This window comes from Lysobacter sp. M15, from assembly GCF_022662515.1.
Lineage (GTDB): Bacteria > Pseudomonadota > Gammaproteobacteria > Xanthomonadales > Xanthomonadaceae > JAKPBU01.
Genome location: NZ_JAKPBV010000011.1, coordinates 343,313 through 398,282 on the forward strand (window position 1 = coordinate 343,313; position 54,970 = coordinate 398,282).

The 54,970-nt window shown below is 68.2% G+C and carries 55 protein-coding genes and 1 pseudogene (2 of these 56 cut by a window edge); 15 read left to right on the forward strand and 41 right to left on the reverse strand.

Translation table 11 applies throughout. The features are described 5' to 3' along the window. Positions 1–2,525 carry the 5' portion of an EAL domain-containing protein gene (locus tag MC380_RS10110; protein WP_242103412.1) on the reverse strand. 418 nt of this gene lie to the left of the window's left edge, so 2,525 of the gene's 2,943 nt are visible here — the first part of the coding sequence; its start codon is at positions 2,523–2,525; the stop codon falls past the left edge of the window. Positions 2,526–2,698: 173 nt separating this feature from the next. On the opposite strand from MC380_RS10110, the gene MC380_RS10115 reads away from it, so the two are divergent. The 4 genes from MC380_RS10115 to MC380_RS10130 all read left to right on the forward strand — a co-directional run bounded on the left by MC380_RS10115 (position 2,699) and on the right by MC380_RS10130 (position 6,712). After that, the gene (locus tag MC380_RS10115; protein ID WP_242103411.1) at positions 2,699–3,262 is read left to right on the forward strand and encodes an RNA polymerase sigma factor; all 564 of its coding nucleotides are present in this window, start codon (positions 2,699–2,701) and stop codon (positions 3,260–3,262) included. Next, positions 3,259–4,221 (forward strand): hypothetical protein, encoded by a 963-nt coding sequence (locus tag MC380_RS10120; protein WP_242164572.1) that lies wholly within the window; start codon positions 3,259–3,261, stop codon positions 4,219–4,221. Before MC380_RS10115 ends, MC380_RS10120 begins: the two co-directional genes overlap by 4 nt. Beyond that, positions 4,218–4,808: a YigZ family protein gene (locus tag MC380_RS10125; protein ID WP_242164574.1), complete on the forward strand. Its 591-nt coding sequence runs from the start codon at positions 4,218–4,220 to the stop codon at positions 4,806–4,808. Before MC380_RS10120 ends, MC380_RS10125 begins: the two co-directional genes overlap by 4 nt. Before the next feature lie 143 nt (positions 4,809–4,951). Next, on the forward strand, positions 4,952–6,712 hold the full coding sequence (locus MC380_RS10130; protein ID WP_242164575.1) for an ABC transporter transmembrane domain-containing protein: 1,761 nt from the start codon (positions 4,952–4,954) through the stop codon (positions 6,710–6,712). Between the two features lie 24 nt (positions 6,713–6,736). On the opposite strand, the gene MC380_RS10135 is transcribed toward MC380_RS10130, so the two are convergent. Then, complete coding sequence (locus MC380_RS10135) at positions 6,737–7,570, reverse strand: helix-turn-helix transcriptional regulator (protein WP_242164576.1); 834 nt, start codon at positions 7,568–7,570, stop codon at positions 6,737–6,739. A 131-nt stretch (positions 7,571–7,701) separates the two neighbouring features. Between MC380_RS10135 and MC380_RS10140 the strand changes: the two genes are divergently transcribed. Beyond that, on the forward strand, positions 7,702–8,469 hold the full coding sequence (locus tag MC380_RS10140; RefSeq protein ID WP_242164578.1) for an isocitrate lyase/phosphoenolpyruvate mutase family protein: 768 nt from the start codon (positions 7,702–7,704) through the stop codon (positions 8,467–8,469). Between the two features lie 9 nt (positions 8,470–8,478). On the opposite strand, the gene MC380_RS10145 is transcribed toward MC380_RS10140, so the two are convergent. Further along, positions 8,479–9,057: a hypothetical protein gene (locus tag MC380_RS10145; RefSeq protein WP_242164580.1), complete on the reverse strand. Its 579-nt coding sequence runs from the start codon at positions 9,055–9,057 to the stop codon at positions 8,479–8,481. Between the two features lie 51 nt (positions 9,058–9,108). Here MC380_RS10145 and MC380_RS10150 point away from each other — a divergent pair, with 51 nt between their 5' ends. Beyond that, positions 9,109–9,522, forward strand: coding sequence for a helix-turn-helix domain-containing protein (locus MC380_RS10150; protein ID WP_242164582.1), 414 nt, complete (start codon positions 9,109–9,111; stop codon positions 9,520–9,522). 55 nt (positions 9,523–9,577) lie between these two features. Here the strand turns inward: MC380_RS10150 and MC380_RS10155 are convergent, their stop codons facing one another. Then, a complete protein-coding gene (locus tag MC380_RS10155) occupies positions 9,578–10,066 on the reverse strand; it encodes a DUF305 domain-containing protein (RefSeq protein ID WP_242103403.1) in 489 nt (162 codons plus the stop codon). A gap of 221 nt (positions 10,067–10,287) precedes the next feature. After that, positions 10,288–11,919 carry an acyl-CoA dehydrogenase family protein gene (locus MC380_RS10160; RefSeq protein WP_242164584.1) on the reverse strand — a complete coding sequence of 544 codons (1,632 nt, stop codon included), beginning with the start codon at positions 11,917–11,919 and terminating at the stop codon, positions 10,288–10,290. 247 nt (positions 11,920–12,166) lie between these two features. Between MC380_RS10160 and MC380_RS10165 the strand changes: the two genes are divergently transcribed. Beyond that, the gene (locus MC380_RS10165; protein WP_242164586.1) at positions 12,167–12,826 is read left to right on the forward strand and encodes a DUF6766 family protein; all 660 of its coding nucleotides are present in this window, start codon (positions 12,167–12,169) and stop codon (positions 12,824–12,826) included. Positions 12,827–12,961: 135 nt separating this feature from the next. Here MC380_RS10165 and MC380_RS10170 read toward each other — a convergent pair whose 3' ends face one another. From MC380_RS10170 to MC380_RS10205, 8 genes are all read right to left on the reverse strand, one after another. After that, positions 12,962–13,171, reverse strand: coding sequence for a cold-shock protein (locus MC380_RS10170; protein ID WP_242103400.1), 210 nt, complete (start codon positions 13,169–13,171; stop codon positions 12,962–12,964). Between the two features lie 92 nt (positions 13,172–13,263). Beyond that, a complete protein-coding gene (locus tag MC380_RS10175) occupies positions 13,264–14,022 on the reverse strand; it encodes an S-methyl-5'-thioinosine phosphorylase (protein ID WP_242164588.1) in 759 nt (252 codons plus the stop codon). A gap of 867 nt (positions 14,023–14,889) precedes the next feature. Further along, positions 14,890–15,447, reverse strand: a complete 558-nt coding sequence (locus tag MC380_RS10180; protein WP_242164590.1) for a hypoxanthine-guanine phosphoribosyltransferase — start codon at positions 15,445–15,447, stop codon at positions 14,890–14,892. Further along, complete coding sequence (gene nagZ / locus MC380_RS10185) at positions 15,444–16,448, reverse strand: beta-N-acetylhexosaminidase (protein WP_242164592.1); 1,005 nt, start codon at positions 16,446–16,448, stop codon at positions 15,444–15,446. Before nagZ ends, MC380_RS10180 begins: the two co-directional genes overlap by 4 nt. Before the next feature lie 69 nt (positions 16,449–16,517). Continuing rightward, the gene (locus tag MC380_RS10190) at positions 16,518–17,048 is read right to left on the reverse strand and encodes a CYTH domain-containing protein (RefSeq protein ID WP_242164886.1); all 531 of its coding nucleotides are present in this window, start codon (positions 17,046–17,048) and stop codon (positions 16,518–16,520) included. 100 nt (positions 17,049–17,148) lie between these two features. Then, complete coding sequence (rlmD, locus tag MC380_RS10195) at positions 17,149–18,492, reverse strand: 23S rRNA (uracil(1939)-C(5))-methyltransferase RlmD (protein WP_242164594.1); 1,344 nt, start codon at positions 18,490–18,492, stop codon at positions 17,149–17,151. A 119-nt stretch (positions 18,493–18,611) separates the two neighbouring features. Continuing rightward, a complete protein-coding gene (locus MC380_RS10200) occupies positions 18,612–19,226 on the reverse strand; it encodes a YdbL family protein (RefSeq protein ID WP_242164596.1) in 615 nt (204 codons plus the stop codon). A gap of 68 nt (positions 19,227–19,294) precedes the next feature. Then, entirely contained in the window at positions 19,295–21,370 is a 2,076-nt protein-coding gene (locus MC380_RS10205) for a hypothetical protein (protein ID WP_242164598.1), read from the reverse strand. A gap of 51 nt (positions 21,371–21,421) precedes the next feature. Here MC380_RS10205 and MC380_RS10210 point away from each other — a divergent pair, with 51 nt between their 5' ends. After that, the gene (locus tag MC380_RS10210) at positions 21,422–22,123 is read left to right on the forward strand and encodes a response regulator (protein ID WP_242164600.1); all 702 of its coding nucleotides are present in this window, start codon (positions 21,422–21,424) and stop codon (positions 22,121–22,123) included. A gap of 84 nt (positions 22,124–22,207) precedes the next feature. Here the strand turns inward: MC380_RS10210 and recO are convergent, their stop codons facing one another. The 9 genes from recO to rpoE all read right to left on the reverse strand — a co-directional run bounded on the left by recO (position 22,208) and on the right by rpoE (position 31,220). Next, positions 22,208–22,972 (reverse strand): DNA repair protein RecO, encoded by a 765-nt coding sequence (gene recO / locus MC380_RS10215; protein WP_242164602.1) that lies wholly within the window; start codon positions 22,970–22,972, stop codon positions 22,208–22,210. A 10-nt stretch (positions 22,973–22,982) separates the two neighbouring features. After that, a complete protein-coding gene (gene era / locus MC380_RS10220) occupies positions 22,983–23,891 on the reverse strand; it encodes a GTPase Era (RefSeq protein WP_242164604.1) in 909 nt (302 codons plus the stop codon). Positions 23,892–24,004: 113 nt separating this feature from the next. Next, a complete protein-coding gene (gene rnc / locus MC380_RS10225) occupies positions 24,005–24,688 on the reverse strand; it encodes a ribonuclease III (RefSeq protein WP_242103389.1) in 684 nt (227 codons plus the stop codon). Further along, entirely contained in the window at positions 24,672–25,055 is a 384-nt protein-coding gene (locus MC380_RS10230) for a DUF4845 domain-containing protein (RefSeq protein WP_242103388.1), read from the reverse strand. Before MC380_RS10230 ends, rnc begins: the two co-directional genes overlap by 17 nt. 57 nt (positions 25,056–25,112) lie before the next feature. Then, positions 25,113–25,904 carry a signal peptidase I gene (gene lepB, locus MC380_RS10235; RefSeq protein ID WP_242103387.1) on the reverse strand — a complete coding sequence of 264 codons (792 nt, stop codon included), beginning with the start codon at positions 25,902–25,904 and terminating at the stop codon, positions 25,113–25,115. A gap of 125 nt (positions 25,905–26,029) precedes the next feature. After that, positions 26,030–27,823, reverse strand: a complete 1,794-nt coding sequence (gene lepA / locus MC380_RS10240; RefSeq protein WP_242103432.1) for a translation elongation factor 4 — start codon at positions 27,821–27,823, stop codon at positions 26,030–26,032. A gap of 168 nt (positions 27,824–27,991) precedes the next feature. Beyond that, on the reverse strand, positions 27,992–29,503 hold the full coding sequence (locus MC380_RS10245; RefSeq protein WP_242164606.1) for a DegQ family serine endoprotease: 1,512 nt from the start codon (positions 29,501–29,503) through the stop codon (positions 27,992–27,994). Positions 29,504–29,617: 114 nt separating this feature from the next. Next, positions 29,618–30,484, reverse strand: coding sequence for a sigma-E factor negative regulatory protein (locus MC380_RS10250; protein WP_242164608.1), 867 nt, complete (start codon positions 30,482–30,484; stop codon positions 29,618–29,620). A 64-nt stretch (positions 30,485–30,548) separates the two neighbouring features. After that, positions 30,549–31,220 carry an RNA polymerase sigma factor RpoE gene (gene rpoE / locus MC380_RS10255; RefSeq protein WP_277929909.1) on the reverse strand — a complete coding sequence of 224 codons (672 nt, stop codon included), beginning with the start codon at positions 31,218–31,220 and terminating at the stop codon, positions 30,549–30,551. 283 nt (positions 31,221–31,503) lie between these two features. Between rpoE and MC380_RS10260 the strand changes: the two are divergent. Continuing rightward, a pseudogene (locus MC380_RS10260) lies at positions 31,504–33,570 on the forward strand (3-hydroxyacyl-CoA dehydrogenase NAD-binding domain-containing protein); the annotation flags it as partial. 162 nt (positions 33,571–33,732) lie between these two features. Here the strand turns inward: MC380_RS10260 and MC380_RS10265 are convergent. The 14 genes from MC380_RS10265 to MC380_RS10330 all read right to left on the reverse strand — a co-directional run bounded on the left by MC380_RS10265 (position 33,733) and on the right by MC380_RS10330 (position 45,405). After that, positions 33,733–34,320, reverse strand: coding sequence for a hypothetical protein (locus tag MC380_RS10265; protein WP_242164611.1), 588 nt, complete (start codon positions 34,318–34,320; stop codon positions 33,733–33,735). 6 nt (positions 34,321–34,326) lie between these two features. Further along, positions 34,327–34,686 carry a PilZ domain-containing protein gene (locus tag MC380_RS10270; RefSeq protein ID WP_242103383.1) on the reverse strand — a complete coding sequence of 120 codons (360 nt, stop codon included), beginning with the start codon at positions 34,684–34,686 and terminating at the stop codon, positions 34,327–34,329. 15 nt (positions 34,687–34,701) lie between these two features. After that, positions 34,702–35,706, reverse strand: a complete 1,005-nt coding sequence (locus MC380_RS10275) for a DNA polymerase III subunit delta' (protein WP_242103382.1) — start codon at positions 35,704–35,706, stop codon at positions 34,702–34,704. Continuing rightward, positions 35,703–36,365, reverse strand: coding sequence for a dTMP kinase (tmk, locus tag MC380_RS10280; RefSeq protein ID WP_242103381.1), 663 nt, complete (start codon positions 36,363–36,365; stop codon positions 35,703–35,705). The genes MC380_RS10275 and tmk overlap by 4 nt, the downstream gene beginning before the upstream one ends. Next, positions 36,362–37,474, reverse strand: coding sequence for an endolytic transglycosylase MltG (mltG, locus tag MC380_RS10285; RefSeq protein WP_242164613.1), 1,113 nt, complete (start codon positions 37,472–37,474; stop codon positions 36,362–36,364). The genes tmk and mltG overlap by 4 nt, the downstream gene beginning before the upstream one ends. Beyond that, a complete protein-coding gene (gene pabC, locus MC380_RS10290) occupies positions 37,471–38,304 on the reverse strand; it encodes an aminodeoxychorismate lyase (protein ID WP_242164615.1) in 834 nt (277 codons plus the stop codon). The genes mltG and pabC overlap by 4 nt, the downstream gene beginning before the upstream one ends. Then, positions 38,301–39,656: an aminodeoxychorismate synthase component I gene (locus MC380_RS10295; RefSeq protein WP_242103378.1), complete on the reverse strand. Its 1,356-nt coding sequence runs from the start codon at positions 39,654–39,656 to the stop codon at positions 38,301–38,303. Before MC380_RS10295 ends, pabC begins: the two co-directional genes overlap by 4 nt. Before the next feature lie 101 nt (positions 39,657–39,757). After that, the gene (fabF, locus tag MC380_RS10300; RefSeq protein WP_242164617.1) at positions 39,758–40,996 is read right to left on the reverse strand and encodes a beta-ketoacyl-ACP synthase II; all 1,239 of its coding nucleotides are present in this window, start codon (positions 40,994–40,996) and stop codon (positions 39,758–39,760) included. A 159-nt stretch (positions 40,997–41,155) separates the two neighbouring features. Continuing rightward, positions 41,156–41,395, reverse strand: coding sequence for an acyl carrier protein (gene acpP / locus MC380_RS10305; RefSeq protein WP_093297108.1), 240 nt, complete (start codon positions 41,393–41,395; stop codon positions 41,156–41,158). Between the two features lie 151 nt (positions 41,396–41,546). Next, the gene (gene fabG, locus MC380_RS10310; protein ID WP_242103368.1) at positions 41,547–42,287 is read right to left on the reverse strand and encodes a 3-oxoacyl-ACP reductase FabG; all 741 of its coding nucleotides are present in this window, start codon (positions 42,285–42,287) and stop codon (positions 41,547–41,549) included. Between the two features lie 94 nt (positions 42,288–42,381). Continuing rightward, complete coding sequence (gene fabD, locus MC380_RS10315) at positions 42,382–43,329, reverse strand: ACP S-malonyltransferase (protein ID WP_242164620.1); 948 nt, start codon at positions 43,327–43,329, stop codon at positions 42,382–42,384. A gap of 229 nt (positions 43,330–43,558) precedes the next feature. Further along, complete coding sequence (locus tag MC380_RS10320) at positions 43,559–44,554, reverse strand: beta-ketoacyl-ACP synthase III (protein ID WP_242103366.1); 996 nt, start codon at positions 44,552–44,554, stop codon at positions 43,559–43,561. Between the two features lie 79 nt (positions 44,555–44,633). After that, positions 44,634–44,828 carry a 50S ribosomal protein L32 gene (rpmF, locus tag MC380_RS10325; protein WP_242103365.1) on the reverse strand — a complete coding sequence of 65 codons (195 nt, stop codon included), beginning with the start codon at positions 44,826–44,828 and terminating at the stop codon, positions 44,634–44,636. Positions 44,829–44,895: 67 nt separating this feature from the next. Further along, positions 44,896–45,405 (reverse strand): YceD family protein, encoded by a 510-nt coding sequence (locus MC380_RS10330; RefSeq protein WP_242103364.1) that lies wholly within the window; start codon positions 45,403–45,405, stop codon positions 44,896–44,898. Between the two features lie 123 nt (positions 45,406–45,528). Between MC380_RS10330 and MC380_RS10335 the strand changes: the two genes are divergently transcribed. Together MC380_RS10335 and MC380_RS10340 are read left to right on the forward strand one after the other, a co-directional pair. After that, positions 45,529–45,882: a hypothetical protein gene (locus MC380_RS10335; RefSeq protein WP_242103363.1), complete on the forward strand. Its 354-nt coding sequence runs from the start codon at positions 45,529–45,531 to the stop codon at positions 45,880–45,882. Positions 45,883–45,885: 3 nt separating this feature from the next. Further along, positions 45,886–46,458 carry a Maf family nucleotide pyrophosphatase gene (locus tag MC380_RS10340; protein ID WP_242103362.1) on the forward strand — a complete coding sequence of 191 codons (573 nt, stop codon included), beginning with the start codon at positions 45,886–45,888 and terminating at the stop codon, positions 46,456–46,458. 12 nt (positions 46,459–46,470) lie between these two features. Here MC380_RS10340 and MC380_RS10345 read toward each other — a convergent pair whose 3' ends face one another. Next, positions 46,471–48,324: a glycosyltransferase family 39 protein gene (locus MC380_RS10345; protein ID WP_242103361.1), complete on the reverse strand. Its 1,854-nt coding sequence runs from the start codon at positions 48,322–48,324 to the stop codon at positions 46,471–46,473. Between the two features lie 43 nt (positions 48,325–48,367). Here MC380_RS10345 and MC380_RS10350 point away from each other — a divergent pair, with 43 nt between their 5' ends. From MC380_RS10350 to MC380_RS10365, 4 genes are all read left to right on the forward strand, one after another. Next, a complete protein-coding gene (locus MC380_RS10350) occupies positions 48,368–49,318 on the forward strand; it encodes an AAA family ATPase (protein WP_242103360.1) in 951 nt (316 codons plus the stop codon). A 195-nt stretch (positions 49,319–49,513) separates the two neighbouring features. Continuing rightward, the gene (locus tag MC380_RS10355) at positions 49,514–50,404 is read left to right on the forward strand and encodes a DUF58 domain-containing protein (protein WP_242164888.1); all 891 of its coding nucleotides are present in this window, start codon (positions 49,514–49,516) and stop codon (positions 50,402–50,404) included. Further along, positions 50,391–52,364 (forward strand): DUF3488 and transglutaminase-like domain-containing protein, encoded by a 1,974-nt coding sequence (locus tag MC380_RS10360; protein ID WP_242164622.1) that lies wholly within the window; start codon positions 50,391–50,393, stop codon positions 52,362–52,364. Before MC380_RS10355 ends, MC380_RS10360 begins: the two co-directional genes overlap by 14 nt. Before the next feature lie 29 nt (positions 52,365–52,393). Further along, positions 52,394–52,906, forward strand: coding sequence for a Slp family lipoprotein (locus MC380_RS10365; RefSeq protein WP_242103358.1), 513 nt, complete (start codon positions 52,394–52,396; stop codon positions 52,904–52,906). Between the two features lie 136 nt (positions 52,907–53,042). Here the strand turns inward: MC380_RS10365 and MC380_RS10370 are convergent, their stop codons facing one another. From MC380_RS10370 to dnaX, 4 genes are all read right to left on the reverse strand, one after another. After that, positions 53,043–53,393 carry a histidine triad nucleotide-binding protein gene (locus MC380_RS10370; RefSeq protein WP_242103357.1) on the reverse strand — a complete coding sequence of 117 codons (351 nt, stop codon included), beginning with the start codon at positions 53,391–53,393 and terminating at the stop codon, positions 53,043–53,045. A gap of 77 nt (positions 53,394–53,470) precedes the next feature. Continuing rightward, complete coding sequence (gene recR, locus MC380_RS10375) at positions 53,471–54,064, reverse strand: recombination mediator RecR (protein ID WP_242103356.1); 594 nt, start codon at positions 54,062–54,064, stop codon at positions 53,471–53,473. 66 nt (positions 54,065–54,130) lie between these two features. Next, positions 54,131–54,451 carry a YbaB/EbfC family nucleoid-associated protein gene (locus MC380_RS10380; protein ID WP_242103355.1) on the reverse strand — a complete coding sequence of 107 codons (321 nt, stop codon included), beginning with the start codon at positions 54,449–54,451 and terminating at the stop codon, positions 54,131–54,133. 28 nt (positions 54,452–54,479) lie between these two features. Further along, positions 54,480–54,970, reverse strand: the 3' end of a protein-coding gene (dnaX, locus tag MC380_RS10385; RefSeq protein WP_242164624.1) for a DNA polymerase III subunit gamma/tau. Its footprint extends 1,225 nt past the window's final position; 491 of the gene's 1,716 nt are visible here — the last part of the coding sequence; its start codon lies beyond the right edge, outside the window; the stop codon is at positions 54,480–54,482.

Genomic DNA, 54,970 nt, shown 5'->3' on the forward strand with positions numbered 1-54,970 from the left:
ACCTCGGTGATCTCGATCCGCAGGCGGCGCGGATCGGCGCCTGCGTCATCCGCCATTTCGAGCAGGCGCCGCGCGAAATCGTCCGAGCGCAGATGCAGGGGCGACACGTTGATCGAGACGTAGCCAGACGGGTGCACGCGCAACCACTGCATCACCCGCTGGTACAGCAGCCAGTCGACTTCCTCGATCAGACCGCTGTCCTCGCCCACGCCGATGAAGGCGGCCGGCGACAGCAGTCCGCGTGTCTCGTGGTTCCAGCGCAGCAGCGCCTCATGCCCGACCACCGCGCCGTCGGACAGGCGCACAATCGGCTGGAAATGCGCCTCGAAATCATCCTTCTTGATCGCGCGGCGCAGATCGCTTTCCAGGTCGAGCAGGCGGACGGCCTCCTCGCGCATCGCCTCGTCGAACAGTGCGCTGCGGTCGCGGCCGTTGGCCTTGGCCCGGTACATGGCGGCGTCCGCATCGCGGAGCAGCTCCTCGCCGCGCTGGTAGCGCGGATCCCAACGGGCAATGCCGATGCTGGCCGAGGGGAACAGTTCGCGCCCGGCGATCCACATCGGTTCCGACAGCGCGCTCAGGATCCGGTCCGCGAAGGCCTCCAGCGCCGCATCGTCGGCGTCGCCTTCCACCAGCACCGCGAACTCGTCTCCGCCCAGACGTGCGGCCACCTGGCCTTCGCCGAGCAGCGCGGACAGACGGCTGGCCGCCTCGATCAGCATCTGGTCGCCGGAGGCGTGGCCGACGCTGTCGTTGACCAGCTTGAAGCGATCGAGGTCCATGAACAGCACTGCCAGGCTGCCGGCCTGGGGGATGCGCGCAATCGCGGCATCCATGCGATCGAGCAGGTGCGCACGGTTGGGCAGGCCGGTCAGGTCGTCGTGCCGTGCCTGATGGCTGAGCTGGCGTTCGACCCGCTCGCGCTCGGCGATCTGGGCGCGCAGCTCGCGGTTGGTCGCTGCCAGTTCCCGGGTGCGCGACTCGACCCGGCTCTCCAGCTGCAGGTGCGCGGCCTTGAGCGATTCCTGCGCGCGCCTGCGCTCCAGTCCGCCGGAAATATGCAGGGCGACATAGGTCAACAGGTCCTCGTCGGCCTGGTCGAAATCGATCTCGGGCGTGTAGCTCTGCACGGCGATGACGCCGACCGTGACAGCCCCGTGCACCAGGGGAACCCCGAGCCAGTAGTGCGCCTGGGAACCCAGGCTGCGCACCTTGCCCACGCGCTCAAGCCGGGCGATGCCCTCTCGGTTGACCCGCAGGGACTTGCCGTGGTCGAGCACGTATTCGGTCAACCCGGTGGCGCGATGGCGTGGGCTGCGGATCTTGTCGCGCTCGTCGACCGAATAGGGGAATTCGATCCGTTCGCCGTCTTCGCTGAGCATGGCGATGTAGAAATTGCGTGCGTAGAGCAGCTCGCCGACGATCGCATGCACGTCGGCGTAGAACTGCTGCATGCTGTCGCCGCTCATCGAGCGTTCGGTGATCCGGAACAGCGCGCGCTGCAATGCCTCGGCCCGCTGCCGTTCCACGATCTCGGCCTGGAGCACCGAATTGGCCTCCTGCAGCTCGCGGGTGCGCTCCACCACGCGGCGCTCGAGCTCCACCTGGGTCTGCTTGCGGTCGAGGGCGGTCAGGATGTGCTGGGCGACGTATTCCAGCAGCGCGCGTTCTTCCTCGCGATAACAGTCGGGCCGTTCGTAGCTCTGCACCACGATGGCGCCGCAGATGGCGCCCTCGCGCTGCATCAGCACGCCCAGCCAATCGGCGCTGTCGGGGCCATGGGCGGGGTCGCGCGTTACCTGCAGTTGTTCGCGTACCTGTGACGATGGCCCATGCACCGCATGACCGTGCCGCAGCAGGGCGACGGTCAGGCTGTTGGGCATCTCGTCGAACCTGTAGATCCGCTCCGGCTCGGCGACGAACGTATCGACGCTGTCGGCGAAATACAGGAACCGCATCGACTGCAGGCCCTCGTCGGACACGACGATGTAGAAGTTTTCCGCCAACATCAGCTCGCCGACGACGGCGTGGATGCGCGACAGCATTTCGCCCATTTCCAGGCGTGATCCGGCCAGGTCGGCGATTTCGTACAGCGCGTGCTGCAGGCGCTGCGCCTTCTGCAGCGATTCGATCCGGGCTTGCGCGCGCGCCTGCGCCAGGGTCGTGGCCACCATGCGCCGGGCCAGCGCGAGCCAGCCAGCGCGCGACGCGCCGGCAAAGGGCTGGCGCAGCAACACTGCGATCGCGATACGGGCACCGTCTTCGCTCCACGCATCGCAGAGCATGGTCTCGTCGCCACTGATTCCGGCGCCCTGATCGAGCGCCTGGATGCCCGCTTCCAGCAGAGACACGGGAAGCCGGCGCAATGAAGAGCGCCCGGGCCCGAGCAATGGGTCGTCCCACAGCACCACCAGGCGCGAACCCGTTGGCAGGGTGCCTTCGAGCGTACCGGCGAGGCTATCGAGCGGGCGCAGGTACGCAAGCACCGGACCTGCTGCCGATGCCTGTCCCTCGGCAGCCTGCATCTCCCCCTTCATAGCCCGAGCATAGCCTGAATCGCGCACCGCGCCCCTAACCCCATCGACGTTTTCCGACCGTTGGTCCGGCCATGCGCGCTGCCAGCCTGACCCTGCCCCGTCCCTGCCGCGCCAGGCCCGTCTACTTCACGTGCACTCCGGCAACCCGTAACCTGCCGGCGATGAACGACGCCGCCGCGGCCAGCGAACCGAGCGATGAAACTCTGATGCTGGCCTATGCAGCCGGGCAGGTCGACGCGTTCGAGCAGCTCTACGCGCGTCATCGCGGACCGCTTTATCGTTTCCTGGACCGCCAGCTGCGCAACAGCGCGCTGACCGACGAGTTGTTCCAGGACATCTGGCAGAAGGTGATCGCCGCGCGCGCCGGCTGGCGTCCCGAGGCCGCGTTCGGCACCTGGTTGTTCAGGATCGCGCACAACCGCCTCAACGACCATTGGCGCGCGCTCAAGCATCGCCCGCCTGCGCCCATCGACGCGGACGAGCGCACGGCCCGGGTACCCGACCCTCACACCCCCGAGCGCACCCTTTCGGAATTCGAGCAGCGACGCAGGCTGCAGATGGCGCTGGCGGAGCTGCCGGACGAGCAACGCGAGGTGCTGTTGCTGCGCCTGGAGCAGGAGCTGACGCTGGAGGAGATCGGCGAGATCACCGGGGTGGGGCGCGAGACGGTGAAATCGCGTCTGCGCTACGCGATGGACAAACTCCGCGCGAGACTGAGCGAATGACCGGCGCACGACACGAACCGTTGACGCAGGAAGAGCGCGTGCTGGCCGACCGGCTGGCACGGCTGGGTGCGTCCGGCGAACCCTCGGCGGCGCTGGATGCGCGGATCCTGGCTGCCGCCCATGGCGCGGTGGCGGCGCGTCCTCGCAAGCCCCGTCCGCGCTGGCCGCTGGCATTAGGCGCCGTGGCGACCCTGGCGCTGGCGATCGGCATCGCATGGCAGTTGCGGCCCTCGCAGGAGCAGGTACAGGTCTATTCCGAGGCACCAGCCGCCGCGCGTGCGATCCGCAGCTCGGGTCCGAGCGCGGCAGAGGAACTGCCGGTCGCCGCAGCAGTGGCTCCGCAACCTGCCCCGATCACCGCACCACCGGAGCCTGCGACAGAAGCCGCACCACTTCCCGCCGAGTACGCGCGGCCGCAAGCGTCGAGCCAAACCACCGGGCAAGCGAAAGCAGTCGTCGAACAGGAACGCGACGCCTTCCCCGCGTCAGAGCGATCCCAGGTGCGTATTGCGCCTGCCCCCCCGCCACCGCCCGATGCGCAGGACATCGTGTTCGACGCTGCCGAACCGGTCGATGTACCGCCGGCGCAGGCGCCTGCGCCCGTGCCATCTCCCGTCGATGCGACGGAGAACGCGGCTACCGCAGGCGCGGCTGCGCGCGTGCGGCGCGAATCCGCCCCCGAAGCCAAGGCAGCGGCCGACGAGGACACCGCCCTCGACCAGATCACCGTGACCGGCACGCGGGTCGAGCGCGACGCCGCCGGCTTCGAGGACCAGGCGATCGACGACCAGCCGCCGGCCACCGCGGATTCGCCGGCGGTCCAGCGCGCCTGGCTGCAGCAGATCCGCGAACTCGTCGCCGACGGCGAGATCGACGCCGCACGCGAGAGCCTGGCCGAGTTCAAGCGCCGCTACCCGCATTACGCGCTGCCGGACGACCTCGCCGAATTCGCGCCGTGAGCCTGCATGCCCTGGTGGCGCCGGTCGCGCATGCGATCGAGGTCAAGCACAGCCGCTTCCGCGCCCAGGCCGCTCCGGTTGCCACGCCCGACGCAGCGATGGAATGGATACGCGACGTGAGCGAGATCGAGGCGACCCATCATTGCTGGGCCTGGCGGATCGGAGCCGAATACCGGAGCAGCGACGACGGCGAACCCGCAGGCACAGCGGGGCGCCCGATCCTGGCGGCGATCGATGGCCAGGGCTTCGACCGGGTCGCGGTGGTGGTGAGCCGCTGGTACGGCGGCATCAAACTCGGCGCTGGCGGGCTCGTGCGCGCCTACGGCGGCGCCGCGGCCGAATGCCTGCGCACCGCGCCGCGCACGCCGATCGTGCCCCTGGTCGAAGCCGACCTCGCCTTCCCCTTCGAAGACACCGGCGCAGTGCATGCTGCGTTGTCCGCGCACGCTGCCGAGAAGCTGCACGAGCGGCATGTTGCAGACGGCACCCGGATCCGGATCCGCCTGCCTGCCGCGGCGGTCGATGCCTTGAAAACGCAGTTGCGCGACGCCACCCGTGATCGGGTGACAGTCCTTCCCCTCGCATAGCCACGGCGTCCGGACAGGCACTCGCGGTCGCGCGGGATTGCCTACAACGGCAGGCCGGGGTTCCAGTCGTTTCGCGGAATCGCTCGCCGGATGGGCAAGCGATCCCGCTCCTACAATGCCCGATTCGCAGGCCACTCCCGATCGTGACCGAACCTACAGCGCCTTCGTCCAAAGCCCCCATCGGCACGCTGCGTGCCTTGTGGCCGTTCGTCATGCGCCAGCGCGCGCTGTTCGGCGCCTGGCTGGTGGCGCTAGCGGCCGCTTCGGCCGCAACGCTCAGCCTGCCACTGGCCGTACGCCAGATGATCGATCGTGGCTTCTCAAGCGGCGACAACATCGACCGCGCATTCGGTCTGCTGTTCCTGGTCGCATTGGCCCTCGCCCTGGCCAGCGCTGCGCGCTTCTACTTCGTCTCTCTGTTGGGCGAGCGTGTGGTTGCCGACCTGCGGCAACGGCTGTACGCCCACCTCATCGAGCTGGACGCCGGGTTCCACGACCGCAACCGCAGCGGCGAGCTGGTTTCGCGCCTGACCGCCGATGCCGAACTCCTGCGTAGCGTGGTCGGTTCGAGCATGTCGGTGGCCCTGCGTAGCAGCGTGACCGTGATTGGTTCGCTGGTGATGCTGTTCGTCACCCAGCCGCGACTGGCCGCATATGCGCTGGTCGGCATCCCCCTGGCGGTGCTGCCCATCGTGCTGGGCGGGCGCCGCATCCAGAAGATCTCGCGCGCCAGCCAGGATCGCGTGGCCGATGCCAATGCGCTCGCAACCGAGGCACTTGGCGCGGTGCGCACGGTACAGGCGCATGCGCGCGAGCCCTACGAGCGGCGGCGCTTCGGCGACGCCGTCGCCATCGCCATCGCGACCGCCCGCAGGCGCATCCGCTCGCAGGCGATCGTTACCGCGGTCGCGATCACCCTGATCTTCGGCGCCATCACCCTGGTGCTGTGGTCGGGCGCGCACGACGTGAATGCCGGACGCATGACCGCGGGCACGCTGGGGCAGTTCGTGCTGTACGCATTGATCGGTGGCGGATCGGTCGGCGCCCTGGCCGAAGTCTGGAACGAGCTCCAGCGCGCGGCCGGCGGCATGGGCCGGATCAACGAGCTGCTGCAGGAAGCGCCGGCGATCGCCGCACCGGCGGATCCTGCGATCCTGCCGCAGCCGCTGCGCGGCGAAGTCACGCTCGATGACGTCACCTTCCATTACCCTGCCCGTCCCGATCTGCCCGCGCTGGAAGACTTCAGCCTGCACGTTCATCCTGGCGAAACCGTCGCCCTGGTCGGACCGTCGGGCGCCGGCAAGAGCACCGTGTTTTCGCTGCTGCTGCGCTTCCACGATCCACAGCGCGGGCGTATCGCGGTGGATGGCATGGATATCCGCACCCTCGATCCTGCCGCGTTGCGCGAGCGCATCGCGCTGGTTCCGCAGCAGCCCACGATCTTCGCGGCCTCGGCGCGCGACAACATCCGCTACGGGCGCCTCGAAGCGGACGATGCGGAGGTCGAAGCCGCGGCACGTTCCGCCGAGGCCTACGAGTTCCTGTCGATCCTGCCCAAGGGCTTCGACGAGGAACTCGGCGAACGCGGTGCGCGCCTGTCCGGCGGCCAGCAGCAGCGCGTGGCCATCGCCCGCGCGCTGCTGAAGGACGCGCCGATCCTGCTGCTGGATGAGGCGACCTCCGCCCTCGACGCGCAAAGCGAACGCGCCGTGCAGCTGGCGCTGGAGCACCTGATGCAAGGCCGCACTACCTTGGTGATCGCGCATCGCCTGGCTACCGTGCTCAAGGCCGACCGCATCGTGGTGATGGATCGCGGCCGGGTGGTCGCCGAAGGCACGCACGAGCAGCTGCTCGCCCAGGATGGGCTTTACGCGGAACTTGCGCGGCTGCAGTTCATCGACTGAAGGCGGAGAACTGGCAGCTTCGAACTACACCGACGCCGTGCGTGTCGCCAGCTCACGGCACAGCGCGGTGGTCGCCTCGTCCGCCGGGAAGCAGCACTCGATATGCAGCTCCTGCAGGGTGATGTCGCGCGTCGTGCCGAAGCGGGTGATGGTGGAAAAAAACCGCAGCTCCCGTCCGCCCCCGCGCATGACCGTGGTCAGCAACGGCGAAGGCACCGCTTCCAGGTCGCGCGTGCGCCAGCGCGTCGGCACTCCGGGGTAGGCCAGCGCCTCGTCCAGGAGCGCGCGGGCGCGCACATCGGTGGGCACGGCGGCGACCACGTCGTGCAGATGCCGGATCAGGTCGCCCGCCACGGCTTCCCAATTGGCGAACGCGGGCCGCAGATCCTCGGGATCGAATACCTGCCGGATCATGTTGTCGTGCGCACTCGTTCGCCCGCCCATGACCAGCGCATTGACCCGTGCCGCGGCCGTGTTCGCCATCAGGATGTCCCAGTGGCGGTTGAGGACGAAGGCGGGATAAGGCTCCTGCTGGGCCAGGATGAAGTCGATCGCGCGCCGCACCGGTGCCAGGTCCGGCGTGCCGAGCGCGCTCTCCGGATGCGTGGGTGCATAGCCGGCGGCCAGCAGCAGCGCATTGCGCTCGCGCAGGGGCATGTCCAGGGCGTCGGCCAGGCGCGCGACGGTTTCGCGACTGGCCTGGGCCTTGCCGGTTTCGACGCAGCTCAGGTGCCGGGTCGAGATGTCTGCGGACAGCGCCAGATCGAGCTGGCTGAGGCGTCGAGCGGCGCGCCATTCGCGCAGCAGCGCGCCGATCGGCGTGGGACCGGCGTCGGTTGATCGGTTCGTTGCGTGCATGCCTGCAAGCATAGAAGGCCGGCGGAAGCGGCACCATGACCTGGCAGGTCATGCCGCCATGACCCGGCGCGTCATTGCCTGCATGTCCGACACGGTGGAAGCTTGCCTACCCCTTCTGCCGAGGCATCCGCATGACCACGCAACACGACCGCGCCGTCCATTTCCACGCCCTGCACCAGCCCGGAGATCCGCTGGTGCTGTTCAATGTCTGGGATCCGGGCAGCGCGAAGGCTGTGGCCGCGGCCGGCGCCGCCGCGCTCGCCACCGGCAGCTGGTCGGTGGCCGCAGCCAATGGTTTCGACGATGGCGAGCGCATGCCGCTCGCACTGGCCCTCGACAACCTGCGGCGCATCGTCGCTGCGAGCACCCTGCCTGTGACCGTCGACCTGGAAAGCGGCTATGGCGAAACGCCGGAACAGGTCGCCGCCACGGTCTCGGCGGCACTCGACGCCGGTGCGATCGGCTGCAACCTCGAGGACAGCTTCCCCGAGAGCGGCGCATTGCGCGATGCGGCCGATCAGGCGCAGCGTCTCGCCCAGGCGCGCAAGGCCGCCGATACGGCCGGCATCGCGCTGTTCATCAACGCACGCAGCGATGTGTTCTTCCAGAAGCCGGGCGAAGCGCATGACGAGGGGATGGTCGACGAAGCCCTCGACCGTGCGCGCGCCTATGCCGCAGCGGGCGCGAGCGGGTTGTTCCTGCCCGGGCTTTCCGATGAACGCCTGATCGCGCGCGCCGTGCAGGGCTCACCGCTGCCGGTCAATGTGATGGCGATGCCGGGCACACCGCCGATGGCGCGCCTGCGCGAACTCGGCGTGGCCCGCGTGAGCCATGGCCCGGGGCCGTATCGCGGTGCGATGCAATGGCTGCAGGACGCGGCGCGCGACGCGATGGCGTGACGCGCCGCGCTACGGCGCGATCCGGGTGTCGGTGGCGATCCAGTTGGTTTCCCAGGTCCTGCCGCCGTCGTTCGAATAGGCCTGCTCGAAACGGGCCGAGTTGGCGGTGACTTCGGAGATCACGAAGCGCACGAGGATGGTGCGACCGTCGAGTTCGTCCTGCCCGTAGAACTCGCCGATGCCGTCGCGGAAGCCGCCCAGCACCGGTTGGGTGAGCAGGCCGTTGCGGATGTTGGCGAAGTTCAGGCTCCACTGCTGCGCCTGCGGCGCGTACAGGCGCAGGCTCACGCCTTCGATGCGGCCTGCAGCGCCTTCGACCTCCAATTCCACCAGGTTGGCGCGGCCATCGAGTGCCGCGCGCACCACGCTGGTACCTTCGTATTCCAGCCATTCGTGCGATCCGGACAGCGGCTTGGCCAGCCGGCGCAGGCGGGTTTTCCAGGTGCCGATTTCCCAATCGAAGTCGTGCGCGCCATCGCGTGTCGCAGCGGCAGCGGGCGAATCAGCCTGCGCCTGGGATGCGGAAAGCGCCGGCATCGGCAGCATCAGGCAAAGCGCCGCAACCAGGGCCGGGATCGGGCTTTGCATTGCGGCGCTCCGTTTCGCATGATGGCGGTAGCATGCAAACGCGGGGCGCCCATGCACAAGAATGCACCTGCAGGTAACCCTCCCGGAACGCGGGTCGATCCGCTTGCCGACTGCCCGCTGGCCGCCGCGTTCGCCGCCATCGGCGGTAAATGGAAACTCACCCTGCTCTACTGGCTCGCCCACGGCGAACTGCATTTCGCCGGCCTGCAGCGCCGGGCCGCGCCGATCTCGCACAAGGTCCTGGCCGAGCAGCTGCGCGAAATGGAAGCGCACGGCATCCTCGAACGCATCCCCACCGGCGCCGTGCCCGCCCCGGTGATCTACCGGCTCACGCCGTACGGCACGACCCTGCTGCCGATCATCGAAGTGGTGCGCGTGTGGGGCGAAGGACATTTGCGCCGTCTGAGGGGTTCACCTGCGCCTTCGGAGTCCAGGCTGGCCTGCGTCGAGGCAATCGTCCGCTAGTGCGGCGCTACGCGACGACCCGCATCTGATGTCGTCCGCAGGGTTTAGGCTGGGGCTATTGCGCGCGCGCTTCCAGCTTGGCCTGCATCAGGTCGATCTCGCGCCTCTGTGAGGCGATGATGTCACGGCATAGTTGTTGCAGTTCGGGATCACGCAGCCGGTTGCGTTCGCACATCAGCAGCGCGCCGGCATGGTGCGGGATCATCGAGCGCAGGAACTGGCGGTCGTCGATCGCCACCTGCGCACGGATCATCCACCAGCAGGCAAGGCCCAGCGCGACGCCTCCCGCCAGCAGCAGGGCATTGAGCCGGCGATGCGGATACATGCGCCACATCAGCGCCAGTTCGATCACCAGCATCGGCGCCACCATCAGGCCAGCCATCCACGCCTGGTTGAGATTGTTGTGCACGTTCTGCCAACGATCGACCATCGCGTACATCAACGCATACATGGCCAGGAACGAAAGCACGAGCATCGCGCCAAGACGCACGTAAGGGCGGCCATGCTGGTCGCTGTGGCGAGTGTCTGCGTGGTGCGTTTGCATCGCATGCCTCCAGGCATCAGTCATGTGGATATACGCCGCAGCATGCTTCGCCGGCAGTCGACGTCGCGCGAATACCAGGCCAATCGGGGCCTGACTCCTGAAAGATGCGTCCAGCACAGCGTTTACGACGGCACGCTCACGCGATCACGACGCATGCGAAACGCGCGGAACCTGCTGCACCACAGACTGCCGAGCGCAGTTGCCGGTGCATGTGCTGCGCGTCATTGCATCGGCAAGGACCGTTCGATCGCGGCATCGAGACCCGCGCTGGCCGTCAAAGCCCCGGCAGCCACTCCGTACTCGTGGCCACCACTCAACCGGGTGTCGCAGAACGCTTCCGCCACCGGGCTTGCCGCCCGTAGCAGCACACTCGCCTGCAGGGCCAGGGCAAGGGAGACGACGAAGCGCCGCGCCTGGCTCTGGTCGACCGCCTTCGATCCGTGCAGGACCGGATGCAGGCGTTCCACGGCCGCATCGCAGGCGGCGTTGCGGCCAGCGGCAGCCGACAGTTCCGTCCACAGCGCCGGCCCGGTCTCCGGCTCGCGCTGCAGGGCGCGCAATACGTCCAGGCACTGGATGTTGCCACTGCCCTCCCAGATCGAATTGAGCGGCGCCTGGCGGTACAGCCGCGGCAGCAACGACTCCTCGACGTATCCGTTCCCGCCCAAGCATTCCTGCGCTTCGTTGACCACCACGACCGCGCGCTTGCAGATCCAGAACTTGCCGATCGCGGTCGCGACGCGGGCCAGGGCAGCCTCCTGCGGGTCGGTTGGCGCCCGATCCACCGCCCCCGCAACGCGGATCGCGAATGCGGTGGCCGCTTCGGCCTCCAGCGCGAGGTCGGCCAGCACGGTGCGCATCAGTGGCTGGTCGACAAGGCGTTGACCGAAGGCGCGGCGATGGCGGCAGTGGTGCAAGGCCTGCGCCAGCGCCATACGCATCAGCCCGGCCGACCCGAGCATGCAGTCCAGACGCGTGAGCATCACCATTTCCAGGATCGTGGCGATGCCCCTGCCCTCCTCGCCCACGCGCAATGCCCATGCGCGGTCGAATTCCACTTCGCTCGAGGCATTGCTCCAGTCGCCGAGCTTGTCCTTGAGTCGCATCAACCGGAACGTGGTGCGGGTACCGTCGGATTTCCAGCGCGGCATCAGGAAACAACTGAGCCCGCCCGGTGCCTGCGCGGTGACGAGGAATCCGTCCGACATCGGCGCAGAGAAGAACCACTTGTGGCCGCTGAGCTCGTATTCGCCGTCCGATGCGCGAGGCACCGCGACCGTCGCATTGGCGCGCACGTCGCTGCCGCCTTGTCGCTCGGTCATGCCCATCCCCAGCGTGATGCCGGGCTTGTCCCCGATCGGCCGATTGCTCCCGTCGTACCGCGGCGCGGCGGCCTTCTGCCCCCATTCGCGCAGGCGCGGCTCGCGGGCGAGCACGGGCACGGCCGCATGGGTCATGGTCAGCGGGCAGCTGCTGCCCGGTTCCACCTGGTAGTGCAGATAGCTCAGCGCCGCCCGCGCCACATGGGCACCGGGGACGGGTTCGCACCAGGACAGGCCGGCGACGCCGTTCTCGATCGCGGCCTGCATGATGGCGTGGTAGTTGGGATGGAATTCGACAATGTCGATGCGCTCGCCGTAGCGATCATGCGTGCGCAGCCTCGGACGATCGCGATGCGCATCGAAGGACAGTACATACAGCTCGTTTCCGGCAAGCCGGCCGTAGTGCGCAAGACGGTCCGCGAAGCCGCCGCCACCCTCGCGGGCGACCGCTTCGCGCAGGGCCAAGTCGTCGGCCCAGAGATCGCGGGGCGCAAATTCGGGCGCCTGGTTGCTGTCCACAGGATCCGTCATGCGCCCATTGTGCGCCCATCGGGCGCGGGTCCCCGTGTCCCCGGATTCAGGACAGTGACCGGTGCTTCACACGCCCTTTAGTGCGCAGACGCGAGAGTCGGCCACCCCTGCGCAAGGCACTGGCGATGGACATCAAGCATGAATCTGCGCGGCAGCCAGAACTCCGGCGGACAACGGCGGCAATGCCACGCGGCCGAATCGTGGACGACACGCGCCGGTCGCACCGCCAAGACATGGGTTCAAAGCCATGAGCTCGGGGCGCGACTCGTTCCTGTACCGCAACGGTTTGTCGCTGGTACTGCTGGCCTGCATGCTGCTGTCCCTGGGCGGCCAGATCTTCGCCGGCTGGCGCGTCTACAACACCGAACGCCTCGAGCACGACGCCGCGGCGCTGACGCTACCGCAATACCTCACCAGCGGCCACTTCGTATCGGCCACCTTCGAGAATTGGGAAAGCGAGTTCCTGCAGATGGCGATGTACGTGCTGCTGACCGTCACGCTGCGGCAGAGAGGTTCGGCCGAGTCGCGGCCGTTATCGCCGGAGCAGGAAAAGGAGCGCATCGATCGCGGCCCGAAGCCGTGGCCCGTGCGTATGGGCGGCCTGTGGAAAACGCTGTACGGGCATTCGCTGGCGATCGCCTTTGGCCTGCTGTTCGTACTGTCGTTCGCACTGCATCTGCACGGCAGCTGGCAGCACGAGCGCGCCGAGCGCCTGCTTCAGGGCGAGGATCCGATCTCGCTGGGCCATTACGTGCAGGAGGCGCAGTTCTGGTTCGAATCCTTCCAGAATTGGCAAAGCGAATTCTTCGCGGTTCTGGCGCTGGTGGTGCTGAGCATCTGGCTGCGCCAGAAGGATTCGCCGCAGTCCAAGCCGGTGGAGGCACCGCACGCCCAGACCGGCGTGTGAGGTGCAGACATTGGACATTGATCGGGCGGCTGCCATCCGCCGCCTGCGTGAGCGCGCCTGGGAACCTTTCGGTACCCCGCATAAAAAAGCCCCGCCATCGGCGGGGCTCCAAAAATCTCGTATGCGACTACGGGATCAGGCGGCGACGGGCTGTACGTCCGCGGCCTGGGCGCCCTTCGGGCCCTGCTGTACTTCGTAGCTGACCCGCTGGCCTTCCTGCAGGCTGCGAAAGCCCTTGGAATTGATCGCGGAGAAATGCACGAACACGTCCGCGCTGCCGTCCTCGGGGGCGATAAAGCCGAAGCCCTTCGCGTCGTTGAACCACTTCACTGTTCCGTACTGCATGGTGCGTGTGACCTCGTCTGGATGGGTACGCCGCGGCGCGTGGGGCGGCCGGCGGCGGCACGAGTATGCTGCAGCCTGAACGGCGCTTGCAATCACCCGGCCAGGATTTCCCGCAACAGCGCGGGCAGTCCCGCCGATGCCGCCGCGACGTTGTCCAGCACGTCCTGCAGGGTGATGACCTCGTCCGGGTCGGGGCCTGCGCCGGCCGCCCAGTTGGCCACGATGGCCAGGCAGGCGTATTCCAGGCCCAGTTCTCGGGCAAGCCCGGCCTCCGGCATCCCGGTCATGCCGACCAGGTCGCAGCCATCGCGGCGCAGTCGCGCGATTTCCGCCTTCGATTCCAGTCGCGGCCCCTGGGTGGCGCCGTAGCATCCGCCATCCACCAGCGCCACGTCGGCGCGCTTAGCCGCGGCCAGGATCGTGCGGCGCAACATCGGCGCATAGGGATCGCCGAAGTCGACGTGCAGCACCTCGCTGCCCTCCTCCTCGCAATACGTCGAGATGCGGCCCCAGGTGTAGTCGATCAGCTGCTCGGGACACGCCAGCACGCGCGGCCCGAAGCGTTCGGTGATGCCACCGACCGTATTGAGGGCGAGCACGCGCGTCGCACCCAGGGCATGCAGCGCGGCCAGGTTGGCGCGGTAGTTGATCCTGTGCGGCGGCAGCGAATGTCCTTCGCCATGGCGCGCAAGGAAGGCCACGCGCTTGCCTGCCAGGGTGCCGATGCGGATCGGGCCCGAGGGAGGTCCGTACTTGGTGACGGGCTGATGGGCTTCGGCGTCCTGCAACTCGGCCAGGGCGTAGATGCCGGTGCCGCCGATCAGGGCGAGGTCGATGGGGTCGGTGGTCATGGGCTTAGGGTAACCGGGGGCATGGTGGTTTGCTGGTTTGTTCTGGGCGGGTTTTCGTACCGGGATACCGATCTTTCGCCGTTTGAGCTCAGAGCTTTCGCCTGAAGGCGAGTTACTTTCTTTGCTGGTGCACTGCGCCGAAGGCGCGAACGGCGGAGCCGGCCCGAAGGGCGAGCCACGTAGTGGCGAGTAAAGAAAAGTAACCAAAGAAAGCACCTTCCTCGACAGGTCGCTCAAGGAATCTGAGTGGCGAAGGAATTTTCGGACTCGGCATCCTGCCTCGATCCGAAAACGGCGGCCATCCATGGCCGCCGCCCCTCCGGGGTTTCCGGTCGGCGGTGGCTGCTGCAGGGCCAGGAAAGTCAAAGGCGCAGGACTACGTCAGATCGCCAGAAGAGCTCCGGGGCAATGAGCGCGAGCTTTGGCATTTGATGTTTTCTGCGCTGCGCATGCGACCTGCATCCGAACACCCGTAGGGCGGCCGGCATGGATGCCGGCCGTTTTCGGACCGAGCCATGGATGGCGAGTCCGAAAATGGCGACAGCACCGCACATCCCTTGAGCGGTGTTGACCTCACGAGTAGGTGCTTTCTTTTGGTTACTTTTCTTTACTCGCCACTACGTGGCTCGCCCTTCGGGCCGGCTCCGCCGTTCGCGCCTTCGGCGCAGTGCACCAGCAAAGAAAAGTAACTCGCCGCAGGCGAAAGCTCTGCTCCTATGAATGCTGCGACAGGACCACACGAAATGCAGCAACAACGTCCTTGACTCCCCGCCTGCGCGGGGATGACGGCATGGCATTAGCGCGGATCACGAAAGCAGGTGCGCGGTGCGACCAGCTCAGAAACGGAGCTTCATGAACTCCGCCGCGTCACTCCCTCAACGCATAGATCGCCGGCAGGTTGCGCCCCTGCTCGTAATAATCCATCCCGTACCCGAACACATATGCGTCCGGCACCTCCACCCCCACGTAATCGGCTTCAATGCCTTCCACGCAGCGGTCGTGGACCTTCACCGCCAACACCGCCACGCGCACCTCGCGCGCGCCCTGGTCCTCGCACCAGCGCTTGACCGCGAGCAGGGTGTGGCCCTCGTCCAGGATGTCGTCGGCCAGCAGCACACGCCGGTCGCGCATAGGTGTGGCAGGGCGATGCAGCCAGGCCAGTCCCGAGCCCGAGGTCTGACCGCGGTATCGGGTCGCATGCAGATAGTCGAACTCGAGGTCGAGTCCGCGCTCGCCGAGCGCGAAGGCCAGCTGCGCGGCGAACGGCAGGCCTCCGTGCATCACTGTGACGAACAATGGCACCTCGTCGTCGCTGAAATCCGCGCGGATTGCATCGGCCATCTGCTCGATCGCCATCGCCAGCGCATCGCGATCGTGCACGACATCGGACTTGGCCAGGGCATCCTTCAGCTGCGGACCGGTCATGCGGCGCCTCCAAGCCGGTCGAGGGCGGATCGCGCGCTGTCGTAGCGCATGTCGGCAAGCAGGCCGTCCCAACCCATCGGACCGCGTCCGATCAAGCCAGTCAGCGCCATGGTATTGAGGCTGCGACCGGCGACCGCCGCGAGCGATTCGTCGACCAGATCGGGATGGCAGACCAGGACCACGTCGCATCCGGCGTCCAGGTGGGCGTGCACCCGCGCCGCCACCCCACCGGCGGAGAATGCGGCGGCCATCCCGATGTCGTCGCTGAAGACGACGCCTCGAAAGCCCATGTCGCGGCGCAGGATGTCCTCGATCCAGGTCCGTGAGTACCCGGCCGGTTCCGGCGCGACCTGCGGATAGACGACATGCGCCATCATCACCGCATCGGCGCCCGCCTCGATGCCGGCCGCGAACGGCACCAGATCTTCGCGACGGATGGTGTCCAGCGATCGGTCGTCGACCGCGCTGTCGAAATGCGTGTCTTCGGCGACCGAACCGTGTCCGGGGAAATGCTTCAACGTGGCCGCCATGCCCGCACTGTGCATACCCTCGACATAGGCGCGGGTGAAGGCAGCCACCACGTCGGGATCGGGTGAGAATGCGCGGCTGCCGATCGCGCGGTTGCCGCGGCCCAGGTCGACCACGGGCGCAAAACTCAGGTCGACGCCGCTGGCACGCACCTCGCTCGCCATCAACCAGGCGTGCTCGCGCGCTCGCGCCAGCGCCGCATCCGGATCGCTGCGATACAGCGTGTCGAAGCGCTCCAGGGGCGGCAATGCGCTGTATCCGTCACGGAACCGCTGCACCCGGCCGCCTTCCTGGTCCACGCAGATCAGCTGCGGCCGCGGCGCCGCGGCGCGGATGGCCGCCGAAAGATCGGCGACCTGCGCCCGGGAGGCGAAATTGCGCGCGAACAGCACGACTCCGGCGCAGGCGTCATGCTGCAACCAGTCGCGTTCGCGCGCTTCCAGTTCGGTTCCGGTCAGACCAATCAGCAGCATTGAACTCTCCGTCGCGTGCGCCGTACGCACGAGGGTGATGCCCGGTTCAGATCGCGCGCACGGTACACGCTAGGCATCGGCGGCGGCGCGCTCGCCAGGATTCCATTGCGAGAACGGACGCGACGCCAGCGCCAGATTGTAATAGCGCGCAAGCCCGGTGACTTCCGCGCCCAGCCAGTCCGGTCGCTCGAACGGTTCGTCGACGCTTTCCAGCTCGATTTCGGCCACGACCAGCCCGGCGTTGTCGCCCAGGAACTCGTCGATTTCCCACAGGTGCGTACCATGCCGGACCAGGTGACGGCGCTTGTCGATGGTTCCGCCCACGCACAGCGCCATCAGGGCCTGCGCGTCGTCGACCGGAATGGGGTAGTCGAATTCCTGGCGGCTGCACCCTAGTTCGCGCGATTTGAGATTGAGGAAGGCCTGATCGCCCGCGATCCGGACCCGGACCGAAGCGCGTTGCGCCGCGTTGCCATGCACCGCCTCGTCCATCGCATCCTGATCGTTGAGATAGCCCTGGGTCATCGGCACGACCGCGCGCGCAGCGGCACGCCAGGCGTCGCCGGCGACCAGGAATTTTCGTTCGATCTCGATCCCCATCATTCACCCTGGACAGCGGCGTTGGCCGCGATTACATGTGCGCAGGTCGGGGCTACGCGCCGTCGGCCAGACATCGACGCGTCGGGGACGTAGCCCCGACCTACGTTTCGAACATCGCGATGGATTCCACGTGCGCGGTATGCGGAAACATGTCCATCACACCGGCGGCGCGCAGCTTCCAGCCGCGTTCATTGACCAGATAACCCGCGTCGCGCGCCAGCGAGCCTGGATGGCAACTGACGTAGACGATACGCCTGAGCCCCTTGAGCGGGAGCTGTTTGAGTACGACGTCCGCGCCGGAACGAGGCGGATCCAGCAGCAAGCGATCGAAGCCGGCACGCATCCAGGGCTGCCCACGCAGATCCTGGGCGAGATCCGCGGCATGGAATTGCGCATTCGGCAGATGGTTGTGCACGGCATTCTCGCGCGCGCGCGCTACCAGGCCGGCATCGCCTTCCACGCCCACGACATCGGCACCGATACGCGCCAGCGGCAAGGTGAAGTTGCCCAACCCGCAGAACAGATCGAGCACGCGATCGCCCGCCTGGACATCCAGCAACGCGAGCGCGCCGGCGATCATCTTCTGGTTCAGACCAGCATTGACTTGGATGAAGTCGAGCGGCCGGAATTTCATCTCGACCTCCCACTGCGGCAGCTCGAACGACAATTCCGGTGCCTGCGGCCACAGCGGATGCACCGAATCGATGCCGCCCGGCTGCAGGAAGATCGCGAAGCGGTGCGCCTGGCCAAAAGCGGTCAACGCGTCGAGGTCGGCCGGCGACAACGGCCGCAGATGGCGGAATACCAGGGCGACGCCGTCGAACGCGTCGGTCGCGTCGCCGGCGATGAATTCGATCTGCGGGATGTCCCGGCGCGCCTCCAGCCCGTCGACCAGATCGGACAGTGCCGCGATCCGGGTGCCGATCGAGGGAATCACGGTATGGCATTCGCGCAGGTCGGCGACGAAACGCGGATCCTCCTCGCGGAACCCGACCAGGGTCCTGTCCTTCTTCTCCACCCGGCGGACCGAGAAGCGGCCCTTGCGCCGATAACCCCAGCTGGCATCGGTCAGTGGCGGCAGTACTTCGTCCGGCCTCACATGGCCGATGCGCTCCAGATTGTCCAGCAGCACACGCTGCTTGGCGCCGATCTGGCGGTCCTCGGCCAGGTGCTGCAGCACGCATCCACCGCAGGCGCCGAAATGCGGGCAGCGCGCCGGCACCCGGTCGGGCGAAGCGACAAGCACCTCCAGCGTCTTCGCTTCGTCAAAGCTGCGCGAGCGCGCGCTCTGGCGGGCCATCACCGTTTCGCCGGGCAGCGCGCCGGAGACGAACACGGTCTTGCCGGCATTGGCATGGTCGGGCGGGCGGCGCGCGACGCCGCGCCCGTCGTGGCTCAGGTCGAGGATCTGGATCTCGAACGGGGTCTGGTCGATCTTGGCCAAGCGATGCGGGAGGTGATCGGGCGACCGGATATTGTCGCATTGCCGTGATCGACCGCCTGCGCGGCGCAGGCGTTGCGCCCGCGCGTGGATATCGCGGGCGACGCTATGGCGATTTCGCCCTACTTCTGCTTCCAGGCCCCGCCGGACTGGTACCACCATCCCGACCTGGCGCTTTCGATCCACTGCTTGGCGAACACACCGCGGATCTGGGCTTCCCACTCCGGATGGCCGTTGGCCACCGCGACTTCGCGATACACGGCCTTGCGGTCGCGGTTGTCGTCGGCCACCGCCGCGTTCATCGCAACGCGGTCCTTCAGTTCCAGCTTGGAGGCATCGCGCACGGTGACCAGACCATCGCTGGTGAAGCCAAGGGCGCCCGAGTCGAAGCCACGGCGCAGGGTGCTGTTGAAGCGCGATTCCATCCGCGACTGGATCGCCTGGATCGCCGGCGTCTTGATGGTGATGTCCGGCGCGCCCTGCGCATAGGCAGGAGCGATGCCGATCAGGGCGAGCGGATCGATCCGCGGCAGACGCCAGGCCATGCCGCCGCCATTCTCGCCCTCGGTCTTGATCTCGACCTTGTCGGCATGGTCGATGACGTTTTCCACGAACTCCTTGGCCGCTTCCTTCGCCTCGGCGGCGGGGAAGTACACGTTGATCGTCACGCACGCGGTCAGCACCAGCGCAGCGGTGATCGATGCTCCGGTAAAGCGTGTCCCCATCCAGCGTTTCATGCCCTACTCCGTAGGCCGGGGCTACGCCCCCGGCGTCTGCGTTTCCGCGTCGGGGGCGTAGCCCCGACCTACTCCACCACCGGTTTGACGTCGCCCTTGCCGACCGCGGCAATGCGTTCGACCAGGGTGGGCCAGTCGACGTCGCGGTTGTAGCCCACCACGTTGAGCCGCGGCAGCCCTGCACCTGCGACGATAGTAAACCCGTCCTGCTCTGAACGAGCTCGCACTGAACCGGCTCGCACTGAGCCCTGACCAGGATCGCCGTCCAGGCCGGACATGCGGCAGACCTCGTTCGCCAGACGGCAGCCGATCCCGATCCGCGCATAGCCGAAATCGTCGAACAGGCCGATCAACCGGCCCTGCAGGCTGCTGACGAACGACGCGTCGCCCACGCTGGAAATGTTCTGCACCGCGCGCTGGCTGATGCGCTGTTTCACCCGCTCGCGCTTTGCGGCGGCGGCATCGCTGCGGAACTGCGCATCGAACGCGACCGGCGTCCAGTCCACCAGGCGCAACTCATCCATGCGTCCATCCAGGCGGCCGGTGATGCTGCCCAGATCCAGGACCTCGGTCAGCCGCATCAGGTCCAGGTCTTCGAAGGCGATGTCCGCGTTCAGGCTAGGGGCGGTGCCGAACGGGCGCTCCAGCGCGAGCGAGGTGAACTCGACCGTGCCGTCGAACAGCCGCATCGACAGCCCACCGTCGAAATCCAGACGTTCCCTGGCATAGCGCGCCTGCGGGATCCGGCCCGAAAGCGTGCCCTGGAACGCAGGCAGGCCGATCGCCTTCGACACCTGACCGAAATCGACGCCGTCGATGTCCAGCGCGAAACGCAGATCAAGCCCTTCGCCGCCAGCGGGCGGGCGCAGGCTGACGTCCTCGAATCGCAATCGCCCGCCCATCATCGGCAGGACAACCGGTTCGCGGAACACGAGGATCCCGTCATTGCTGCGCAAGGGCAGGCGCGCGGCGCCGAAATCCAGGCCATACAGCTTGCCGTCCTGCCAGGCGAGTTCGCTGTCGACCTGTCCGTTCGACGCATACCGGACATCGCCCTCCAGGTTGCCGAATCCAAAGCGGTCGTTCGGGTCGCGCAGGTCGACCGCATGCAGGGCGAGGTCCGCGCGCGCCAACCGGCCGTCCTGTACCTGCAGGTGCAGGTCGGCGGCGCCGTCCAGCGCCACCTCGCCCAGGCCGAACAGCGCCAGTTGCCCGGACAGGTAGCGCTGGCGCACGGGCTCGAGATTCGCGCTGCGGGCGCGGATGTCGAGTGCATCCAGGCGGGCGTCGGTCCCGAACGCGGCCGAGCCTTCGGCGACCAGCGCGTCGCCGTCGCTCCAGGCGATCGTCGGCAGTTGCCAGCCCTGCCCCGGACGTTGCATGCCATCGATCCGCAACCCCACGGGCGAATCGGGCAATGCGACGTAGGTGCTCCCGGCCAGGAATTCGCCACCGCGCAATTCCCCGTCTACGGCAAGCAGCGTCAGCAGCGGTGTCTTGCGGTAGTCGATATCGAACCGACCGCCGAGGTGTTCGGCGGCGATGGTCGCATCGGCGGTTTCCAGCGCCACGGCGCGCGCGGTCAGCGCGCCGGCGATGCGCAGCGGCCGCCCGGTCGAAGTTTCGACCGAGAGCCGGCCATCGAGGGTGCCCGCCTTCAGTTGTCCTTCGCTCCAGGCCTGTGCGAGCAACGCTTGCAACCACACGATCGGTACCCGGGTCAGATCGAGCGTGGTGAGGTCGGGCGTCGCCGCGCTGCGTCGCACGGCGAAGCGGGCCGGGCCGTCACTCAGCACCGCGTCGGTGGAGGCGGCACCGAGGTCCAGCGCGAGCCGCAGCGCCTTGCTGCGCCCGCTGCGCAGCACGCCGTCGCAGCGCCAGCTATCCGGTCCGGTGCGCTGCAGTGGACAATGCCAGCTCACGTGGCGCCAGCGGTAGCCCAGGTCGGCTGCATCCACCGCCGCAGCCTGCAGCATCAGCTCGCCCTCGGTGGCATCGGCAGGCCAATCCAGGCGCACGCGTACCTGCTCAAGCGTGGCGACCGGCGTGGACACTTTCGCGATGCGCGCCTGCAGAGTGCGCCCCTGAGCCTGCATCGACAGCACGGCCAGCAGGGCCACACAGGCCAGACGCAGGCAGGGCATGCTTAAAATCGGACGCATGCCGCGAGGATAGCGGGCGCAAGCGAGGGAGCGATGAATCCGGACATCTTGCTGGTGGAAGACGATCCCACCTCCTGCGCCTACCTGCTGGCCCTGACCCGAACCCTGCCGGCGCGGGCGGATGGCGCGGGCAGCGCGGCCGAGGCGCTGCGGCTCTCGGCCCAGCGGCGTTACGACCTGTGGCTGATCGATGCGAACCTCCCCGACAGCACCGGCACCGAGCTGCTGCACACGCTACGCCGCGACTGGCCAGCGACGCCCGCGCTGGCGCATACCGCAGCGCACGAGCGTAGCGAACTCGATCCGCTGATCGCAGCAGGCTTTTCCGAAGTGCTGGTGAAGCCTGTCGACGCCCCCGCCTGGCTCGGCGCGATCCGGCGCGCGCTCGGGCTCGCGGTCAGCGACAGGGAAACCGAGAGCCGCGAGGTGGCCACGAACAAGCGGCCGGTCTGGGACGATGCCGCAGCGGGGCAGGCACTGGGCGGCAACATGGACAACGTCGCCGCGCTGCGTGCGCTGTTCCTGGGCGAACTCCCGATGCAGGTGCACGCGGTGCGCGAAGGCAGCGGCGCGGCGCGACGTGAACAACTGCACCGATTGCGTGCCAGCTGCGGCTTTGTCGGTGCGAGCCGGCTGCAGGACGCGGCCGCCAGGCTGCAGGAAGAAGGCGATTCGCCAGCGGCACTGCAGGCCTTTGTCGACATTGCACAGGACACGATCGCGCAAGCGCGATGAGCATTGCGGTGCGGGTACCGGGAGCCTTCGCGCAGCAGCAATACCGGCCAAAGTCGCCCCGATCGCCTTCCCGTGGCAGATGCGTCAGCGATCCAGCATGCCTTCGCTCGCGCTCCTGGCAAGACGTCCCAGTTCGCCCATCAGTTCCCAGGACTTCAGCCCGCGGCCGCCGAGGTGATGGGCCAGCACCGGTCGCAGCGCGCGACGCAAGCCAGCGAGGTCGTCTTCATCGGGCAGCCGGTCCTCGCCCAGCGCCAGCAATGCGCGCCCGGTCGCGGCGTCTTCGCGCTCGCTGCGTCCGCGGTCGCTGAGCAACCGGCGCGGGCCGTGTTCGGGATCGAGCCGGTAACGCGCCGCGGCATCGATCGGGACACCATCGCCATCCAGCGCCAGCGGCATGCCGAAACCCAGCGCCTCGAGCAGGTCGCGTTCGAAACGGCGCAGCGTCCATGACAGCGCCTGCCGGTCGGCCTGGACTAGGCGCAAGCGCTCGCGTGCCCGGGCGTAGGCCGCGTACAGGTCCGAATGCGGATCCAGCCGCGGCGCCAGACGGAGCACCAGTTCATTGACGTAGAACGCCGCCAGGCCTGCGTCACCGGAAAGCAGCGGCGCGGCGTCCAGCGCCTCAGCCGCATGCAGCTGCGCCAGCTCGCCCCGTTGCACCGCATCGAACCTGATGTGCTGGAACGGCTGCAGCGCCGCGCGCAGCACATGTCGCCTGGCGCCGCGCACGCCGCGCGCGAGCAGCCCGATGCGTCCGTGCTGTGCGCTCAGGACCTCGACCAGCAGGCTGGTCTCGCGATAGGCGCGTGCGTGCAGCACGAACGCGGGCTCGGCGACGTAGCGCATGCCGGCATCGTCAGTCGTGGTAACCCAGGCTGCGCAACGCGGTTTCGTCGTCGGACCAGCCCTCGCGCACCCGCACCCAGGTCTGCAGGAACACCTTGCAGCCGAACAGGCGTTCCATCGCCGCGCGCGCCTTGCTGCCGATCTCGCGCAGGCGTTCGCCGCCCTTGCCGATGACGATCGCCTTTTGTCCCTCGCGCTCGACCCAGATCACCGCGCCGATCCGGAGCAACGCACCCTCTTCGACGAACTGCTCGATCTCCACCGTAGTCGCGTACGGCAGTTCCGCGCCGAGCTGGCGCATCAGCTGTTCGCGCACCATCTCGCCGGCCAGGAAACGCTGGCTCTTGTCGGTGATCTCGTCTTCTCCGTACGCCGGCGGCTGTTCCGGAACCAGGCCGAGCAACGAATCGACCAGCGCCTCGAGTCCCTTGCGCTTGAGCGCCGAGACCGGATGCACCGCCGCAAACGCACGCCCTTCGCTTACCTTGGCCAGGAACGGCAGCAGGGCGCTCTTGTCCTTGATCCGGTCGACCTGGTTGACCACCAGCACGACCGGAACCCCAGCCTCGCGCAGTGCCTCGTAAGCGAGACCGTCCTCGTCGTCCCAGCGCCCGGCCTCGATCACCAGCGCCGCCGCGTCCACGCCTTCCAGCGCGCCGCGTGCGGCACGGTTCATCCAGCGGTTCATCGCAGAGGCCTTGTAGCGCCCCTGCTCCCGGTGGAGGCCGGGCGTGTCGACCAGCATCAGCTGGCCCTGCGGAAACGTGGCGATGCCGAGCAGGCGGTGGCGGGTGGTCTGCGGCCGGTTCGAGGTGATGCTGACCTTGGCGCCGACCAGCGCATTGACCAGGGTCGACTTGCCGACGTTGGGGCGGCCGATGACGGCGACGTGGCCGGCGCGATGGCTGGAAGGATTCATGCGTGGATTGTAGGGCGGGCCCTGGCCCGCCATCACGAAGCGTGCAATTCCGAAGCCGCCATCGCAGGCCGCACGCACGCCGTTGCCCCGGGGGAGGCGGGTCAAGACCCGCCCTACGGGGTTTCCAGCTGCGCCAGCACGCCCTCGGCCGCGATCTGCTCGGCGGCGCGGCGCGAACCCGCCTCGCCTTCGGCCTGCAGCGCCGCGTCCACCAGCGAGCAGCGCACCACGAAGCGCTTGGCATGGTCGTTGCCGCTTTCGGCCACCAGCGCGTACTGCGGCAGCGGGCGTTGCCGCCCCTGCAGCCATTCCTGCAATCGGGTCTTGGCGTCCTTGCCCACCCGGTGCGGCGGCGGTAGCGCTGCGATGGCGTCCTGGAACCAGGGCAACACGGCCGCGCGGCACGTCGTGAAGTCGCTGTCGAGGTAGATCGCCGCGATCAGCGCTTCGAGGGTGTCGGAGAGGATCGAATCGCGACGGTGACCGCCGCTCTTGAGCTCGCCCGGCCCGAGCACGATGCGCTCGCCCAGGGCCATGTCGCGGGCGATGGCGGCGAGGGTGGATTCGCGCACCAGTTCGGCGCGGGCGCGGGTCAGCGCGCCTTCGTCCACCTGTGGCCAGTGCGCGTACAGCGCTTCGGCGACGAACAGGTTCAGCAGGGCGTCGCCGAGGAATTCCAGCCGTTCGTTGTGGCGCGCCGCCGCGCTGCGGTGGGTGAGCGCCTGTTCCAGCAACCCGGCATCGGTGAAACGATGGCCGCCGAAGCGGCCGGCGTCGCGGTCAATTTGCCGCGTCACGCCTCACCAGGTCCTCGGTGGCGCTGAACTTCGCGATGACATCCAGGTTGCCCATCATCGGCTTGCGCAGCTCGTAGTTGACGCTCATCTTCCAGCCACCCTCCTCATGGCGCTGCAGCTGCACGTCGGCAGGCTTGACGTTCTCGGAATAGCTCATGTACAGCCGCCGGAAGAACAGGTCCTTGATCCTCGACGGATCCTGCTGCGCAATGTTCGGCTCCTCGGCCAGGCCCTTGAGCGCCTGCTTGACCGCGTAGTACTCGGTGTACATCGGCACCAGCTTCATTCCCACGTAGACGAACACGCCGGCGACCGCCAGCACGATCACGAAGCCGATCAGGGTGAGCCCGGTTTGGTTGCGCTTCATCGCTGTCCCCTTGAAGTGAGTGCCGCGTCCCCCGACGCCGCCGGCGTACTGTACGGCCTACGGAATCTGGCTGCCCATGCGCGAGAAGTCTACCCCGCCGGCGCTGGAGTCCCAGTTCATCCAGATCAGGAAGGCTTTGCCGCGCAGGTTGCGCTCCGGCAGGGTGCCCCAGAACCGGCTGTCCTCGCTGTTGTCGCGGTTGTCGCCCATCACAAAATAGCTGCCCTGCGGCACCTGCCACTCGCCTTCGCCCTGCATCATGAACGGCAGGTCCTCACGCGCCAGGACCGGATGGGTACGGCCTGGCAGCGCCTCGGCGGAAAGGGTGGCGCCGGTCATGTCCTGCCCCTTGCCCTTGCCGATGTACTGGCCGATCGGACGGTAGTGCAGCGGCTCCCCGTTGACGTAGACCACGTGGTCGCGGTAGCCGATGGTGTCGCCCGGCAGGCCGATGACGCGCTTGATCCAGTCCTGGTCGGGGTGATGCGGGGGCCGGAACACCACCACGTCGCCCCGCCTGGGTTCGCCGATGGGGACAAACTTCTGGTTGGTGATCGGCAGGCGCAGCCCGTAGGCGAACTTGTTGACCAGGATGAAGTCGCCGATCAGCAGGCTCGGCATCATCGAACTGGACGGAATCCGGAACGGCTCGGCCACGAAGCTGCGCAGGATCAGTACGATCGCCAGCACCGGAAAGAACGCCTTGGCGTAGTCGACAACCACCGGCTCCCCGGCCTCGACCAGCCCCTCGCGCGCCAGCCGACGCCGGGCGAAGAACAGCTTGTCCAGTAGCCATATCAGACCGCTCAACAGTGTCAGTAGTACCAAGCCGACTTCGAACAAGCGCATTCGGGTTCCTTTGAACGGAGACTAGGGACTGGGGACTCGGGGCTGGGAGAACACGGGCACCGAGACGGGCACACGGGATCCTAGCGTTTGCCGCCAGTCTCCAGCCTCCAGTCCCCACCCCCGCCTCACTTGTTGTCCACCTGCAGCACGGCGAGGAAGGCCTCCTGCGGGATCTCCACCCGCCCGACCTGCTTCATCCGCTTCTTGCCTTCCTTCTGCTTCTCCAGCAGCTTCTTCTTGCGCGTGGCGTCGCCGCCGTAGCATTTGGCCAGCACGTTCTTGCGCAGCGCCTTGACCGTGCTGCGGGCGATGATCTGCGACCCGATCGCCGCCTGGATCGCGACGTCGAACATCTGCCGCGGGATCAGCTCGCGCATCTTCTCGACCAGATCGCGTCCGCGGCGATCGGCGTGCTGGCGGTGGGTGATGAGCGAGAGCGCGTCCACCCGGTCGCCGTTGATCAGCGTGTCCACGCGCACGAACGGACCGGGGTCGAAACGCAGGAAGTGGTAGTCGAGCGAGGCGTAGCCGCGGCTGACGGATTTGAGCCGGTCGAAGAAGTCCAGCACCACCTCGGCCATCGGCAGCTCGTAGCTGATCTGCACCTGGCTGCCCAGGTAGGTGATGCCGATCTGGCTTCCGCGCTTTTCCTCGCACAGGGTGATGACGTTGCCGACGTAGTCCGGCGGGGTCAGGATGTTGGCGCGGATGATCGGCTCGCGCACTTCCTCGATCAGGTTCGCCGCCGGCAGCTTGGCCGGATTATCCAGCGGCATCACGCTGCCATCGGTCCTGAGCACCTCGTACACCACGGTGGGCGCGGTGGTGATCAGGTTGAGATCGTATTCGCGCTCCAGGCGCTCCTGCACGATCTCCAGATGCAGCATGCCCAGGAAGCCGCAGCGGAAGCCGAACCCCATCGCTTCGGAGTTCTCCGGCTCGAAGCGCAGGGCGGCGTCGTTCAACTTCAGCTTCTCCAGGGCCTCGCGCAGGTCCGGATAGTCCTCGGCGTCGACCGGGAACAGTCCGGCGAACACGCGCGGCTGCATTTCCTGGAAACCGGGCAATGGGTGCGGCGCCGGATCGCCGGCCAGGGTGAGCGTGTCGCCGACCGGCGCGCCGTGCACGTCCTTGATCGAGGCCGTGATCCAGCCCACTTCGCCCGCGCCGAGCTTGGGCAGCGCCTTGCGCTTGGGCGTGAATACGCCGACCGACTCCACCTGGTGGCTGCGTCCGGTGGACATCACCAGCATCTTGGCGCCGGGTTTGATCTCACCCTGCATCACCCGTACCAGCGAGACCACGCCCAGGTAATTGTCGAACCAGGAATCGATGATCAGCGCCTGCAGCTTGTCGGTGTCGCGCGGCTGCGGCGGAGGAATCCGGCTGACGATGGCCTCGAGCACGTCACCGACGTTGAGGCCGGTCTTGGCGCTGATCGCGACCGCATCGTCGGCATGGATGCCGATCACCGCCTCGATCTCTGCCTTCACCCGTTCGATGTCGGCGGTGGGCAGGTCGATCTTGTTGAGCACCGGCACCACTTCCAGGCCCTGCTCCACCGCGGTGTAGCAATTGGCGACGGACTGCGCTTCGACCCCCTGCGCGGCATCCACCACCAGCAGCGCGCCTTCGCACGCAGCCAGCGAACGGCTCACCTCGTAGCTGAAATCGACGTGGCCTGGCGTGTCGATGAAATTGAGCTGGTAGATCTGCCCGTCCTTCGCCTTGTACGGCAGCGACACGGATTGGGCCTTGATGGTGATGCCGCGCTCGCGCTCGATCGGGTTCGAGTCGAGGACCTGCGCTTCCATCTCACGCGCTTCCAGTCCGCCGCACAGTTGGATGATCCGATCGGCCAGGGTCGACTTGCCGTGGTCGACGTGGGCGATGATCGAGAAGTTGCGGATGTTCCGCATGGACGCGGGCGTGGCGTTGGACATGGGCAATGGACGGCGCAATGGCCGTGGACGGCCCTGTGTTGCAACGCAGAATTATCGCATGTCCCACCCCGCGGGGACCGGAGCGGCCATGATCGCGATCCGAGCGGCGAACGATCGCCACCCGGGCCGCTCAGGGCGAGGCGCCTACTCCTCCTCGCCGTCGGTACGCGGCGTCACCGCGATGTACTGGGTCCCGCCGCCGCGGCGCACCAGCAGCATCACCGCCTGCCCAGCCCTGATCTTGCCGAGCTCACGTTCGAGTGCGGCGACGCTGGCCACGTTGGCGCGCCCCACCGCCAGGATCACGTCGCCAGGACGAATGCCGGCTTCGCGCGCGGCCAGGCCCTGCACCCGCGCCACGCCGACGCCTTCGTCCTGGCCCAGTCCGAGCTGGCGGCGATCGTCGGCATCGAGGTCCTGGCCGATGATGCCCAGCGGATTGGAGGCGGCGCGCGGGGCGTCCTGTCCTTGCGGGTCCTCGCCGAACGGCTCTGCGCCACTCGCCACGCCCTCGTCCAGCGGCGCGAGGGTGACCGACACGTCGCGTTCGCGCCCATCGCGCAACACGCCCAGCGTGATCCGGGTGCCCGGCGCCATGGCCCCGACGATGGGAGGCAGTTGGCTGGAATCGTAGATGGGCGTGCCGTTGACCGAACGGATCACGTCGCCGCGTTCGATGCCGGCGCGCTCGCCTGGTCCATTCGGCTGCACGCCACTGACCAGGGCGCCGCGGGTATCGGGCAGGTTCGATGCACGCGCGATGTCGGCGGTGATCTGCTGCAGATTGATGCCGACCATGCCGCGCTGGACCCGCCCGTTCTTCTTGAGTTGGTTCACCGCCCCCATCGCGGTATCGATGGGAATGGCGAAGCTCACGCCCATGTAGCCGCCGGAATTGCTGAAGATCTGCGAGTTGATGCCGACCACCTGCCCGCGCGTATCGAGCAGCGGTCCGCCGGAGTTGCCGCGGTTGATCGCCACGTCGGTCTGGATGAAAGGCACGTAGCGCTGGTTGGCGTAGGGATTGGAGCGGCCCACCGCGCTGACGATGCCGGCGGTGACCGAATGATCGAGCCCGAACGGCGAACCGATCGCTACCACCCACTGGCCCGGCTTGAGGGTCTTGGAATCGCCGATGCGCAGCGCAGGCAGGCCGGTCGCCGCCACCTTGAGCAGCGCCACGTCCGACTGCTGGTCGCTGCCGACGACTTTTGCGGTCAGCTCGCGGCGGTCGGACAGCTTGATCTTCACTTCATCGGCACCCTCCACCACGTGGTGGTTGGTCAGCACATAGCCGTCGCTGGAAATGATGAAGCCGGTGCCCATCGACACCCCGCGCGGACCGCCCTGCGGACCATCCGGCGCAGGCATACCCGGGAAGCCGGGGCCGAAGAAGCGTCGGAAGATTTCGGGTATCTCTTCCTCATCGGGCATCTGCTGCGCGCTGCGGCGCCCGCCTCCGATCTGGGCTTCGACATTGACCACCGCCGGTCCCACTTCCTCGACCAGGCGGGTGAAGTCGGGCAACCCCGCGACCAGCTGCGGCGCCGGCGCGGGGGCGGGTGACTGGGCGGTGGACACGTAGGGGACGACGACCGCCGTAGTGGCGGCGGCCGTAGCCGCGATCAGGACCAGAATGCGCACGGAAGATTTCATCGGGCATGAACTCGAAGGGCGTGAACTCGAAGGGCGCGAACGAAGGCTGGATGACGCGAAATGCGGCGAACGTCGGTCGGGCGAAGCGGGAGCGCCGCGCCCGGCACGATCCGGCTAGTCGACGGGCGCCTCGTCGACAGGCAGCTGCGGTTCGAAATAGTCGTAGCCGGGCGAGGTCCCGGCGGTCTCGTAATCCACCGTCAGCGCTCCCGACGCAAGGCCGGGTAGGACGGCTCGCGGCCACGGTCTGGACGGCGCAAGCGCGGAGGCTGCAAAGGGATCGTGGGAGGGGACCGCTTCCGGGACACGCGTGTCCGGCTGGCCCCCGCCTGGCTCGGCCACGGCGATTTCAACGACGGCGGGCTGCTGGCTCTCGACCTGCTGTGCAACGGCACGACGCAGCGGTTCACGCGCGCGGCGCGTGGCGCGGCGCGGCCGATCCGATGCCATGAGCGCCGCGGCTGCGACGCTGGCGGCGGTGTCCGGCGTCGATGTGGCAGGAGTCGGCTCTGGCGCAGGCTGCTGCGGACTGACTGGTATGCCCGGCGTCGGCGCGGCCGCGGCAAGCGGCGCGACCGCTCCGGTGACGGTCGGCTCGATCGTCGCTGGATTGCGCTGCGCGATGAACAAGGCCGCCACAGCGACCGAAGCCGCCAGGGCTGCACCACCGGCCCAGCCCCAGCGAAGACCGGTTCGGCCGGCTGCACGGGTGACTGCTGCCTGGGCCCGACCTTCCTCGGCGACGGCCCCGAGCACCCGCTGGGAAAAATCGCGCGGCAACAGCGCCGGCATGCTGCCACGCATCAGATCGCCGCACAGCTGCCAGCGCTCCCAGCAACCGGCCAGCTCGTGGTCGTGCTGCAGGCGGCGGAGCAGGAAACGGGCCTCGTCCGGCGCCAACGCGCCGTCGAGCATCGCCGAGAGCTGCTGACGGCAGTGGGTTTCAAGTTTGTCCCGCATCAGGGCATCGAGTTCCTGCATATCGAGGTCACGCAATCGGGGTGGGCAGGAAGACCAGGCTTCTGGCCAGGTTTCCGGATGGCGCCTATCCGACCACGCGCTGGCGCGAAGGTTCCCCATCCATCAGCGGGCGCAGCTGGGCGTCGATCGCCTCCCGGGCGCGGAAGATCCGGGAGCGAACCGTACCGATGGGGCAGTCCATCCGGCCGGCGATCTCCTCGTAGCTCAGCCCGTCGACCTCGCGCAGGGTGATCGCCATCCGCAGCTCCTCCGGCAATGCCTCCACCGCCCGCATCACCGTGCGCTCCATCTGTTCGCGCATCAGCTCGCGCTCTGGCGTGTCGTTGTCGCGCAGGCGGATGCCGGAATCGAACTGCTCGGCATCCGAGACCTCGATGTCGTCGGTCGGGGGGCGCCGGTTGCTCGCGACCAGGTGGTTCTTGGCGGTGTTCACCGCGATCCGGTGCAGCCAGGTGTAGAACTGCGCGTCGCCACGGAAATTGCCGAGGGCGCGATACGCGCGCATGAAGGTTTCCTGGGCGATGTCCTGGCATTCGCTCCAGTCGGATACGTAACGCCCGATCAGCGCGGCGATCCGGTGCTGGTACTTGCGCACCAACAGGTCGAACGCCGCCATGTCGCCACGCTGCACGCGCCGCACCAGTTCCTGGTCGAGTTGCTGCGAATCCTGCTGTTGCGAACCCCCCTGCGGCGGTTCGGCCTGATTCGATTCCGGTATTGAGGGGGTTTCGGCCATCGGGCCGGGGACTCCTTGGATGCGCGGCCTTGCGACCGTGCGTGATAACGACCCGCGATGGTGTTCCGGAGCATTTCCGAACGGCGGCCAGTGTGGATGAGCTGGGGCCGCAGGACGACTGCCACAAGCCATGCCCGCGCGCTCATGGCTGCGATCGTGACGCGATCGCGCTGCCTCGCCGCTGGTTCGCGCTGGTTCGCGTCGCCTGCTCGCGCCCCGATTTGACGCATTCGGAACAACCTCCGGATCATAAGGTCCCATCTCCCCCGCGGATGACCCCTCCATGACCACCGCCCGCCTCGCCGGACTGCGTTTCGCCCACTGGCAGGCCCAGGAGCGCCCCGATGGCGTGATAGTGCTGTCCTTCGACCGTGCCGACGCCTCGGTCAATACCTTCGCCCAGGACGTGCTGATCGAGCTCGACGGCATCGTCGAGCGGCTCGCGGTGGATCCGCCCAAGGGGCTGGTGATCCGCTCGGCCAAGGCCAGCGGCTTCGTCGCAGGCGCCGATATCAGGGAATTCCAGGCCTTCGACGCCAAGGGCACGGTCAACGACGCGATCTTTCGCGGCCAGCAGGTGTTCCAGAAGATCGCCGAACTGCCCTGCCCCACGGTCACGGCGATCCACGGCTTCTGCATGGGCGGCGGGACCGAGATCGCACTCGCCTGCCGCTACCGCGTGGCGTCGAGCGATCCGTCGACCCGCATCGGCCTGCCGGAAGTGAAGTTGGGCATCTATCCCGGTTGGGGTGGCAGCGTGCGCCTGCCCCGGCTCGTGGGCGCGCCGGCGGCGATGGATGTGATGCTGACCGGGCGGACCCTGTCGGCATCGGGCGCGAAGGCGATGGGCCTGGTCGACAAGGTGGTGGCGCCCGCCGTACTGGTGGATGCGGCGGTCGAACTCGCCTTGAAGGGAACGGCGCGTCCTTTCCGGCAGCGCTTCCTGGGCTGGATCACCAACACCTGGCCGGCGCGCCAGCTGTTGGCGCCGATGCTGGTGAAGCAGGTCGCGCGCAAGGCGCGCAAGGATCACTACCCCGCCCCATATGCGCTGATCGAGACCTGGCGGCGCAGCGGCGGCGGCATCCAGTCGCGGCTCGCGGCCGAACGCAAGGCGGTGGTGAAGCTGGCCGGCACGCCGACCGCGCGCAATCTGATCCGGGTGTTCTTCCTGCAGGAGCGGCTGAAGGGGCTCGGAGGCAAGGACCCGGGAATCCGGTCGGTGCATGTGGTCGGCGCCGGTGTCATGGGCGGCGACATCGCCGCATGGGCGGCCTACAAGGGCTTCGAAGTCACATTGCAGGATCGCGAGCAGCGTTTCATCGACGGCGCCCTGGCGCGCGCGCAGGAATTGTTCGCAAAGAAGGTAAAGGACGAAAGCAAGCGGCCACAGGTCGCTTCGCGCCTGAAATCCGACCTCGAGGGCAGCGGCGTTGCGGGCGCAGACCTGGTCATCGAGGCGATCATCGAACAGGCGCAGGCCAAGCGCGAGCTCTACGCCACGCTCGAGCCCAAACTCAAGCCCGACGCGTTGCTGACCACCAACACCTCGTCGATCCCGCTGGTCGAGCTGCGCGACCACCTGCAGCGTCCCGCACGGTTCGCCGGGCTGCATTACTTCAATCCGGTGGCGCTGATGCCGCTGGTCGAGATCATCCGCCACGACGCGATGGGCGGCGACGTGGAAGCGCGGCTGGCCGCGTTCTGCAAGAAGCTCGACAAGCTGCCGGTGCCGGTCGCCGGCACGCCGGGCTTCCTGGTCAACCGCGTGCTGTTCCCGTACATGCTCGAGGCGATGACCGCATATGCCGAGGGCATCCCCGGCCCGGTCATCGACAAGGCCGCGGTGAAGTTCGGCATGCCGATGGGACCGATCGAACTGGTCGACACGGTCGGGCTGGATGTCGCCGCCGGCGTCGGTGCCGAACTCGCGCCGTTCCTCGGCCTGCCGATTCCAGCCGCGCTGCAGGCACCACCGGAGGCCGGCAAGCGCGGCAAGAAGGATGGCCAGGGCCTGTACGGCTGGGAAAACGGCAAGGCCCGGAAGCCCGAAGTGGCCAAGGACTACAAGGCGCCTGGCGACCTCGAGGATCGCCTGATCCTGCCCCTGCTCAACGAAGCCGTCGCCTGCCTGCACGACGGCGTGGTCGCCGATGCCGACCTGCTCGATGCCGGAGTGATCTTCGGCACCGGCTTCGCCCCGTTCCGCGGCGGGCCGATCCAGTACATCCGCGAAACCGGCGCCGACGTGCTGCTTGCGAAACTCGAAGCGCTGCAGGCCCGCTACGGCGAGCGGTTCGCGCCGCGGCCGGGCTGGGATTCGCCCCGGCTGCGCGCCGACGGCGCGGTGCCCGCGGAGACCCAGGAAGCGGCGACGCCGGCCACGGCTGCACAGCCCGGGGAAGATCGCTGGGCGCGTCCATCGGACCAGCGCGACGTCCAGCCGGGCGATGGCAACCGCGATCAGAATCAGGCGTAGGCGTCCGCCGCACAGGGGACGCAAGCCGGCACATCAGCCGGGATCGGGTTCTGGCTGGCGTATGAAGCGGCCTGAGGCACTCTGCCACTGCCACCTGCCGACCTCATCGCACTGGAAGCAGCTCGAGACGAATATCTCGCCACGCGCAGGATCCGCGGCCATGTGCATCAGCACCGGCTGGGAGGAAATCTGCTCGACTTGCACGACTGCGCCCGGTGCCGAAACCGGACGATCCGCCGCGAGCACCAGCAGAAAGTTCCCGGTCTCGCCTCGACAGCTCTCGAAGATTCCGAGCATGATTTCCAGCGACCGGCCGTCGAAGCTTCCTTCAGCCGAGAACCCGCGCCGCCCTCGCGCGAAGTAGGCGTCCAGCCCCTGCGTTCCGTATCGCACGGAATCGGGAAACGCCTCTTCGGACAGCGCGCTCGCCCTGCACCACGCCGGATCGAGCTGTTGTGCCGCAATACCGCGTACGCGGGTGCCGACAGGCGCGATGTCCGTCCGCATCCACCAAGCCTGGTGGTCGGTCGCAGGCCGCACCTCCACCCGCAGATCGCGCGCACCCCGACAGCCGGCCAGGACCAGTGCGAGCAGGGCCGCAACGATAAGCCGGCCGCGCATCGCGCGCTACATCGTATGGGTGGGTTTCTCGGCGCTGAGCGTGCCGGCGAGCAGGGTCTCGATCTTGCCCTTGACGTTCTCGCCCTCGGCGGTATCGGCGAACTGCACGCCGATCCCGGCGGTGCGGTTGCCCTGCGCGCCGGGCGGCGTCACCCAGATCACCTTGCCGGGCACCGGCAGGCGTTCGCTGGATTCGGGCAGGGTCAGCAGCAGGAACACCTCGTCCCCCAGGAAGTAGCGCTTGGTGGTGGGGACAAAAATGCCGCCATGCTTCACGTACGACATGTACGCGTTGTACAGCGAAGCCTTGTCCTTCACCGCCAGCGACAGGATGCCCTGGCGTGCTCCACCCGCTCCGGCGGTCATGTCAGCCTTCCCATATCAACGTGCCCCCATGCGCTCGACCTGTCCGGCCGTGGCATCGCGCCAGGCCAGCAACAGTTCGGTCACCGCCAGGTCCGCGCGCACCGTGGTGCGCAGCAGGTCGCGGGTGCGGTTGGCGGTGTCGAACCACGCCGCCAGCCTGCGGGTTCGCCGGGGATCGGTCAAGCCGGCACCCTGCGCAGGCGCGACCTGCTCCAACACAGCCTGCTCCAGCGCGATCTCGGCGGCGAAGCGCAGGCGCAGGTCCGCATCGCCATCCGCGGTCCAGCGCTGCGCGGTCTGCACCGCGGCGGCCTTGCCCGAGGTGAGATGCGACAGGTCGCCGGCGACTTCGCGCCGCAATGCGATCCGGCCTTCCGCCAGCCAGGCGTGCGCCAGCCCCGGATGGCCGCGCGCGGCCTGCAACGCCTCGTCGGTCGCTTTTGCGGCGTGCCCCTGCTGCTGCAGCCAGGTCAGCGCCTCGTCGTGCGGCGGTAACGGGAATTCGAGCCTTTGGCAGCGGCTGCGGATCGTTGCGGGCAGACGCGCCGGATGCGCGGTCACGAGCCACAGGTAACGGTCCGGCTGCGGCTCTTCCAGCGTCTTGAGCAGAGCGTTGCAGGCGGCGTGGTTGATCGCATCGGCAGGATCGATGACCACGATCTGCGCGCCGCCGTACTGCGGCGTGAGCGTCAGCCGTTCCGAGACTTCGCGGATCTGCTCGATCACCAGTTCGGTACGCAGCCGGGTACCTTCCTTGTTGGGAATGAAACTGACGAAGCGATAATCCGGATGGGTTCCGGCCGCGAACAATTCGCAACCGCGGCATGCGCCGCAGGCATTGCCGTGCGCGTCGCGGCTGGTGCAGAGCATGCGCCGGGCGAGCGCTTCTGCGACGGCGCGCTTGCCCAGGTGGGCCGGCCCGCAGAACAGCAATCCGTGCGCCAGGCCACCGCCATCCATGCGTGCGCGGGCGGCCTCGTAAGCGCGCCGCTGCCAGGGCGCGAACCCGGACACGCTCATCGCGTCGTCTCCTGCCACTGGCGCAGCAGCGCGACCGCTTCGGCCGCGACATCGGCGGCCGGCACGGACGCGTCGATCACGCGAAACCGTTCGGGATCGGCCTGCGCCCGCCTCCGGTAGGCATCGCGCACGCGTTCGAAAAACGCGTCCTGCTCGCTTTCGATCCGGTCCGGCCCGGTGCCGCCCAGCGCCAGCTCACGGCCGCGCGTGCGTTCGCGGCCCTGGGCGACCGGAAGATCGAGCAGCAGCGTCAAGCCAGGCGCGATGCCGACCGCATGCTGTTCGAGCGCTTCGATCAGCGTCGCTGGCAGCCCGCGCCCGCCGCCCTGGTAGGCGTAACTCGAATCGGTAAAACGGTCGCTGAGCACCCAGGCCCCGCGTTCGAGCGCCGGAATGATCGTGTAGGCCACATGCTGCGCGCGCGCCGCGAACATCAGCAGCAGTTCCGCCTCGGCCACCGGGGCCTCGTGCGCGGGCGAGAGCAGCAGTTCCCGGATCTGCTCGGCCAGCGGCGTGCCGCCGGGTTCGCGGGTGAGCACGACTTCGTCGCCAGCCGCCTGCAGGGCAACCACCAGGGCCTTGAGCACGGTCGTCTTGCCGGCACCCTCGCCGCCTTCGACGGTGACGAAACGCGGATGGATCCTGAGCGTGTCGCTCATTGCGCAGGGGGCGTCGTTGGCGCGGGCGCCGGGGTCGTTGCGGGCGCCGGGGTCGCCACGCGCTGGCGATAACGCCGCAGGTAGGCCTGCACTGCCGTCTGGTGCTCGGTCAGCGAACGCGTGAACACATGTCGGCCGCTGCCATCGCCCACGGCGACGAAGTACAGCGCATCGCCTCCCGCGGGCCGGGTCGCGGCCTTCAGCGCGTCGACTCCGGGCATGGCGATGGGCGTGGGCGGCAGGCCCGCGCGCGTATAGGTGTTGTAGGGGGTATCGGCGAGCAGGTCGGCGCGGCGGATGTTGCCGCGGTAATCCTGGCCCATTCCGTAGATCACAGTGGGATCGGTCTGCAGCAGCATGCCGGTCTTGAGCCGGCGCACGAATACGCCGGCGATCTCCGCCCGTTCGGAGGCGATCCCGGTTTCCTTCTCCACGATCGAAGCCAGGGTGAGCGCCTCGTCCTTGTTGCGAAGCGGCAGGTCGGGCGCGCGTGCGGCCCACGCGGCGTCCAGGGCCTTGACCATGGCGGCGTGCGCGCGCTTGAGGATATCCAGGTCGCTGTCGCCACGGGTATAGACATAGGTCTCCGGCAGAAAGCGGCCTTCCGGATGCTGGCCCGGCGCGCCCACGGCCTGCATCAGTGCGGACGCATCGAGCTGCGCGGTTTCGTGTTCCAGCGGCGTCGCCCGGGCCAGCGCCGCGCGCAACTCGCGGATGTTCCAGCCCTCGACGATCGTGAAGCGATGCCCCACCACCTTGCCCTGGCGCATGCGCGTGAGCAACTCGCGCGGCGTGATCCCCGGCTCCAGCGCGTACTCGCCCACCTGCAGCTTGCCGGCCACGCCGAGCTGGCGCGACAGTACCTGCCACTCGAGTTCCTGCCCACCCGGAACGCCCGCCTCGTAAAGCTTGCCGAGCACGCTCACGAACGAGTCGCCGCGTTCGACCAGCACGCTATCGCCCTTGTCGACGCCCGCGATCGGCGCATCGGCGAACGTCATGTAGCGCGCGACGACCCAGTAGCCTGCCGCGCCTGCAACCAGGGCGGACAGCACGAACAGGATTCTCAGCAGGGTCAGGCCAGGGCGGCGTTGGCGGCTGGAACTCACGACTGCTCCGTGGCGAAGGCGGGGTGCGCACCTGCGAGCAGGCGCATAGCCCGCGCAATGGCCGGATGCGGAGGCCAGCTCCGATCGCCCAGGCGAGCGACCGGCAGGATACCGCGCACTGCATTGCACAGGAAAACGGCGTCGGCGGCTTCCACATCGGCCGGCGCGAGCCTCGCCTGCTCCGCGTCCAGCGCATCAATCGCCCACTGCCGGCAGATGCCAGCGACGCCGCAGGCGTCGAGCACCGGCGTGCGCCAATGCCCTTGCTGCAGAACGAACAGATTGGCCGCGGTGGCGCAGACCACGTGGCCGGCCTGGTCGCACAGCAGGCCTTCGTGCGCCACGCGCTCGCACGCGTCCGCTTCCCGCCATTCCGCACGTGCAAGCACCTGTTCGAGCCGGTTGCAATGTTTGAGCCCGGCCAGCAGCGGCTGGTGCGCGAGCCGGATGCGGCACCAGCGCAATACCAGGCCATCTGAACCCTCGGCGTCGGGGAGCGGGTGCAAGCCGAGTTGCCAGTCGGCATCGACGTCGGATGCAGGCGTGTAGCCGCGGCCTTCTGCCCCCCGGGTGACGACGAGTTTCAATACGCCTTCGCGCCGGCCTTCGAGCATCCGGCCTGCCTCGGCGGCGACGAAACCCGGATCCGGCAGCCGGATGTGCAGGCGCGCCGCACCGGCCGTCAATCGCGCCCAGTGCCGCTGCCACCATGGCACGCCGCCGGCGTGCACGCGCATCGTCTCGAACAGCCCGTCTCCGTAGGCAATGCCGCGACTGTCGGGATCGATCGCCTCGATGCGCGCATTGCCGCGATACAGGCCGACGCTCACGTCTCCACCCCCAGCGCCCGGAGCATGCCGCGCGCCTTGGCGCGGGTTTCCTCCAGTTCGCGCTCGGGATCGGAGTCGGCGACGATGCCGGCGCCGGTCCGGAACCGGAGGCTTTCGCCTTCGATCTCGGCGCTACGGATCAGGATGTTCAGGTCCAGATCGCCGTCGCGATTCAGCCAGCCCATCGCGCCGGTGTAGGCGCCGCGTCCCGTTGCCTCGAGCTCGGCGATGATCTGCATGCAGCGTACCTTGGGGCATCCGGTGATGGTGCCGCCCGGGAACACCGCACGCACGATCTCGCCGGGCGTGGCTTCCGGGCGCAGACGGCCGCGCACGTTGCTCACGATGTGGTGGACGTGGGCATAGCTTTCCACGCTCATCAATTCGTCCACCTCGACGCTGCCCGGCGTGCAGACCCGGCCCAGGTCGTTGCGCTCCAGGTCGATCAGCATCACATGCTCGGCCCGCTCCTTGGGGTGGCCGACCAGTTCTCGGATGCGCAGAAGGTCATCGTCGCCGGCAACGCGCGGCCGCGTCCCGGCAATAGGACGTGTTTCGACCACATCGGCGCGCACCGAAACCAGGCGTTCCGGGGAAGCGCTGACCACCGCCCATCCTTCCCCCGCGAACAGCCCGGAAAACGGCGCGGGATTGGCCGAGCGCAGGCGTTGGTGCAGCGCAGCCGGATCCAGCGTCCGATCGAACTGTGCCTGCCAGCCGCGCGAGAGATTGGCCTGGAAGATGTCGCCGGCGGCGAGATAGTCGAGGATCCGGGACACGCCCCGGGTAAAGCGCTGCGGCGGATCCTCGCGCAGGGATGTGGGCGGCTGCCAGGCCGGCAGCGGCTCGTTGTCGGCGTAGCGGATGATGTCACCCACGATCTGCTCGATCAGGCCGGCATGCGCAGCCTCGGCCACCGCGATGCAGTCGCCGGTGGCATGGTCGCGCAGGATCGCGGCGGGGCAACGCAATGCCTGCGCTACCGGCAGCATGCCGAGCGCGCGCGGCAAACGCAGCACGGGTTCGACTTGCGCCGCGAGTTCGTAGGCGAGAAACAGCGCCCAGCCGCCGCGAAACGGCCAGCGCGGCTCGTCGCGCGGCAAGCGTAGCGCGTGCCACCAGGCGTCTAGGGCGTCGAGGAAGTTCGGCTGCCCTGCGCTGCCATCGCCACCGTGCAGGCTGCCATCGGCATGCAGCGACAGCGCCTCCCCGCTAGTCGCCAGGAGCAGGTCCCAGCGTCCTTGCGCGGTGCCGTGGGCGGCCGATTCGAGCAGCATCGGGTAGCGCGACGGCGCCAGCCGATGCAGGTCGAGCAAATCGAGATCGGCAGATATGGGACGGGTGACGAGCATGAGGTCAGACCGCCCAGGCCATGGTAGGAGCGGCGTCAGCCGCGAGCTGTTTCATTGCAAGGCGCTCGCGGCTGACGCCGCTCCTACAGAAGCGGACGACTTCAGACCCGCCGGAACACCAGCGTGCCGTTGGTGCCGCCGAAACCGAACGAGTTCGACATCGCGATGTCCACCTGCTGCTGACGCGCAGTGTGTGGAACGTAGTCGAGATCGCAGCCTGCGGAGGGATGGTCGAGGTTGATCGTCGGCGGGATGATGCCGGTATGCAGCGCCATCGCCGAGAACACCGCTTCGACGCCACCTGCCGCGCCCAGCAGATGGCCGGTCATGGACTTGGTGGAACTGACCATCACCGACTTCGCGGCCTCGCCCAGGGCGCGCTTGACCGCCATGGTCTCGGCCAGGTCGCCGGCCGGTGTCGAGGTGCCGTGGGCGTTGATGTAGCCGATCGCGGCAGGGTCGATCGCGGCATCGCGGATCGCGTTGGCCATGCAGCGCGCGGCCCCTTCGCCGTTCTCGCTGGGCGCAGTCATATGGTAGGCATCACCGCTCATGCCGAAACCAGCGAGTTCGCAGTAGATGCGGGCGCCCCGCGCCTTCGCGCGCTCGTATTCCTCCAGCACCACGATGCCGGCGCCGTCGCCCATCACGAAGCCGTCGCGCTCCTCGTCCCACGGGCGCGAGGCCTTGGCCGGCTCGTCGTTGCGGGTGGATAGCGCCTTCATCGCACAGAAGCCGCCGACCGAGGTGGGCGTGGTCGCGTACTCTGCGCCACCGGCGATCATCGCGTCGGCCTCGCCATACTGGATCATGCGCATCGCAAGACCGATATTGTGGGTGGCCGTGGTGCAGGCGGTCACGGCGGCGATGTTCGGACCCTTGGCCCCGGTCATGATCGACACCTGGCCGGCGATCATGTTGATGATCGTGCTCGGCACGTAGAACGGCGAAATCTTGCGCGGCCCGCCGGCGGCGTACTTGAGCGTGGTTTCCTCGATACCGTGCAGGCCGCCGATTCCCGCGCCGATCGCCACACCGATGCGTTCAGCATCGGCCTCGGCGATCTGCAGCCCGCCGTCCTCGATCGCCATCAGCGCGGCCGCCACGCCGTAGTGGACGAACGGGTCCATCTTCTTGATGTCTTTCGGCGCGATCCACTTTGCCGGATCGAAATCCTTGATCTCTCCGGCGATCCGCGTAGGGAATGCCGATGCGTCGAAATGGGTGATCGGACCGATGCCCGAGCGGCCGCCGACGATGCCATCCCAGCTCGAAGCCAGGTCGTTGCCCAGGGGCGAGACCACCCCCAGGCCGGTAATCACGACGCGACGCTTGCTCATGCCCGGTTCCTCATTGCCGTTTTTCCGTCATCCGCTTGTGGAACGCATGCAGATTGGGCCATACGCCCACGCATGCAATCGTCGCAAACACGCGAGGCCGCATGCGCGGCCCCGGAGGTATCGCGGCAGCCGACAGCGATGCTGCGGCTGCACAGGTCGTCAGGCCTTGACGTGCGCCTTGACGTAGTCGATGGCCTGCTGCACCGACGTGATCTTCTCGGCTTCCTCGTCCGGGATCTCGCACTCGAACTCTTCCTCGAGCGCCATCACCAACTCGACGGTATCGAGCGAATCCGCGCCCAGATCGTCGACGAACGAAGCGCTGTTGGTCACTTCCTCTTCCTTGACGCCGAGTTGTTCGACCACGATCTTCTTGACGCGTTCTTCGATGCTGCTCATGGGGTCTTGCTCCTCCTGGGGAGACTTCTATCGAGGGGTGACGCTGGGGGCGTAGTGTAAGGGAAACACGGCAGGCGGGCGCATCCGGCACGGACGCGCCGTTTTACCAATTCTTCACGCAACCGCGGCAGCCTTGCCAGGGCCAGCCTGATCAAGCCATGTACATGCCGCCGTTGACATGCAGGGTTTCACCGGTGATGTAGGCCGCCGCCGGGCCGGCCAGGAAGGCGACCGCCCGCGCGATATCCGCCGGTTCGCCCAGCCGACCCAGCGCGATCTGTCCGACCAGACCTTGCTTGACGTCCTCGGGGAGGTCGCGGGTCATGTCGGTGGCGATGAATCCGGGCGCGACCACGTTGACGGTGACACCGCGCGATCCGATTTCCTTTGCAAGCGATTTGCTGAAGGCGATGATGCCCGCCTTCGCGGCCGCATAGTTGGCCTGGCCCGCGTTGCCGGTGGCGCCGATCACCGAGGCGATGTTGATGATGCGACCCTTGCGCGCTTTCATCATGCCGCGCATCACGGCCTTGGACGTGCGGTAGACGCTGGACAGATTCGTATCCAGGACCGCCTGCCAGTCCTCGTCTTTCATCCGCAACAGCAGGTTGTCGCGGGTGATTCCGGCGTTGTTGACCAGGATCGAGATCGGTCCGATGTCCTTGGCGATCGCATCCACCAACGCCTCGATGGCCGCCGCATCGGTCACGTTCAGTTCGCGTCCGTGTCCCCCCTGGGCCGACAGGCGCTCGGCGATCGCCTGCGCGCCAGCGGCGCTAGTGGCGGTCCCGACCACCGTCGCGCCCAGCGCGGCCAGCTCGTCGGCGATCGCCGCGCCGATGCCGCGGCTGGCGCCGGTGACCAATACGATTTCGCCTCTCAAGGTGGTCATGCAATCTCCGTGGATTCTCGAAACACATTGCAAGATTTGTGAACGGGCCGGATGCGCCGCCTCGCAGCGGGCCGATCCGCGTCCCGGGACGCGGTCAGGTCCGCCATTCCGCCAGCGCTCCTTCGAAATCGCCGACCTCACCAATCGCGCGCGCGTCCAGCGATTTGTCGATGCGCCTGGCCAGACCGGCCAGCACCTTTCCGGGGCCGCACTCGGCGATGCGGGTGGCGCCGCGCGCCGCCAGAGCCTGCATGCAAGCGGTCCATTGCACCGGCAGGTAGAGCTGGCGCACCAGCGCATCGCGGATCGCCCGCACACCTTCGTGTACTTCGGCATCCACGTTCTGCACGACCGCAATGGACGGCTCGCTCCATGACATTCCTGCCATGGTTTCCGAAAGTCGATTCGCCGCCTCGCGCATGATGGGCGTATGCGAGGGCACGCTCACCGCGAGCTTGACCGCCTTGCGCACGCCGGCTTGCGCCAGCAGCGCGAGCGCACGATCCACGGCCGCGGCGTCACCGCCGATCACGATCTGCCCGGGTGAGTTGAAATTGGCCGGAACCACGACCTGCGATTCGGACGCCTGTTCGCAGATTTGCTGCACCAGCGCTTCGTCTGCGCCGAGGACCGCCGCCATCGCGCCGGTGCCCGTGGGCGCGGCGTCCTGCATCAGCTGTCCGCGGATACGCACCAGATGCGCGGCGTCGCGCAGCGATAGCGCTTCCGCCGCCACCAGCGCGCTGTATTCGCCCAGGCTGTGGCCAGCGAGTACCGACGGCCTGGGACCGCCCTGCCCCAGCCATGTCCGCCAGACCGCGACGCCGGCGGCGAGCAATGCAGGTTGCGTGTATTCGGTGCGATTGAGCTGCTCTTCCGGGCCGGCCTGCGAAAGCGCCCACAGATCCACGCCGGCGCCGTCCGAGGCCTCACGGAACGTCTCGCGCACTACAGGATGCAATTCCGCCAACTCGGCCAGCATCCCGACGGATTGCGAACCCTGTCCCGGAAACACGAAGGCAAGGGAAGACGAAGCGGTCATCGGCAGTCTCGACGGACGGGCTGCGCATGATACGAGTCCGCCCCGGTCGGCGTCTGTACCGTCGCGTATGTGGAGCGGCGCGGTTCACGAAAACGCTCCGCCGACGTCCGCGTTTGCGGGGAACACATGGTCGTCGCCTTCCACGCCTACCGCGTGGTGCGGGTGCAACCCCCCACGCGCGATCGGTGTGCTGCATCCGCGGACGGCGACAACCCCGCCTTGTGGGTATTCAGTAACGCACCAGCGCGCTGCCCCAGGTGAATCCGCCGCCAAACGCTTCGAGCAGCACGAGTTGGCCGCGCTGGATCTTGCCCGAGCGCACGCCCTCGTCGAGCGCCAGCGGCACCGAGCCCGAAGACGTGTTGCCGTGCTTGTCGACCGTGACGACGACGCGCTCCATCGGCATGTCCAGGCGCTTGGCCGTGGCCTCGATGATGCGCAGATTGGCCTGGTGCGGGATCAGCCAGTCGATGTCGTGGCGATCCAGGCCGTTGGCTTCCAGCGTTTCCTCGACCACGCTGTCGAGCGCCTTGACCGCGTACTTGAACACATCGCTGCCTGACATGCGGATGCGCACGCCGGCGTTGGGTTCGTCCACGTCGAACCCCACCGACACGCCAACCGGATTCCAGAGCAGGTCCTTCTTGCCGCCATCGGCATGCAGGTGGGTGCTGAGGATGCCGGTTTCGGCGTCGGCCTTGAGCACCACGGCGCCGGCGCCGTCGCCGAACAGCACGCAGGTGGTGCGCTCGGTCCAGTCGACCATGCGGGTGAGCGTTTCCGAGCCGACCACCAGAACCGTCTTCGCGGAGCCCGCCCGGATGAAATTGTCCGCGACCGTGAGCGCATAGATGAAGCCCGAGCAGGCCGCGTTGACGTCGAACGCGGCGCACCCGTCCGCACCCAGCCGATGCTGCAGCAGGCAGGCGGTGGATGGGAAGATCAGATCGGGCGTGGTCGTGCCGAGCACGATCAGGTCGAGTTCCGAAGCCTGGACGCCGGCCGCTTCCAGCGCGCGCACGGACGCGTGAAAGGCCAGGTCGCCGGTGGTCTCGCCCTCGGCGGCGATATGCCGCTGGCGGATGCCGGTGCGGGCCGCGATCCATTCGTCGCTGGTATCGACGATCTTCGACAGATCGTCGTTGGTCAGGATTTTTTCCGGCAGATAGCTGCCCGTGCCCGCGATCCGTGAATAGATGCGTGGGATGGAGCTTTGCTCGCTCATGCGGCCCGCCTGTGACAAGGACGTGGGACTTTACGCGATTACGGCATCACGCCGCAGCGCGCGAGGCGATCCTTGCGGATCAATCCTCTTCGACGACCTTGGACTTGGGCTGGATGACCTGCTTGCCGCGGTAGTAGCCGTCCGCGGTGATGTGGTGGCGCAGATGGGTCTCGCCCGAGGTCGGATCGGTCGCCAGCTGCTTGGCGCTCAGGGCGTCGTGCGCGCGGCGCTGGCCGCGACGGGACGGGGAGACGCGGGATTTCTGCACTGCCATGGGATTGCTCCAGTGAAACTTTGTAGATTCGTGAAACGTTCTGGTAACCGCGCATCTGGGACGCGGGTCAAGGATCGCGTTTGAGGCCGGCCAGCGCCGAAAACGGATTGGCGCGTCGTACTTCCTCTTCGTCCGCGCTCCATTCGCGTTCGACCGCCTCGGAGCCGGGCATGACCGGCACCGTGGGAAGGGCCAGGATCAACTCGTCTTCGACAAGTTCGGCCGGATGCAGCAGGCCGTCCTCGGGTACCAGCAGGGGTTCGTAACCTTCCGGCAGCGCGGCCTCATCGGCCTCGTCGCGGATCAGCCCAAGCCGCTGCACCAGCTGCACCGGGTAGACGAACCTCTGCAGGCTGCGCTGGCATTCCAGCGGCAAGCCGGCATCGATCCTCAGCTCGACGTAGGGCACCTTCAACGCATCGTGGTCGAATTCGAGGGAGAAGCGGACCTCTCCTTCGGCATCCACCAGGCTGCCCCGAAGCCGTTCCATCGACGCCAGCGGCAACCGGCCCTCGAAGCCCCTGCGCGCGGCGACCATGCGCCAGGCGTCGAGGACTGCGGGGACTTCAACGGACATAAGCCGGAAAATGTTAGAGGTCGGGCGGTCTGCTGTCAAACCGTGCGACCCGCCTGGCGTGGCCAAGTGCTTGAGCGTACGCACAAATTTGCCGCTGCCTGCGGGCTGGGCGAGACTGCGGCCATGAAGCTTGCCGTCCTGCTGCTGCTGATGGGGGCCGCGGCACTGGTCGCGGCCGTGCTGATCCGGGTGCGCGGTGGACGCCGCCGGCAGGCGGTCGGTCGCCTGCTCGACGCGGCCGATGCGCTGGAAACCAGGCTGCGCACGGCGCGTGCCGAACTCGAGGCGGTGACCGGCGACAACCCCACCCGCGAGGCGATGCAGGAGATGCTGCGCCAGCGCCTGTGGCTGCAGCAGCATGGCGATGGAGCCTCCCTCGACCAGATCGAGAGTGTCCGGCGCTCGCTGGAGGAGGCGCGCGAGCGGATCGATCAGCAGCTCACACGGATCCGCGACGCCCGCGCCCCCCTCGTCTAGCCCATGACCGCACTGATCCTGGCTTCGACCTCACCGTATCGGCGCGCCTTGCTCGAGCGTTTCGGCCTGCCATTTGCAACCGCGCGCCCGGACGTGGACGAATCCGCGCGGCCCGGCGAAGGCCCTGCCGACCTCGCCAACCGCCTGGCCCAGACCAAGGCTGGCGAGGTCGCCCGGCAACACCCTGGGGCCTGGGTCATCGGCTCCGACCAGCTGGCAGAAGTGGATGGCAAGGCGCTGGGCAAGTCCGGCAGCCGGGCCGGTGCGGTGGTGCAGCTGCAGGCCATGTCCGGGCACGAAGTGCGCTTCCACACCGCGCTGTGCCTGCAGCGCGATGCAATCACGCACCGGGCGGCGGATGTCACGCGGGTGATATTCCGACCGCTTGCGCTGGCGGAGATCGAACGCTACGTGGACGCCGAGCAGCCGTTCGACTGCGCGGGCAGCTTCAAGGTCGAGGGTCTGGGCATCGCCCTGTTCGACGCCGTGCACAGCGACGATCCCACCGCGCTGATCGGGCTCCCGCTGATCGCCACTGCCCGGCTGCTGCGGCTGGCCGGTTTCGCAGTGCCCTGATCGTCGCGGACGTCAGCGCCGGATTTCGACCGGCTGCTCGCTCCAGTCCTCGACGCTGCCGTCGCGTCCGTGCAGGCGCAATCCCAGCCAGTGGCGCCCGGGGATGAGCGCCGCGGCGTCGATGCGGGCACGGAAGCCTACGTTGGGATGGTTCGGATCGGTGGAGATCCGCCAGTACGCGGCGGTACCGGGACTGGGCAGGCCATAACGCGCGGTCGCCACGGGCTTGCCGTCGAGCAGCACCTCGACCCGCTTCAGTCCCACGCCATCCTTGAATGCCCAGCCGGCGACTTCGAACGTGCGCCCCACGCCGGCGCCGGATACGGGCGTGTCGAACCAGGCCATGGCCGGTGCCGTGCACGGAGCGTCGCGCGGGGCCTGACGTTCGGCAAGCGCGAACAGCAGGAAGCGCTGCCGCCCGTGGTCGACATTGACCACCCGCGGCGCCGGCAACGGCCCCACTTGCGCGCAGAGCCAGTGGTAGCGAGCGAGCAGGTCCCGATACGGAACTTCAGAGGCCCCCACCACCAGCAGTACCGGCGTCTGCCCCCAGTCGCTGCGACCGGCACTGTGCAGTCCCCACAGTTGCAGCTGGGGCGCGCGTCCATGCTTGCGGTTGAGCGGATGATCGAGCACCTGCAGACTGGGATCTTGCAGCGCGAAGCCCAGTTCCGACCCGATCTTGAAATTGTCGGCGACGATCCACGTGTTGCGCGGCAGGCCGCTGCGCATCTCGCGCACGACCTGGCCCAGCGTCTCCCAGCCGGCGAAATTGCCGGGATACCACTTCTCCGCTGCGGAGCGTGCCCGGATCGATGGCGCCGACACCGCCGCGTAGTAACCGAGCATCGATACCAGCCCGAGCGCGGCCAGCACATAGGTCGCCCGACGCCACGCCGGCGGCCAGCTGGCGAGCACGCCGGGGAGCAGTGGCAGCAACAGCACGTAGCCTGGCAGCGGCCAGTGGAAGCTGACGCGCTCGGTGTCGGCAAAAAAGCCGAGCACGAAGAAGCCCAGCACGATCAGTGCCCCCACCAGGGCGAACAGGCGCGGTAACGGCTGCGCGTCCCGGCGATGCCGCCACGCGGCGACCGCCAGGGCGGCGAGCAGCAACGGAGTGACCAGCAGCGCCTGGATCGCCAGGAACCAGGCGCCGTCGGCGTGGAACGCCCAGGGATGGCGGTCGACCAGCTGGAAACGCAGACCTGCTTCGGCGTTCTCCATGTTCCATGCGATCAACGGGGTCCACGCCGCAGCGCCCAATGCGAGCGCGATCAGGACCCGCGGGTCGCGCAACAGTCGCCGGCCTTCGGCCATCCAGAGCAGCACCAGCAGCCCGACCCCGATGACGGCGATGAAGCGGTAATGGCTCAGCGCACCCAGGGCGAGCCCGAGCGCCAGTTCCACCGATGCGCCTGCGCTGACTGCACGCATCAGCCGCGCCACCGCGTCCACGCACAGCAGGGCGGCCACCACCATCGCGGCATCGGGAACCGCCAGCAGGCCGAGGGTGCCGGACAGCGGCAACAGCAACGCAAACGTCGCCGCAATCCAGCCGGCTGTACGCCCGAACTCACGCGCGGTGATTGCTGCCACCAGCCAGGGAATCGCCGCCGCGAGCAGCAGGAACGGCGCGCGCAGCGGCAGGGTTCCGTGCCCGCCCAGTTCCACTCCGATGCGGGTCAACCACGCAGTGAGGCCCGGCAGGTCCGAGTACGCCCAAGCCGGATGCTGGCCTTCCTGCCAGTAGAAGGCCTCGTCCACGAACAGCGGCAGCTTCGCGGCGAGCACCGCCTTGGCCAGCAGCACCAGCGCCCATAGCGCCAGGAAGGCGTACTTGGCCCGCTCTTCCGTGCGATTGCGCATGCAACCCCGCTACACTCGATGGGTGAAGGCAACCGGAGCGCGCATGTCCGCGACCCCAGCGATCGCCACCATGCTAACCGACGAGCTGCGCGCCGCCCTCACGCGCGCGCAGGCGCAGGTCAATTCACTGCTGCTCGGAAAACAGCAGGAAGTGCGACTCGCATACGTGGCGTTGCTGTCGGACGGGCATCTGCTGATCGAGGATCTTCCCGGCCTGGGCAAGACCACATTGGCCCACGCGCTGGCGGCGACATTGGGGCTGGGTTTCCAGCGCGTGCAATTCACCTCGGACCTGCTGCCCTCGGACATCGTCGGGGTGTCGGTGTACGACGCCCAGGCGCGGCGCTTCGAATTCCATCCCGGGCCGGTGTTCGCCAACGTGCTGCTGGCAGACGAGATCAACCGCGCACCGCCGCGCACCCAGAGCGCACTGCTCGAGGCGATGGCCGAGCACCAGGTCACCGTCGACGGCAGCACCCACGGACTGCCTTCGCCGTTCTTCGTGATCGCCACCCAGAATCCGATCGACCTGGCCGGCACGTATCCGTTGCCGGATTCGCAGCTCGACCGCTTCCTGCTGCGACTGCAACTGGGTTATCCGGGCGAGGAGGCCGAGCGTGCGCTGCTGGCCGGCACCGACCGGCGCGACCTGATCGCGCAATCCCTGCCGCAATTGGGTCCGGAAGACGTGCTCGCGTTGCGCGACGCAGTCAATGCCGTGCACGCCAGCGATCCGCTCATCGATTACGTCCAGGCCCTGCTCAACCGCAGTCGCCGCCATGCCGGCGTGCGCGTGGGCCTGTCGCCGCGCGCCGGCATCGCGCTGCTGCGCGGCGCGCGTGCCTATGCGCTGCTGCTGGGCCGGAATCACGCATTGCCCGAAGACGTGCAGGCCCTGTTCGGCGCCGTCGCCGCCCACCGCCTGGTAGCCGAAAGCGACGCCGAACCGGTGGCGCTGGCCAAGGCGATCCTGCATGCGGTGCCGGTGGACTGAAGCCGGTCACCACCAGTTGCCAACCCGCCGCATGCGCATCGCGCTCGCCATGAATGTCCACGCCGACCCAGCGCCGATCCGGTGACCACGGTGGCAGATCCAATCACCGGCAGACCAGATGCAACTGCAGCGAGAGGCGTCTCCCGATGGCGCCGCCGCTTCGAAGCCTGGGCGCGCCCGCGCACGCCGGAGTCGCTGCCGGTACGCTTCGACCGTCACCGCATCTACGTGCTGCCCACCGCTTTCGGCCTGTTCTTCGCCGCCCTGCTCACGGCGATGGGCGTGGGCGCCCTGAACTACAACAACAACCCTGCGCTGCTGCTGGCGCTGCTGCTGGCCGGTGCGGCGCTGGCGAGCCTGTTCGTGGCGCATCTGCAGCTGGTGGGGCTTGAGATCATCGCGATCTCGGCCGAACCGGTGGCGGCCGGCGCACCTCTCACGCTGCGCGTGCACGCCGGCGACCGGCGGGAACGCGAGCGTCGCGGTTTGCGGCTGCAACTGGGAGAATGTGGCGCATTGCTTTCACTTGAGAACGGCGCCGGCGAAACCGACCTGCAGGCGCCGACGACGCGACGCGGCTGGCTGCAGCTTGGGCGCATCCGCGTTTCCACCAGTCGCCCGCTGGGCCTGGCCCGGGCCTGGGCCTATGTCTGGCCGGACGCGCCGCTCCTGGTCTATCCCAGGCCGGAAGCCAACGGCCCGGCGCTGCCACGGGGCATCGGCGAACAGAGCCAGGCACGGCTGCACCCGGCCGGCGAGGACATGCACCACCTGCGCAACTACCGCCGCGGCGATCCGCGCCGTGCGATCGCGTGGAAACCGTCCGCGCGACGCGATGCGCTGCTGGTCCGCGAATACGAGCAGCCGCGCGATGCCGAAGTCCTGCTCGACTGGAACGGGTTGTCCGCCCTGCCCTACGAAGGAAGGATCAGCCGGCTCGCACGCTGGGTCGACGAGGCCGAACGTGAGCATCGTCGTTACCGCCTGCAGCTGCCGGGACAGCCCGCAATCGGCCCCGATGCGGGGCCGGCCCACCGTCACGCCTGTCTGCGCGCCCTGGCGCTGATGCCGCATGCCGCGCGCTGACTCGCCACTGCTCGATCGCAGTACGCGCGCGTGGACCCTCGCTGCCGGCGCGGCTTGCCTGCTGCCGTTGCTGCTGCAGCTGCCCGGCCGGATCGCTCTGGGGATCGCGCTCGCTGCGCTGAGCACCGGGGCGCTGTCATGGCGGCGGCCGGTGCCGACGCCGCTGCGCCTGCTGCTGGCATTGACGGTGATCGGCGCCACCCTCGCCGCCACCGGCTTTCGGGTCGGTCGCGAGACGGCCTGCGCGCTGCTGGCGGCGATGCTGGCGATCAAGCCCAGCGAAACCTGGCGCGTGCGCGATGCGCGCAGCCTGCTCGGCTTCGGTCTGTTTGCGCCTTTCGCCACCTTTCTCCTCGATCAGGGGCCAGTGTCCCTGCTGCTGGCGCTGGCCGGAGTGAGCCTGGCCCTGACCGCCCTGCAACGGCTGGCCGAACTGGAATCTGGCGAATTGCGGCCGCTGCCACCATGGCGGCGCCTGGTCGCGGTCTGGCGGCTGGCAGCCATCGGCCTGCCGCTGGCGTTGGCGGCGTTCTGGTTGTTCCCACGTTTGGCCGCGCCACTATGGGGGGTGCCCGAGCGCGCGCTCGCACGCACGGGCCTGTCGGACCGAATGTCGCCTGGCGACTGGATCGACCTGATGGCCGACGACACCGTGGCCCTGCGCGCGGACTTCTTCGGCCCGATGCCGGCGCCCGAGCAGATGTACTGGCGTGGCCCGGTGCTGTGGAATTTCGATGGACGCACCTGGACCCAGCCGCAATGGCTGCGCGGCGTCCCGGCAGCGCCGGTGCGCAGCGGCAACACCCGCTGGGATTACCAGATCGAACTCGAGCCGACCGACCGCCGCCAGCTGGTGGCGCTGGACCTGCCGGTATCGCCCCCCGAAGGCGTGTTGCGTTCGCTCGACTACGGCCTGTACAGCCCGCGACCGTTGTCGTCGCTCACGCGCTGGCGCCTGCAGTCCTCGCCGCCTGCGCAATTCGAGCCGCAGCTGGCGCGCACCCTGCGCTGGATCGCGCTCGACCTTCCACCCGGCTACAACCCGCGCACGGTGGCGCTGGCGCGGCAGTGGCGAGCGGAGGTCGACGCCGACCCGCGGATTCCCGCGGCGGAAAAGGACGCGGCGATCGTGCAGCGCGCGCTGCAGATGGTGCGTGCCGATTTCGCCTACACCCTGGATACACCGCTGCTGGGCCGACATTCGGTCGATGAATTCCTGTTCGACGTGAAGGCCGGCTACTGCGAGCACTTCAGTTCGTCCTTCGTGGTGCTCATGCGCGCAGCCGGGATCCCGGCGCGGGTGGTCACCGGCTATGCGGGCGGCTATCGCAACCCGATCGGTGGGTATTGGCTGGTGCTACGCTCCGATGCGCACGCCTGGGCCGAGGCTTGGCTGCCGACGCGGGGCTGGGTGCGGGTGGATCCCACCGCTGCCGTGGCGCCCGAGCGCATCTACGACACCATCGAGGATCGTGCGCCCGCGTTCGGGGGGCTGCAGGCCATGCGTCCGGTGTGGAACGCCAGCGACTGGCTACGGCGCGGCTGGAACGACTTCGTGCTGGGTTTCGACGCCGCCCGCCAACGCACCTTGCTGCAACCGCTGGGGGTGGACGACCTGGACGGCAGCCGGCTCGCGCAGCTGTTTTCGGTGGCCGCGGTGCTGGCGCTGGCGATCATGCTGTGGCTTGCCGCGCGCCAGGCGCGTGAGCGCGACCAGTTGCTGCGCGCCTGGCACCGGCTGGGCCAGCGCTATGCACGGCTCGGCCTGGGCCGCGCGCCGCACGAACCCGCCGGCGACTGGGCGCGGCGCGTGCTGGCCGCGCGCCCGCAGGCGGCGGACCTCGCCGCGCTCAGCGCGCGTTTCTCGGATTGGCGCTACGCTGATGGTCGAGGCACTCGCAACGATGCGCGCGCCCGGGTGCACCAGCTCGTGCGCGACCTGCGCCGGCATCGCCCGTGAACCCTTACAACCGCCTACCGGAGTCGGCGATGAGCCTGTCCAGATCCCTGTTTCCTGTACTGGCCGTACTGCTGCTACCGGCCTGCGCGACCCTGCCGCAGCCGCTGCAGGGCGAAGTCACCGACCTCACCCCCGCACAGGCGCGCGAAGCCGGGCGCCCCGGCCTGCCGGTGCGCTGGGGTGGACGCATCGTGGCGACCGAACCGCTGGCCGACCGCACCTGTTTCGAGATGATCGGCAGCGCGCTCGACGCCGACGGTCGCCCGTCGGACATGACCGATGACGGCAGTGGCCGTTTCGTCGCCTGCAAGGCGGGCTTCTACGACCCTGCGATCTTCCTGAAGAACCGCGAACTGACCGTGCTCGGCCGGATCGACGGCTTCGAAACGCGCAAGATCGGCCAATACGACTACCGCCAGCCGCGCGTGGCGGCCGACGTGATCTACCTATGGCCGAAGGCGCGCGAAGTGGATGCGCGCTATCCGGTAGGGCGGCCGTGGCCGTGGTGGGGCTGGGACTGGGGCCCGGGCTGGTGGTGGTGACCTCGGTCGGGGGCCAAGCCCGGCGCGCATCGGGCGTGACGCCTGGTCCACTTTAGGTAGGTGAAGGCGTGCGTCGGTGGCGTAGCCCCGACCTACTTCCGGTACCGACGGGCTGCGTCGGGGACCCGGCCCCGACCTACTTCGGCACCCCGAAGCGGCCGAGTGGGGCGCCGGCGAGCAGGTGCAGATGGATCTGGAACACGGTCTGGCCGCCGTCGCCATTGCAATTCATGACCACGCGGTAGCCCGCTTCGTCGAAGCCCTGCTCCCTGGCGTAGCGCGCAGCCGCCAACACGAGGCGTCCGACGATCTCCGCCTGCGACGGCTCAACATCGTTGAGCGTGGCGATGTCGACCTTCGGCACGAACAGCACGTGCACCGGCGCCTGCGGAGCGATGTCGCGGAACGCGATCAGGTGCTCGTCGTCGTAGACGATGTCCGCCGGGATGTCGCCGGCGATGATCTTGTGGAAGATGGTGTCGGGCATGGCCTGGCCTCGTTCGGCGAGCCTCCATTGTAGGAGCGCCGCTTCGGCGCGACAGCGCGCCAGGCACCGACGGAGCCCTACGGCATCTCGTTGCGGCTGCCGAAGGCGTGCGACAGGGTTCCGCGGTCGACGTACTCCAGTTCTCCACCCAGCGGCAATCCGTGCGCCAGCCGACTCGGACGCACGCCATGCTTGCGTGCCAGCTGCGCCAGGTAGTGCGCCGTCGCCTCGCCCTCCACGGTCGGATTGGTGGCGATGATCAGCTCCTGCACCTCGCCTTCGGACAGGCGCTCGGACAGGCGATCGAGTCCGAGTTCGCGCGGCCCGATGCCATCGAGCGGACTCAGGCGGCCCTGCAGCACGAAATACAGCCCGCGGTAGCCGGTCGCCTGCTCGATCGCCATGCGGTCGGCCGGCGATTCCACTGTGCACAGCAGGTGCGCGTCGCGGCTGGAGCTCGCGCAGATGGCGCACTGCTCGGTTTCGCTGAAATCACGGCAGCGCCGACAGTGGCCGATCCGCTCGACCGCGGCCGCGAGCGCCTCGGACAGGCGGCGACCGCCTTCGCGCTCGCGCTCGAGCACGTGGTAGGCCATTCGCTGCGCCGATTTGGGGCCCACCCCGGGCAGCACGCGCAGGGCTTCGATCAGTTGTTCGAGGAGTGTGCTCATGTGGGGCGGGTTCGACCCGCCATCGCATCGCGCGGGTGGCAGCGGGCGGGCCGGGGCCCGTCCGCGTCAGAACGGCATCTTCATTCCGGGCGGCAGCTGCATGCCGGCCGTCGCCGCGCCCATCTTCGCCTGGCTTTCGGCGTCTATCTTGTTCGCGGCGTCGTTGAACGCGGCGGCGATCAGGTCTTCCAGCATTTCCTGGTCGGAAAGCATGGAAGGGTCGATGCGCACCTTGCGGCATTCCTTGCGCCCGCTCAGGGTCACATTGACCATGCCGCCGCCGGCGCTTCCGGTGGCCTCGATGGTGGCGATTTCTTCCTGCGCACGCTGCAGGTTTTCCTGCATCTTCTGCGCCTGCTGCATCAACTGGGCGATGTTTCCACGCATGGTCTGCGGTCCTGTTCGGTGTTCTGGGTTAGTCGTCGACGGGCCGGATCGAGTCGGGCACGACCCGCGCTCCGCGCTGGATCAGGCGCTGCACGTCCGGGTCGCTCATGAACGCCTCCTCGGCCGAGGCCTGCCGCGCATCGCGCTCACGTTCCTTGCGCACGTGCAGGGTTTCGCCGCTCGCCGCTCCCGCTTCGAACCGGATCTGCGGGGCGACGCCGAGTTGCGGGGCCAGCGCATCGGCGAGCAGCTTCACCAGTGCCGGCCCTTTCAGGTGTTCATCCGCCGCTGGCAATGCGAGCCGCAATACGCCGGCTTCGTAGGCCACGAAGCTCGAATGTGCGGCGAGCTCGCGGGTCGGGCCGCGCAAGCCACTGTTGGCCACCAGCTCCAGCCAGCGCTCGGCGTCGATGGGGATCGTGGTTGCCGCACTACCCGATGGGGCGATCGCCGCTGCGGCGACGTCGGGCGGCGGTGGAATAGCGGCGGGCGCGGGACGGGTGGCCGGCGATTCCACGC

What these genes read in the sequence shown, in the direction of transcription:
- MC380_RS10115 (WP_242103411.1), top strand. Translation starts at nt 2,699, where the DNA reads ATGAACGACGCCGCCGCGGCCAGCGAACCGAGCGATGAAACTCTGATG.
- MC380_RS10120 (WP_242164572.1), top strand. Translation starts at nt 3,259, where the DNA reads ATGACCGGCGCACGACACGAACCGTTGACGCAGGAAGAGCGCGTGCTG.
- MC380_RS10135 (WP_242164576.1), bottom strand. Translation starts at nt 7,570, where the DNA reads ATGCACGCAACGAACCGATCAACCGACGCCGGTCCCACGCCGATCGGC.
- MC380_RS10140 (WP_242164578.1), top strand. Translation starts at nt 7,702, where the DNA reads ATGACCACGCAACACGACCGCGCCGTCCATTTCCACGCCCTGCACCAG.
- MC380_RS10145 (WP_242164580.1), bottom strand. Translation starts at nt 9,057, where the DNA reads ATGCAAAGCCCGATCCCGGCCCTGGTTGCGGCGCTTTGCCTGATGCTG.
- MC380_RS10150 (WP_242164582.1), top strand. Translation starts at nt 9,109, where the DNA reads ATGCACAAGAATGCACCTGCAGGTAACCCTCCCGGAACGCGGGTCGAT.
- MC380_RS10155 (WP_242103403.1), bottom strand. Translation starts at nt 10,066, where the DNA reads ATGCAAACGCACCACGCAGACACTCGCCACAGCGACCAGCATGGCCGC.
- MC380_RS10160 (WP_242164584.1), bottom strand. Translation starts at nt 11,919, where the DNA reads ATGACGGATCCTGTGGACAGCAACCAGGCGCCCGAATTTGCGCCCCGC.
- MC380_RS10165 (WP_242164586.1), top strand. Translation starts at nt 12,167, where the DNA reads ATGAGCTCGGGGCGCGACTCGTTCCTGTACCGCAACGGTTTGTCGCTG.
- MC380_RS10170 (WP_242103400.1), bottom strand. Translation starts at nt 13,171, where the DNA reads ATGCAGTACGGAACAGTGAAGTGGTTCAACGACGCGAAGGGCTTCGGC.
- MC380_RS10175 (WP_242164588.1), bottom strand. Translation starts at nt 14,022, where the DNA reads ATGACCACCGACCCCATCGACCTCGCCCTGATCGGCGGCACCGGCATC.
- MC380_RS10180 (WP_242164590.1), bottom strand. Translation starts at nt 15,447, where the DNA reads ATGACCGGTCCGCAGCTGAAGGATGCCCTGGCCAAGTCCGATGTCGTG.
- nagZ (WP_242164592.1), bottom strand. Translation starts at nt 16,448, where the DNA reads ATGCTGCTGATTGGTCTGACCGGAACCGAACTGGAAGCGCGCGAACGC.
- MC380_RS10190 (WP_242164886.1), bottom strand. Translation starts at nt 17,048, where the DNA reads ATGGGGATCGAGATCGAACGAAAATTCCTGGTCGCCGGCGACGCCTGG.
- MC380_RS10200 (WP_242164596.1), bottom strand. Translation starts at nt 19,226, where the DNA reads ATGAAACGCTGGATGGGGACACGCTTTACCGGAGCATCGATCACCGCT.
- MC380_RS10205 (WP_242164598.1), bottom strand. Translation starts at nt 21,370, where the DNA reads ATGCCCTGCCTGCGTCTGGCCTGTGTGGCCCTGCTGGCCGTGCTGTCG.
- MC380_RS10210 (WP_242164600.1), top strand. Translation starts at nt 21,422, where the DNA reads ATGAATCCGGACATCTTGCTGGTGGAAGACGATCCCACCTCCTGCGCC.
- recO (WP_242164602.1), bottom strand. Translation starts at nt 22,972, where the DNA reads ATGCGCTACGTCGCCGAGCCCGCGTTCGTGCTGCACGCACGCGCCTAT.
- era (WP_242164604.1), bottom strand. Translation starts at nt 23,891, where the DNA reads ATGAATCCTTCCAGCCATCGCGCCGGCCACGTCGCCGTCATCGGCCGC.
- MC380_RS10230 (WP_242103388.1), bottom strand. Translation starts at nt 25,055, where the DNA reads ATGAAGCGCAACCAAACCGGGCTCACCCTGATCGGCTTCGTGATCGTG.
- lepB (WP_242103387.1), bottom strand. Translation starts at nt 25,904, where the DNA reads ATGCGCTTGTTCGAAGTCGGCTTGGTACTACTGACACTGTTGAGCGGT.
- lepA (WP_242103432.1), bottom strand. Translation starts at nt 27,823, where the DNA reads ATGCGGAACATCCGCAACTTCTCGATCATCGCCCACGTCGACCACGGC.
- MC380_RS10245 (WP_242164606.1), bottom strand. Translation starts at nt 29,503, where the DNA reads ATGAAATCTTCCGTGCGCATTCTGGTCCTGATCGCGGCTACGGCCGCC.
- MC380_RS10250 (WP_242164608.1), bottom strand. Translation starts at nt 30,484, where the DNA reads ATGCAGGAACTCGATGCCCTGATGCGGGACAAACTTGAAACCCACTGC.
- rpoE (WP_277929909.1), bottom strand. Translation starts at nt 31,220, where the DNA reads ATGGCCGAAACCCCCTCAATACCGGAATCGAATCAGGCCGAACCGCCG.
- MC380_RS10265 (WP_242164611.1), bottom strand. Translation starts at nt 34,320, where the DNA reads ATGCGCGGCCGGCTTATCGTTGCGGCCCTGCTCGCACTGGTCCTGGCC.
- MC380_RS10270 (WP_242103383.1), bottom strand. Translation starts at nt 34,686, where the DNA reads ATGACCGCCGGAGCGGGTGGAGCACGCCAGGGCATCCTGTCGCTGGCG.
- MC380_RS10275 (WP_242103382.1), bottom strand. Translation starts at nt 35,706, where the DNA reads ATGAGCGTGTCCGGGTTCGCGCCCTGGCAGCGGCGCGCTTACGAGGCC.
- tmk (WP_242103381.1), bottom strand. Translation starts at nt 36,365, where the DNA reads ATGAGCGACACGCTCAGGATCCATCCGCGTTTCGTCACCGTCGAAGGC.
- MC380_RS10295 (WP_242103378.1), bottom strand. Translation starts at nt 39,656, where the DNA reads ATGCTCGTCACCCGTCCCATATCTGCCGATCTCGATTTGCTCGACCTG.
- fabF (WP_242164617.1), bottom strand. Translation starts at nt 40,996, where the DNA reads ATGAGCAAGCGTCGCGTCGTGATTACCGGCCTGGGGGTGGTCTCGCCC.
- acpP (WP_093297108.1), bottom strand. Translation starts at nt 41,395, where the DNA reads ATGAGCAGCATCGAAGAACGCGTCAAGAAGATCGTGGTCGAACAACTC.
- fabG (WP_242103368.1), bottom strand. Translation starts at nt 42,287, where the DNA reads ATGACCACCTTGAGAGGCGAAATCGTATTGGTCACCGGCGCCAGCCGC.
- fabD (WP_242164620.1), bottom strand. Translation starts at nt 43,329, where the DNA reads ATGACCGCTTCGTCTTCCCTTGCCTTCGTGTTTCCGGGACAGGGTTCG.
- MC380_RS10320 (WP_242103366.1), bottom strand. Translation starts at nt 44,554, where the DNA reads ATGAGCGAGCAAAGCTCCATCCCACGCATCTATTCACGGATCGCGGGC.
- rpmF (WP_242103365.1), bottom strand. Translation starts at nt 44,828, where the DNA reads ATGGCAGTGCAGAAATCCCGCGTCTCCCCGTCCCGTCGCGGCCAGCGC.
- MC380_RS10330 (WP_242103364.1), bottom strand. Translation starts at nt 45,405, where the DNA reads ATGTCCGTTGAAGTCCCCGCAGTCCTCGACGCCTGGCGCATGGTCGCC.
- MC380_RS10335 (WP_242103363.1), top strand. Translation starts at nt 45,529, where the DNA reads ATGAAGCTTGCCGTCCTGCTGCTGCTGATGGGGGCCGCGGCACTGGTC.
- MC380_RS10340 (WP_242103362.1), top strand. Translation starts at nt 45,886, where the DNA reads ATGACCGCACTGATCCTGGCTTCGACCTCACCGTATCGGCGCGCCTTG.
- MC380_RS10345 (WP_242103361.1), bottom strand. Translation starts at nt 48,324, where the DNA reads ATGCGCAATCGCACGGAAGAGCGGGCCAAGTACGCCTTCCTGGCGCTA.
- MC380_RS10350 (WP_242103360.1), top strand. Translation starts at nt 48,368, where the DNA reads ATGTCCGCGACCCCAGCGATCGCCACCATGCTAACCGACGAGCTGCGC.
- MC380_RS10360 (WP_242164622.1), top strand. Translation starts at nt 50,391, where the DNA reads ATGCCGCGCGCTGACTCGCCACTGCTCGATCGCAGTACGCGCGCGTGG.
- MC380_RS10365 (WP_242103358.1), top strand. Translation starts at nt 52,394, where the DNA reads ATGAGCCTGTCCAGATCCCTGTTTCCTGTACTGGCCGTACTGCTGCTA.
- MC380_RS10370 (WP_242103357.1), bottom strand. Translation starts at nt 53,393, where the DNA reads ATGCCCGACACCATCTTCCACAAGATCATCGCCGGCGACATCCCGGCG.
- recR (WP_242103356.1), bottom strand. Translation starts at nt 54,064, where the DNA reads ATGAGCACACTCCTCGAACAACTGATCGAAGCCCTGCGCGTGCTGCCC.
- MC380_RS10380 (WP_242103355.1), bottom strand. Translation starts at nt 54,451, where the DNA reads ATGCGTGGAAACATCGCCCAGTTGATGCAGCAGGCGCAGAAGATGCAG.